The organism is Mycobacterium sp. 94-17, assembly GCF_035617725.1.
GTDB lineage: Bacteria > Actinomycetota > Actinomycetes > Mycobacteriales > Mycobacteriaceae > Mycobacterium.
In genome coordinates, this window is the sequence record NZ_JAPIYN010000021.1 from 56,080 (window position 1) to 107,269 (window position 51,190).

At 69.4% G+C, this 51,190-nt stretch carries 32 protein-coding genes; 19 read left to right on the top strand and 13 right to left on the bottom strand.

Going from position 1 to position 51,190, the window contains the following annotated elements:
• The first annotated feature begins 281 nt into the window (after positions 1–281).
• From OQ789_RS21055 to OQ789_RS21065, 3 genes are all read left to right on the top strand, one after another.
• Positions 282–725, top strand: a complete 444-nt coding sequence (locus tag OQ789_RS21055) for a nuclear transport factor 2 family protein (RefSeq protein ID WP_324688088.1) — start codon at positions 282–284, stop codon at positions 723–725.
• Between the two features lie 252 nt (positions 726–977).
• Positions 978–2,372, top strand: a complete 1,395-nt coding sequence (locus OQ789_RS21060; RefSeq protein WP_324688089.1) for a wax ester/triacylglycerol synthase family O-acyltransferase — start codon at positions 978–980, stop codon at positions 2,370–2,372.
• 61 nt (positions 2,373–2,433) lie between these two features.
• The gene (locus OQ789_RS21065) at positions 2,434–3,336 is read left to right on the top strand and encodes an alpha/beta fold hydrolase (protein WP_420716166.1); all 903 of its coding nucleotides are present in this window, start codon (positions 2,434–2,436) and stop codon (positions 3,334–3,336) included.
• On the opposite strand, the gene OQ789_RS21070 is transcribed toward OQ789_RS21065, so the two are convergent.
• Genes OQ789_RS21070 through OQ789_RS21085 form a run of 4 tightly spaced genes read right to left on the bottom strand, consistent with a single transcriptional unit; the run spans position 3,333 to position 7,087 of the window.
• Positions 3,333–3,812, bottom strand: coding sequence for a nuclear transport factor 2 family protein (locus OQ789_RS21070; RefSeq protein ID WP_324688090.1), 480 nt, complete (start codon positions 3,810–3,812; stop codon positions 3,333–3,335). The two genes, OQ789_RS21065 and OQ789_RS21070, sit on opposite strands and share 4 nt — an antisense overlap.
• Positions 3,813–3,819: 7 nt before the next feature.
• Complete coding sequence (locus tag OQ789_RS21075; RefSeq protein ID WP_324688091.1) at positions 3,820–4,653, bottom strand: mycofactocin-coupled SDR family oxidoreductase; 834 nt, start codon at positions 4,651–4,653, stop codon at positions 3,820–3,822.
• Positions 4,650–5,465 carry a mycofactocin-coupled SDR family oxidoreductase gene (locus OQ789_RS21080; protein WP_324688092.1) on the bottom strand — a complete coding sequence of 272 codons (816 nt, stop codon included), beginning with the start codon at positions 5,463–5,465 and terminating at the stop codon, positions 4,650–4,652. The genes OQ789_RS21075 and OQ789_RS21080 overlap by 4 nt, the downstream gene beginning before the upstream one ends.
• Positions 5,462–7,087: an NAD(P)/FAD-dependent oxidoreductase gene (locus tag OQ789_RS21085; RefSeq protein WP_324688093.1), complete on the bottom strand. Its 1,626-nt coding sequence runs from the start codon at positions 7,085–7,087 to the stop codon at positions 5,462–5,464. The genes OQ789_RS21080 and OQ789_RS21085 overlap by 4 nt, the downstream gene beginning before the upstream one ends.
• Positions 7,088–7,218: 131 nt before the next feature.
• Between OQ789_RS21085 and OQ789_RS21090 the strand changes: the two genes are divergently transcribed.
• From OQ789_RS21090 to OQ789_RS21120, 7 genes are all read left to right on the top strand, one after another.
• The gene (locus OQ789_RS21090; protein ID WP_324688094.1) at positions 7,219–7,497 is read left to right on the top strand and encodes a 2Fe-2S iron-sulfur cluster binding domain-containing protein; all 279 of its coding nucleotides are present in this window, start codon (positions 7,219–7,221) and stop codon (positions 7,495–7,497) included.
• Between the two features lie 91 nt (positions 7,498–7,588).
• Positions 7,589–8,773 carry an acyl-CoA dehydrogenase family protein gene (locus tag OQ789_RS21095; protein WP_324688095.1) on the top strand — a complete coding sequence of 395 codons (1,185 nt, stop codon included), beginning with the start codon at positions 7,589–7,591 and terminating at the stop codon, positions 8,771–8,773.
• Between the two features lie 14 nt (positions 8,774–8,787).
• Positions 8,788–9,696: a biphenyl-2,3-diol 1,2-dioxygenase gene (gene bphC, locus OQ789_RS21100; protein WP_324688096.1), complete on the top strand. Its 909-nt coding sequence runs from the start codon at positions 8,788–8,790 to the stop codon at positions 9,694–9,696.
• Entirely contained in the window at positions 9,693–11,159 is a 1,467-nt protein-coding gene (locus OQ789_RS21105) for an FAD-dependent oxidoreductase (protein WP_324688097.1), read from the top strand. Before bphC ends, OQ789_RS21105 begins: the two co-directional genes overlap by 4 nt.
• Positions 11,160–11,263: 104 nt before the next feature.
• Positions 11,264–12,091 (top strand): IclR family transcriptional regulator, encoded by an 828-nt coding sequence (locus OQ789_RS21110; protein ID WP_324688099.1) that lies wholly within the window; start codon positions 11,264–11,266, stop codon positions 12,089–12,091.
• Positions 12,088–12,912: an SDR family NAD(P)-dependent oxidoreductase gene (locus tag OQ789_RS21115; protein WP_324688100.1), complete on the top strand. Its 825-nt coding sequence runs from the start codon at positions 12,088–12,090 to the stop codon at positions 12,910–12,912. Before OQ789_RS21110 ends, OQ789_RS21115 begins: the two co-directional genes overlap by 4 nt.
• 44 nt (positions 12,913–12,956) lie before the next feature.
• Positions 12,957–13,277: a DUF732 domain-containing protein gene (locus tag OQ789_RS21120; RefSeq protein ID WP_324688101.1), complete on the top strand. Its 321-nt coding sequence runs from the start codon at positions 12,957–12,959 to the stop codon at positions 13,275–13,277.
• Here the strand turns inward: OQ789_RS21120 and OQ789_RS21125 are convergent.
• Both OQ789_RS21125 and OQ789_RS21130 read right to left on the bottom strand, forming a co-directional pair.
• Positions 13,274–13,543 carry a ferredoxin gene (locus OQ789_RS21125; RefSeq protein ID WP_324688124.1) on the bottom strand — a complete coding sequence of 90 codons (270 nt, stop codon included), beginning with the start codon at positions 13,541–13,543 and terminating at the stop codon, positions 13,274–13,276. The two genes, OQ789_RS21120 and OQ789_RS21125, sit on opposite strands and share 4 nt — an antisense overlap.
• A 44-nt stretch (positions 13,544–13,587) precedes the next feature.
• Complete coding sequence (locus OQ789_RS21130) at positions 13,588–14,712, bottom strand: Rieske 2Fe-2S domain-containing protein (protein ID WP_324688102.1); 1,125 nt, start codon at positions 14,710–14,712, stop codon at positions 13,588–13,590.
• Between the two features lie 102 nt (positions 14,713–14,814).
• Between OQ789_RS21130 and OQ789_RS21135 the strand changes: the two genes are divergently transcribed.
• The gene (locus OQ789_RS21135; protein WP_324688103.1) at positions 14,815–16,512 is read left to right on the top strand and encodes a 3-ketosteroid-delta-1-dehydrogenase; all 1,698 of its coding nucleotides are present in this window, start codon (positions 14,815–14,817) and stop codon (positions 16,510–16,512) included.
• Between the two features lie 88 nt (positions 16,513–16,600).
• Here the strand turns inward: OQ789_RS21135 and OQ789_RS21140 are convergent, their stop codons facing one another.
• Entirely contained in the window at positions 16,601–17,983 is a 1,383-nt protein-coding gene (locus OQ789_RS21140) for an HNH endonuclease signature motif containing protein (RefSeq protein ID WP_324688105.1), read from the bottom strand.
• Positions 17,984–18,316: 333 nt separating this feature from the next.
• Positions 18,317–18,997 (bottom strand): PadR family transcriptional regulator, encoded by a 681-nt coding sequence (locus OQ789_RS21145; RefSeq protein WP_324688106.1) that lies wholly within the window; start codon positions 18,995–18,997, stop codon positions 18,317–18,319.
• Positions 18,998–19,059: 62 nt separating this feature from the next.
• Between OQ789_RS21145 and OQ789_RS21150 the strand changes: the two genes are divergently transcribed.
• The 6 genes from OQ789_RS21150 to OQ789_RS21175 all read left to right on the top strand — a co-directional run bounded on the left by OQ789_RS21150 (position 19,060) and on the right by OQ789_RS21175 (position 23,333).
• Positions 19,060–19,977 carry a TIGR03619 family F420-dependent LLM class oxidoreductase gene (locus OQ789_RS21150; protein ID WP_324688125.1) on the top strand — a complete coding sequence of 306 codons (918 nt, stop codon included), beginning with the start codon at positions 19,060–19,062 and terminating at the stop codon, positions 19,975–19,977.
• Positions 19,978–20,036: 59 nt separating this feature from the next.
• Positions 20,037–21,161 (top strand): FAD-dependent oxidoreductase, encoded by a 1,125-nt coding sequence (locus tag OQ789_RS21155; protein WP_324688108.1) that lies wholly within the window; start codon positions 20,037–20,039, stop codon positions 21,159–21,161.
• 11 nt (positions 21,162–21,172) lie between these two features.
• Positions 21,173–21,544: a hypothetical protein gene (locus OQ789_RS21160; RefSeq protein ID WP_324688109.1), complete on the top strand. Its 372-nt coding sequence runs from the start codon at positions 21,173–21,175 to the stop codon at positions 21,542–21,544.
• Between the two features lie 63 nt (positions 21,545–21,607).
• Entirely contained in the window at positions 21,608–22,105 is a 498-nt protein-coding gene (locus OQ789_RS21165) for a flavin reductase family protein (RefSeq protein ID WP_324688110.1), read from the top strand.
• Between the two features lie 3 nt (positions 22,106–22,108).
• On the top strand, positions 22,109–22,825 hold the full coding sequence (locus OQ789_RS21170; protein ID WP_324688111.1) for a pyrimidine reductase family protein: 717 nt from the start codon (positions 22,109–22,111) through the stop codon (positions 22,823–22,825).
• 166 nt (positions 22,826–22,991) lie between these two features.
• The gene (locus OQ789_RS21175; RefSeq protein WP_324688112.1) at positions 22,992–23,333 is read left to right on the top strand and encodes a hypothetical protein; all 342 of its coding nucleotides are present in this window, start codon (positions 22,992–22,994) and stop codon (positions 23,331–23,333) included.
• Between the two features lie 12 nt (positions 23,334–23,345).
• Here the strand turns inward: OQ789_RS21175 and OQ789_RS21180 are convergent, their stop codons facing one another.
• The 3 genes from OQ789_RS21180 to OQ789_RS21190 form a co-directional block, all read right to left on the bottom strand.
• Positions 23,346–24,830 (bottom strand): MFS transporter, encoded by a 1,485-nt coding sequence (locus OQ789_RS21180; protein ID WP_324688113.1) that lies wholly within the window; start codon positions 24,828–24,830, stop codon positions 23,346–23,348.
• A 138-nt stretch (positions 24,831–24,968) separates the two neighbouring features.
• Positions 24,969–26,759 (bottom strand): N-acetylglutaminylglutamine synthetase, encoded by a 1,791-nt coding sequence (ngg, locus tag OQ789_RS21185; protein ID WP_324688114.1) that lies wholly within the window; start codon positions 26,757–26,759, stop codon positions 24,969–24,971.
• The gene (locus tag OQ789_RS21190) at positions 26,756–28,561 is read right to left on the bottom strand and encodes an N-acetylglutaminylglutamine amidotransferase (protein WP_324688115.1); all 1,806 of its coding nucleotides are present in this window, start codon (positions 28,559–28,561) and stop codon (positions 26,756–26,758) included. The genes ngg and OQ789_RS21190 overlap by 4 nt, the downstream gene beginning before the upstream one ends.
• 1,663 nt (positions 28,562–30,224) lie before the next feature.
• On the opposite strand from OQ789_RS21190, the gene OQ789_RS21195 reads away from it, so the two are divergent.
• A complete protein-coding gene (locus OQ789_RS21195) occupies positions 30,225–41,207 on the top strand; it encodes a type I polyketide synthase (RefSeq protein ID WP_324688126.1) in 10,983 nt (3,660 codons plus the stop codon).
• Between the two features lie 121 nt (positions 41,208–41,328).
• Positions 41,329–43,062, top strand: a complete 1,734-nt coding sequence (locus OQ789_RS21200; RefSeq protein ID WP_324688116.1) for an AMP-binding protein — start codon at positions 41,329–41,331, stop codon at positions 43,060–43,062.
• Between the two features lie 46 nt (positions 43,063–43,108).
• Here OQ789_RS21200 and OQ789_RS21205 read toward each other — a convergent pair whose 3' ends face one another.
• Positions 43,109–43,498: a hypothetical protein gene (locus tag OQ789_RS21205; protein ID WP_324688117.1), complete on the bottom strand. Its 390-nt coding sequence runs from the start codon at positions 43,496–43,498 to the stop codon at positions 43,109–43,111.
• Between the two features lie 93 nt (positions 43,499–43,591).
• Positions 43,592–51,190 (bottom strand): non-ribosomal peptide synthetase (locus OQ789_RS21210; RefSeq protein ID WP_324688119.1); only part of this gene is annotated, 7,599 nt, incomplete at its 5' end.

The following is a 51,190-nucleotide window of genomic DNA, read 5'->3' on the forward strand; positions in this document are numbered from 1 at the left end:
TCGGGCGCACTGCGCCCGTGACCGCGCCTTGTCGCGTGCTCGCCCTTCTATTGCCCAACCGGTGCATTCTCGAAACGTGGCCGGCCAGTAGCCTTCGACACAGCCGCGAGGCGCCGGATCGGAACCCACCGCGGGTCGTGGGCGAATTACCCTGCCCGTCAACGTCGCCGAGCGCGCGGCACCGGCCTCGGCGCCCGCTGCCCTCCCCGCTTCCACGACGCCACCGGCCGCGCCTACGCTGGTGGGCCGAGGCGTCCGCGGCGGTGCGAGGAGTCGTGACGATGGAAATGTGGGAACTGGTCGCCCGCGAGCGAATCCGCGATACCCTGGCCCGCTACAACTGGTCGGGCGACGCCGGCCGGCTCGACCGCCTCGCGCAGACGTTCTGCGCCGACGGCGTCCTGGAGATCCGCGGTTTCGCCCCGCTGCGCGGGCGTTCGGAGATCGCGGCTTTCCTGGGCGGTGTCACCGGCAGGATCGCCGTCGACGCTGACGTCAAACCGATTGTGCGCCATAACGTCGCGAACGTGTTGTTCACCGCGGTGACACCCGAGCGTGCCCACGTCGACTCCTATTTCACCGTGGTGACCCACATCGGGCTCGACCACTGCGGCCGTTACCGCGACGTCCTGGTGCCCGAGGGTGACGCCTGGCTGATCGAGCACCGCAAGGTCTCGACCGACTGGGCGGCGCCCGACTCCGCGATGGCCCGCGGCGAGAGCTGAGGATCACGGCCGCGAGAAAGCCAATCACGCTGCCCGAGCGAGGGTTTCGCCCCGACCCCACCGGATGCAAGCTGGCGGCCCGATCGCCGGGCACCGGACCGCCGAACCTGTCGCATGTTTGCCGAGCGCCCCGAAACGGCTACAGACAAGACACGTCGCGGCCATTCCGATCGTGCCTTCCCCTCGGGAGCCTGGGGATGACCGCCGGTCACCTGACCAGCGGTCAGGATCGCACAACAGAGACGAGCAAACATGCAACGACTCAGTGGGTTAGACGCGTTCTTCTTATACCTGGAATCGCCGACGCAGCCGCTGAATGTTTGCTGTGTGCTGGAGCTGGACCCGATGACGATGCCGGGAGGCTACACTTTCGACAGTTTCCGGGAGGCGCTGGCGCTGCGGGTGGACGCCGTGCCCGAATTCCGCCTCAAGCTGGCCGACAACCAGTTGAACTTCGACCACCCGGTGTGGGTGGACGACGACGGGTTCGATCTTGCGCGCCACCTTCAGCGCGTCGCCCTGCCCTCTCCCGGGGGCCCGCGGGAATTAGCGGACATCTGCGGCCACATCGCCGGATTGGCACTGGACCGGGATCGTCCGCTCTGGGAGATGTGGGTGGTCGAGGGTCTGCACGGCACCGACAAGCTGTCCGTCATCCTCAAGGCCCACCACGCGGTGGTAGACGGCGTGGGCGGCGCCAACCTGCTCGCGCAGCTGTGCAGCACCGTCCCGGACGCACCGCCACCGAAACCGGCCGAGCGTGGCGGCGCGGCCAATGCGCTGCAGATCGCCGCCGGCGGGCTGATCGGGGCAGCGCTGCGGCCGTGGCGCCTGGCCAAAGTGTTGCCGGCCACGGCGCTGACGCTGGCGGAGACCGTGCTGCGCGCCCGCGGTGGTGGGCAGACCATGGCCGCCCCGTTCGCGGCTCCCCCGACGGCGTTCAACGGCACGTTCACCCGGCGCCGTAACATCGCCCTGACCAGCGTGGACCTCGAGGACGTGAAGACCGTCAAACGCCGATTCGGCGTGACCGTCAACGACGTCGTGACGGCGCTATGTGCCGGGGCGCTGCGGCAGTACCTGCGCGAACGCGACGCCTTCCCGTCGGATCCCCTGGTCGCCAGCGTGCCGGTGTCGGTGCACGGCAAGTCCAGTCGGCCCGGCCGCAACCAGCTGACCTGGATGCTCTGTCGGCTCGAGACCCACGTCGACGATCCCGCCGAGCGGCTGAGCAGCATCGCCGCCGGAAACGCCGCGGCCAAGGATCACGCCGCGGCGCTGGGGCCCAACCTGCTGCAGGACTGGACGCAAGTCGCGGGGCAGACCATGTTCGGCGCCGCGATGAAGCTGCTGCCGCGCATCCCCGTGCCGGATAAGCCGCCACACAACTTGGTGATGTCCAACGTGCCCGGCCCGCAGGAACAGCTGTACTTCCTGGGCTGTCGGCTCGCCGCCATGTATCCCCTCGGCCCGATCATCGCCGGCGCCGCGCTCAACATCACCGCGATGTCGCTCAACGGCCGGCTCGGGGTGGGCATCAATTCCTGCCCCGACGTCGTCGCCGACCTGTGGGACCTCGCCGACGCGTTCCCGGCCGCGCTCAAAGAACTGCTGGACTGCGGCGAACCCTCCGGCCGCCCGGGCTGAGCGGCCCGTTCAGCGGAACCCCGTCCGTCCGCACGCCCGGGACATGGCAGGGTGACATCCCGTGGCAGACACTTTTGAACCGGTGGCGCAACCGGCGGCGCACGACCTGCAGGAAATCGGCCTGCAGGAAATAGGCCTGGACAAGGGCGCTTTGCGCTATTACGACAGTGGCGGCTCCGGTCCCGTGCTGCTGTTCCTGCACGGGTCCGGCCCCGGCGTCACCGGCTGGCGCAACTTCCGCGGCGTGCTCCCCGCCTTCGCCGCCCACTTTCGCTGCCTGATCCTGGAATTCCCCGGTTTCGGGGTCAGCGACGATTTCGGCGGCCACCCGATGGTCACCGCGTTCGGCACGGTAGCGCCCTTCCTGGACGCGCTCGGCGTCGAGAGGGTGCACATCGTCGGCAACTCGATGGGCGGAGGCGTCGGCATCAACTTCGCGACCCACAATCCGGACCGCGTCGACCGGCTGGTGACCATCGGCGGCATCGGCACCAACATCTTCAGTCCCAGCCCCAGCGAAGGCATCCGGTTGCTGCAGGAGTTCGTCGAGGACCCCACGCGGCAACGCCTGGTCGACTGGCTCAAGTCGATGGTCTACGACCAGGCGTTGATCACCGATCAGCTGATCGAGGAGCGCTGGCAGCTGGCCACCGATCCGGACACCCTGGCCGCGGCCCGGCGCATGTACGGCAAGGCGGCATTCGCCGGGATGAACGCCGCGCTGAGCGCCTCCGATCGCCCGCTGCCGTGGGCGACCATGCACAAGCTGGCCGCCCCCACCCTGCTGACGTGGGGACGCGACGACAGGGTGAGCCCGCCGGACATGGCCCTGATCCCGATGCGCACCATCCCCAACGCGGAGCTACATATCTTCCCCAACTCGGGGCACTGGGCGATGATCGAGGCCAAGGACGCGTTCGAGAGCGCCGTGCTGGCGTTCCTGTCGCGCGGCCGTCAAAGCTAGACCACCTCTCCCGCAAGGCCTTTCGTCAGCAGTCCGAGCGCGCCGGGGTTGCCGTCGAGCACTCTGCCGGTGCGGGTGGTGATCTGCCACTTGCCGCCGGTGCGGCGCAGCGCGAAATGGTGTGCGGTGGCCCGCCACACCCGGTAGCCGCTGCCGTCGCGGACCAGCACCAGCGACTCGCACACCGCCACCGCGTCGTCGCCGGCGACCCTCACCACGCACGGCCCGAGAAAATGCGAACAGCCGCCGGCCACCAGCTTCTGGTGGGCGTCCGAGCTGATCATCGCGTGTACGCCGGCGCGGCCCTGGATGCGCCTGCCATCGACGTCGTATACGCCGTCGCTCGCCCACAGGCCCGCTGCGGCGTCGGCATCGCCGGCGTCGACCGCCGGCCCGTACGAGGCGATCAACCGGGCGATGTCGCGTTCGTCCTCGAGCCGGCGCACGCGGGTCAGCAGCTCGTCGATGGCGGTCATGTGCTCCTCATCTCTGCGTGGCTCCGGCGTCGACCGGCAGCACGATCGCGGTGATGTAGCGCGCCTCGTCGGAGGCCAAGAACAGCGCGGCGTTGGCCACGTCCACCGCGTCCACCCACGGAACTGCCAGCATATTCATCGTGCACGCGGCCTCGGCGAATTCGGCGCGCGTAGGCGGACGGTCCAAGTCGGGCCGGAAGGCCGTGCTTACCACGTCGTTGTGGATCATGGGCGTATCGACGTTGGTGGGGCTGACACAGTTGACCCGAACATCATGCGGCGCAAGCTCATTGGCGAGGGTGCGCATCAGGCCGATCACGCCGTGCTTCGCCGCGGTGTAGTGCGCTACCCCGACCAGCCCCCGCAGCCCGGCGATGGAACTCGTCAGGATCATCGAACCCGCCCCGCGCGCGATCAGGTGCGGCGCGCTCGTGCGGCAGGTGTGCCACACCCCGGTGAGGTTGACGTCGAGCATGGTGCGCCACGCGTTTTCGCCCAGGTCGACCGCCCTATCGCGTGACGTGATGCCGGCGGTCGCGCAGACCACGTCCAGGCCGCCGAACCGCCGGACACCCCGATCGACGGCGGCCTGCATTCCGGCGAGGTCACGCACGTCGACGATGTCGGTGTGCACCCGCCCGCCCGCCTCGCTCACCAGGGACGCGGTGGTGTCGAGGTCGGCCGGGGTGCTGTGCGGGATGATCACGGTGTCGACCGGCCCGCACACGTCGAGCGCGATGATGTCGGCGCCCTCCTGCGCGAACCGCACCGCCTGCGCGCGGCCGATCCCCCGCGCCGCTCCGGTGATCAGGGCAACCTTGCGCGCCAGCCGCCCGCTCATGTCGTCTTCTGGGTCAGGCCGGCGTCGACGACGAGCTGGGTGCCGGTGATGTAGCGGGCCGCGTCCGAGGCCAAGAACACCACCGCGTTGGCGATGTCGACGGGCTCGACCCACGGAACCGGGAGCAGGTTGCGCGCCTGCAGCACCTCGGCCGCATCGACCGCGGTCGGGTTGTCCAGATCCGGCCGGAGCCGCCGAAAGGTAGCCTCGTTGAGCACCATTGGGGTGGCAACCGGCCCGGGGTGCACGGTGTTGACCCGGATACCGCTCGGCCCGAGCTCGTTGGCCAGCGTGCGCGCCAGTCCCACCACCGCATGCTTGCTGGCGGTGTAGTGCGCGGTGTTGGGCAGTCCGCGCAGCCCGCTCGTCGAGCTGATGATGACGACGGATCCGCCCCGCTCGCCTTCCCGATCGGACATGTGTGGCACGCTCGCCCGCACGGTATGCCAGACGCCGGTGAGGTTGATGTCGAGGGTGCGCTGCCACACTTCGGGGTCGAGTTCCCACGACGGTGCGCCGGGCAGGTGGACCCCGGCGTTGGCGACGACGACATCGAGCCGGCCCAGCTCGGCCACGCCGGCATCGATGGCGGCGGTCAGCGCTTCGAGGTCGCTGACGTCGGCCAGGCCGGTCGCACACCGCCTACCGCGGTCCTTGACTTCCCTTGCGGTGCCTGCTAACTCGTCGACCGCGGTGTCGGCGTCCAGGGCGATCACGTCGGCGCCCTCGTCGGCGAAGCGCGCGCAGTGCACCCGCCCGGTGCCTTTGGCGGCACCGGTGACCACGACGACCTTGCCCAGCAATCCCGTCATCGTTCGATCAGGTCGAAGCCGCGGTAGCCGGCGTCGGCGACGTCGGCGCAAATGTCGTTGTACGTGGCGAAGCCGCCGGTGAACAGCATGAAGCCGCGCGGCTTTCCGGGCACGTTGGCGCCCATGTACCAGGAGTTCGCCTTGGTGAACAGCGTCGTATCGGCCAGGCGGCCGCATTCGGCGCCCCACCCGTCCACGCCGTCCACGGTGGCCTCCAGCGCTGCGTAACCGTGCCGGTCCAGGAAGGCGATGGCCTCCGCGATCCAATTGACCTGGGCCTCGGCGTGCAGCACCATGTTCGCCAGCACGGCGGGCGCCCCCGGGCCGGAGATCAAGAACAGGTTGGGAAAGCCGTCCACACCGAGGCCCAGGTAGGTGCGCGGGCCGTGCGCCCAGTCCTCCCGCAGTGCGGTGCCGCGGCGGCCCACGATATCGATGTTGCCCAGCGCCCCGGTCATCGCGTCGAAACCCGTTGCCAGCACGATCATGTCCACGTCGTAACGCGCTTTCTCCCCGTCCGCCCCGGCGGTGTTGATACCGGTGGCGTCGACGGATTCGATCGGCGTGGCCCGCACGCTGATCAGCGACACGTTGGGGCGGTTGAACGTCTGGAAGTAGTTGCTGTCGGTGCAGATTCGCTTGGTGCCGATGGGGTGGTCGGTGGGTATCAGCAAGTCGGCCACGGCCGGGTCGTCGATGACGGCCCGCACCTTCTGCTCGTAGAACCTGCGGGCCTCGTCGTTGGCCTCCAGGTCGGTCATCTGGTCCGGGAACGTCTTGGAGAACAGCACCCCGCCCAGTCGCCAACGCTCCTCGAAAGCCGCCCGCCGCTGCGCGGCGGTGAACTGCATGGTCGGCTTCGACGCGGTGACGTGCGGCGAGCCACCGCCGCTTCGCCATGACAGCGCGCGCCGCTGCGCGTACCCCGCCTTGATCTCCTCGAGCTCGTGCGCGGGCAGCGGTCGATTGCCGGCAGGGACACTGTAATTCGGCGTGCGCTGGAAAACGTAGAGCTGCGCGGCTTGCTCGGCGATGACCGGAATCGATTGGATGCCAGAGGATCCGGTGCCGATGACCGCCACCCGCTTGCCGGCGAAATCGACGGGCTCGTGCGGCCACCGCGCGGTGTGGTAGATCTCGCCGGCGAAGGTGTCCAGGCCGGCGAAGTCCGGTGTCAGCGCCGCCGACAGCGGCCCGGTCGCCATAAGACAGAACCGCGCCGAAAACCGTTGCCCCGCACCGGTGGTGACCGTCCATCGTAGCGTGGCCTGATCGAGATGCGCCGACACCACGCGGGTGCCCAACGCGACGTCACGGCGCAGGTCGAGCTTGTCGGCGACCCAGTTCAGATAGGCCAGGATCTCAGCCTGGGTGGCGTACCGCTCGGTCCAGTTCCATTCCCGCTGCAATTCGTCGGAGAACGAGTAGCAGTAGTCGACGCTCTCGACGTCGCAGCGAGCCCCCGGATACCGGTTGTGGTACCAGGTGCCGCCGAGCTCCGGCGCGGCCTCGAGCACCCGCACCGAGAGGCCCTGCCCGCGCAGCTTGTGCAAGGCGTAGAGGCCGGCGAACCCCGCGCCGACCACGACGACATCCAACGGCGGCTGGTCGGCATCGTTCACAAGCAGTCACGGTAAGGCCTTGCGCGTAGCGCACCGCCGCCCGTCCCGGTCACCGGGCGGTTCGCGCCCGATTTCCCGGCCACCGGGCGCGGGCCGCCCGCCGCCCGGTGGTGATCACCCACCATCGGGCCATGCCGGAAATCGCACACGTCGACGTCGACCTGGACGGCAGGCGGCACAGCTTGTGCTGGCCTCACGGTCAGACCCTGGTCGAGACGCTGCTGGACGCGGGGATCACGGTGCCCCACTCGTGCCGCGAGGGCCGCTGCGGCTCCTGCGTGGCGACCGTGCTCACCGGGCGGGTCGACATGGCGTCCTGCGATGTCCTGGACGCGGCCGACCTCGCGGACGGCCTGATCCTGGCCTGCCAGGCCAGGGCGGCCGGCGGCGATGTTCACGTCGAATTCTGATCGCCCGGTGTCCGCTCATCGGGATTTCCTTTGGGACGGGCCGGGACTGCGGTAGACCATTACCTAAGCCCACACACGTAAGGACAACGATATGAGCGACCGGGTACTCGACCGGGTGGTGGCCATGGCCGACCAACTGCGCGACCAAGCCGTGGAAGCCGAACGCATCGGCCGGCTTACCGACGACACCGTCAAGCTGATGAAGGGCGCCGGCCTGATCCGGCTGCTGCAGACCAAGCAGTATCAGGGCTTCGAGGTGCACCCCCGCGAGTTCGCCGAGACGACGATGGCCACCGCGGCACTGGATCCGGCGGCCGGCTGGATCGTCGGTGTGGTGGGCGTGCACCCCTACCAGTTGGCGTACGCGGACCCGAGAGTCGCCGCCGAGATCTGGGCCGACGACGTCGACACCTGGATGGCGTCCCCGTACGCGCCGCAGGGTGTGGCCCGCCCCGTCGACGGCGGCTACATCTTCAACGGGCGCTGGCAGTTCAGCTCGGGCACCGACCACTGCGACTGGATCATCCTGGGCGCCATGCTCGGTGACGAAAAGGGCATCCCGCTGATGCCGCCGCAGATGCTGCACATGATCCTGCCGCGCAAGGACTACGAGATCGTCGACGACTCGTGGAATGTGGTGGGGCTGCGCGGAACCGGGTCCAAGGACGTCATCGTCAAAGACGCCTTCGTCCCGTCCTACCGGACCATGGACGCGACAAAGGTGATGGACGGCACCGCCCAGCGCGAGGCCGGCATGACCGAGCCGCTGTACCTGATGCCGTGGTCGACGATGTTCCCGCTGGGCATCTCGGCGGCCACCATCGGCATCGCCGAGGGCGCGCTGGCGGCGCACCTGGACTACCAGCGTGCGCGGGTCGGCGCCACCGGGACCGCGATCAAGGACGACCCCTACGTCATGCACGCGATCGGCGAGGCGGCCGCCGACATCAACGCCGCCCGCCAGGAGCTGCTGGCCAACGCCGACCGCATCTACGACATGGTCGCGGCCGGCAAGGAGGTGTCGTTCGCCGACCGGGCGGCGGGGCGGCGCACCCAGGTGCGGGCGGTGTGGCGCGCGGTGTCTGCGGTCGACGAGATCTTCGCCCGCTCGGGCGGCAACGCCTCGCGGATGGACAAGCCGCTGCAGCGGTACTGGCGTGACGTGCACGTCGGACAGATGCATGCCATCCATGTCCCCGGTACCACCTATCACGCGGCGGCGCTGAGTTCGCTGGGCATCGAGCCGCCCGAGGGTCCGCTGCGGGCCCTGATCTGAGCGGGGGACTTGGCGTGAGTGATCTGAAAAGCCTTGGCTACATCACTATTTCGACCAACGATATCGATCGTTGGCGGCAATTCGCGTTCGGCACCCTGGGTTTCGCGGAGGGTAAGGGTCCGGACCCGTCGGCGTTATATCTGCGGATGGACGAGCGGGCGGCCCGGCTCATTGTGGTGCCCGGCGAGACCGACAGGGTGCTGACCGTCGGCTGGGAGGTGCGCGACCACCCGGCGTTGCAACGGGTGCAGGCCTGTCTCGACGGCGCCGGCGTGGCGTACAAGCAGCTGTCCCCCGACGAGGCCGAGGCGCGCCGCGTCGAGGAGGTGATTACGTTCGAGGATCCGGCCGGCACGACGCTGGAGGTGTTCCACGGCGCGGTGCTCGACCACAGCCCGGTCGTCACGCCGTTCGGCGCGAAGTTCGTCACCGGCGACCAGGGCATGGGTCACGTGGTGGTGCCGGCCACCGACCCCAACGGGCTCTTCGACTTCTACACCGAGGTCCTGGCTTTCCGCTCCCGCGGCGCGTTCCGGGTGCCGCTGCCCAAAGAGTTCGGCCCGGTGCGGGTTCGGTTCCTGGGCATCAACGAGCGACACCACAGCATGGCGATCGTGCCGGCCGCGCACCAGCGCGACCCGCGCCTGGTCCACATCATGGTGGAGGTCGACACTCTGGACGCGGTGGGCCGGGCGCTGGACCGGGTCAATGCCGAGGGGTTCCAGCTGTCGTCCACCCTCGGGCGGCACACCAACGACAAGATGGTGTCGTTCTACGTCCGTGCACCCGGCGACTGGGACATCGAATTCGGCACCGATGGCATGCGGGTCGACGAAAACTATTACACCGCGGAGGAAATCACCGCCGACAGCTACTGGGGCCACCAGTGGGTCGGCGAGATGCCCGCGGCGATGCGGCTGTGACGCCCGACTCGGACGTGACGCCGGTCGCGGCGTCGTCGATCACCTCGTGGGATGAGGAGGCCGACGTCGTCATCGCCGGCTACGGTGTCGCCGGTGCGGCCGCGGCGGTGGAAGCCGCCCGGTCGGGCGCCGACGTGCTGGTGCTCGAGCGCACCGGATCCTGGGGCGGCGCGGCGTCGATGGCCGGTGGCTTCATTTACCTCGGCGGTGGCACCTCGCTGCAAAAGGCTTGCGGCTTCACCGATTCCGTCGACAACATGGCGGCGTTCCTCAACGTCGCGATGGGCCCCGGCGCCGACGAGAACAGGATCGCCGACTACTGCGCGGGCAGCGTCGCCCACTTCGACTGGCTGGTGGGCTGCGGCGTGCCGTTCAAGGCGGAGTTCTTCTCCGAGCCCGGGTGGGAGCCGATGGGCGACCAAGGGCTGATGTACAGCGGCGGCGAAAACTCGTTCCCGTTCAACACCATCGCCTCGCCCGCGCCGCGCGGGCATGTCCCGCAGATGCAGAACAAGAAGCAGGGCGAGGCCAGCGCCGGCTTCATGCTGATGAAGCCCCTGGTCGAGACGGCGACCGCGGCCGGCGCCCGGGCGCTGTACGACGTGCGGGTGCAGCGCCTGATCGTGGCATCCGACGGCCGGGTGGTCGGCATCCGCGCGCGCCGGTACGGCTCCGAGGTGAGCATCCGGGCGCGCGCCGGGGTGGTCCTCGCGACCGGCAGCTTCGCCTACAACGACGCGATGGTCGCGCAGTACGCGCCGCGGATCGCCGGGCGCCCGGCTGCGTCCATCGAGCAGCACGACGGGCAGGCGATCCGGATGGCGCAGGCGCTGGGCGCGGACCTGGCCCACATGGACGCCACCGAGGTCGCGATTTTCATCGACCCGCAACAACTGGTGCGCGGCATTCTGGTCAACGGCCGCGGTCAGCGCTACGTCGCCGAGGACACCTACCCGGGCCGGATCGGGCAGCTCACTCTCTACCACCAGGACAACACCGCGTACCTGATCATCGACGGCGACGCGCAGGACGAGGCGATGAACTCGTTGTCGCCCAAGCTGATGCTGCGGCCCGCGACCTGGGTGGCCGACACCGTCGCCGAGTTGGAACGCGACATAGGGCTGGCGCCCGGGTCGCTGCAGGCGACGGTGGCCGCCTACAACGAGGGCGCCGCGCGTGGTGAGGATCCGCTGCTGCACAAGAAGCCGGAGTGGATCAAGCTGATCGGCACTCCCCTCGGCGCCGTCGACCTGCGCGAGAACACCGGCGGCTTCACCCTGGGCGGGCTGGCCACCACGCTGGACGCCGAGGTGTTGCACGTCAGCGGCGCGCCCATTCCCGGGCTCTTCGCCGCCGGGCGGTGCACCGCCGGGCTGGCCGCGTGGGGCTATGCCAGCGGCGTCTCGTTGGGTGACGGCAGCTTCTATGGCCGCCGCGCCGGCCGATCGGCCGCCAAAGGCTGAGCTTGTTGCCGCGAGCGTGGTGTGTGACAGCGGCCACATCCGTGTGATATAGATATTCCTATTAGGAATATGCCACCCAGATACATCAGCCCCCTGGAGGACCGATGACAGCCATTGCGGAGCCAGCAACGCCCACGGCGGTCATCGACCGCATCTCGCTCGTCCTGGACGCATTCGACGGCCCCGGGCGGCTGACGCTGGCGCAGATCGTCCGGCGCACCGGCCTGCCGCGCTCGTCGGCGCACCGAATGCTCGAGCGCCTGGTGCAGCTGCGCTGGCTGCGCCGCAGCGGCCGCGACTACGAGCTGGGCATGCGCCTGGTCGAGCTGGGTTCGCTGGCCGTGCACCAGGACCGCCTGGTGCGCGCCGCCGGTCCCCTGCTCGGCGAACTGCACCGCGCCACCGGACTCGTCGTGCACCTCGCGGTGCTGGACGGGCCCGACGTGGTCTTCCTCGACAAGGTCGGCGACTCGCCGCTGGCCCCGATACCCACCAGGGTGGGCAGCCGCCAGCCCGCGCAGTGCACCGCCGTCGGCAAGGCGATCCTGGCCTACCGCGACGAGGATGCGCCGGTGGACCTGCGAGCCCGCAGAACCAGGTACTCGATCGCCACCGGCTCACAGCTGGCCCTCGAGCTGTCCCGGGCGCGCGCGCACGGAGTCGCCTTCGAACGCGAAGAGTCGATGCTCGGATTCGGTTGTGTGGCAGCGCCTATCGGCGAGGCCGGCGACGGCCGGGACGTGATGGCCGCGGTTTCCGTGTGCGGTCCGATGAACCGGATGACGTTCGACCAGCGATTGATCGCCCCGGTCCGGATGACGGCGATGGGTATCTGGCGGCACGCCGAGAACGGCCCGGGGCGCGTCGCCCCGACCCTGCAGCCGTTGCGCCCGCTGCGTCGGCCGCCGCGGCCCGCGTTGCAGTACGCGTGAACCCGTTTTCCGGCGGGGTCGCCGTGATCACCGGGGCCGGCTCGGGCATCGGCGCGGGGTTGGCGCGCCACGCCACCCGGCTGGGCATGACCGTCGTGCTGGCCGACATCGACACCGGCGCCATCGAGGCGCTGCGCGTCGAACTCGGGGCGGATTCGGCCGTCGCCATCGGATGCGACGTGCGCGACCCGGACGCCGTTCACGAACTCGCCGAGCGGACCTACCGCGAGGTCGGGCCGGTACGGCTGCTGGTGAACAACGCCGGCGTCGAGCAGTTCGGCTACTTGTGGGACACGCCGGTGGCGAACTGGCGCCGGGTCGTCGACGTCAACGTCAGCGGGGTCTTCTACGGGGTGCGGGCTTTCCTGCCCAAGATGATGGCCACCGGCGAACGGGCCTGGGTGTGGAACCTGTCCTCGGTCGGCGGCGTGCTGACGGCGTCCTTGCAGGCGCCCTACATCATGAGCAAGCACGCGGTGCTGGCGCTGACAGAGTGCCTGTACCTCGACGTCGCGTCGGCCGGGCACGCGGACCACATCCACGTGCAGGCGGTGTTGCCGGGCGCGGTGGTGTCCAACATCTTCGAGTCCGCCGGCGGGGTCGATCCCACCGAGGGCACCGATACCGCGGTCGCCGAGGGGCAGCGGGCCGCGATGCTCGGCGTCAAGGCCACCGCCATGGATCCGCTGGCGGCCGCCGCGGCCATCTTCCAGCAGGCCGCCGAGGGCCGGTTCTACCTGCTCACCGAGGAATCGGTCGGCTCGGCGATGAGAGAACGAGCGAATGCGCTTGCCGCGCAACGGCAACCGCTGCCACGGTAACAATGCAGTAGCATGACTGGGTCACATCCGCCTCCGGGGGACACATGGTTGCACGCCTGCTCGTCACCGCGGCCGCATCGGCCGCGGTGCTTGCGGCGGCGCCGATCGCCCGCGCCGACACCACCGACCAGAAATTCCTGGCGGCCCTGGCGGAACAGGGTATCGTCGACCAGGCCTCGGCCGCCCACGCGATCGAAGCCGCTCATTTCGTCTGCGCGCGCCTCGACACGGGCGAAACACCCATGGCGGTGATGCAGGACGTGCTGTCCAGCAGCAACTTGCCCGAGTTCCACACCGGCTTCTTCGTCGCCCAGAGCATCTACTCCTACTGCCCGCGGCACAAGGACGAGACGCCGAAGGACTAGGCTTCGAATTGCCTTGTCTTATAGTCCGTTTCGTCGACGACCGACAGTTCTCCGTGGCGCACGGCGTCCAGGATCGACGCGGTGAGCGCCGAGCAGACCAGAAAGACACCCCGATCCCCCGGTGTGACGATCTTCTGCGCGTCGGCGCGCTCGGCGCACCGGGCCGTCGCGTCGGCGTTCCACTGCACGCTGGTCTGATTCCAGCTGCTCTTGCGGACCAGCACCCGCGCACCGCAATCGCGGCACGTCACCGGCACCATCGGCATCGTGTCGAGCCGATTATCTTCGCGCACCGGTGATTCCAGTGTCGTCACGCCCGGGCCGCCATGTTGGCCTCGACCTCTTTCATCCACGCCTCGTAGGGTCGGGTGGTGTCGAGCTCGAATTCGAAACGATCCACCATGTCCGGTTGCACGTCGGCCACGTCGACGTAGAACTGCTGATACCAGCGCCGCAGTTGGTAGACCGGGCCGTCCTCCTCGACCAGCAGCGGGTTGTCGATGCGCGCCTTGTTCCGCCAGATTTCCACGTCCTGCTCGAAACCCAGCTTGACGTAGTCGCCGAGCTTGATCGCGGTCCGCATCGCCTCGTCCCCCGGCATCGCGTCGGCCTTCTTCACGATGATGCCGTATTGCAGCACAAAGGAATTCGCATCGATCGGATAGTGGCAGTTGATGAGGATCGTCTTGGCGTCCCCGTGCTCGTAGTGATAAGTGAGGTCGTCGATCATGAAGGACGGGCCGTAGTAGGACGCGACCGAGGTGTTGCCCAGCATCTGTGCGCCCTCGGTACCGGCCATGTCGGGTCGGCCCTCCCCGTTCATGTACTGCGTCGCGACGTGCCCTTCGAAGATGTTCTTGAAGTAGGTCGGCAGCGCGCCGTGGATGTAGTAGAAGTGCGCCATATCCACGACGTTGTCGATGATTTCGCGGCAATTGCTCCCCACCACCGTGGTGTACCAATGCCAGTCGCTCCATTCGTCGCTGGTGGCGCCCTCGATGCGGGGGATCGTCACCTCGGGCGGGGGCGGCTTGCGCTCGGGGTCGTGCCAGACGAACAACATCCCGTCCTGCTCCAGCGTGGTCCACGCCTGGGTGCGGGCCAATTTGGGTGCGCGCCGGCTATAGGGCACCTGTTTGCACCGTCCGTCGCCGCCCCAGCGCCAGTCGTGGAAGGGGCAGGCGATCTCGTTGCCCTTCACCTCGCCCTGCGACAGGTCGCCACCCATGTGCCTGCAGTACCCGTCGAGCACGTTGATGTTCCCGTCACCGCTGCGGAAGACGACGAGCTTCTGCCCGAAGGCGTTGATCGGGTGGGGCTTGCCGTCACCGAAATCGCGGATCAACCCCAGGCAGTGCCAGCCGCGGGCGAACCGCGTCGGCGCGGACTGCGCTTCGATGAACCGAATTTCGCCGGCCTCGGTCTGCGACGTCATGACCCCGATTCAACTCCCCCGCGCGGGGTGGCGGGACCCCTTTGTTCCACTCATCAGGACGGCTCTTCCCGCGTTGCGCGTCCGCGCCCTACCGTTGCGGACGTGACACCACAGAGCGCGACGATTCCCGCCGGCCTGCAGGTGGCCGACACGTCGGTTGACCTGCTCGTCGTCGGGTCCGGTACCGGCATGGCCGCGGCGCTCGCGGCCCACGAGTCGGGCCTGTCGGTGCTGATCGTGGAGAAATCGTCGCGCGTGGGCGGCTCGACCGCCCGGTCCGGCGGCGCGCTGTGGCTGCCGGCCAGCCCGGTGCTGGCCGAAGGGGGCGCCGGCGACACCGCGAGGCGCGCGGGCACCTACCTGGATTCGGTGGTCCGCGGGACGGCTCCCGCGCAGCGGTCGGCGGCGTTCGTGGCGCACGTGCCTGCGACGGTCGACATGCTCCGCCGCACGACGCCGCTGCGGCTGTTCTGGGCCCGCGACTACGCCGACTACCACCCCGAGGCACCGGGCGGCAGCGCGGCCGGCCGCACCTGCGAGTGCCGGCCCTTCGACACCTCGCTGCTCGGCACGTACCGCGACCGGCTGGAGCCCGGCCTGATGGAGGTCACCATCCCGATGCCGACGACGGGCGCCGACTACCGGTGGATGAATCTGGTGGCCCGGATGCCGCGCAAGGGCATCCCCGTCTACGGCAAGCGCCTGGCGCAGGGCGTGGGTGGCCGGATGCTGGGCAGGCGTTACGCCGCGGGCGGTCAGGGCCTGATGGCCGGGCTGTTCACCGGCGTGCTGCGCGCCGGCATCCCGGTGTGGACCGGCACCGCGCTGGCGCGTCTCGCCGGCGACGGCGACCGCGTGACGGGCGCCGTCGTCGAACACGCCGGCCGGGAGGTGACGATCACCGCGCGCCGGGGCGTGGTGCTGGCCACCGGTGGTTTCGACCACCGAATGGACATGCGGTGGAAATTCCAGTCGGAGTCGTTGGGCGCCAACCTGAGCCTGGGCGCAGCCGCCAACACCGGTGACGGAATCCGCGCGGGCCAGGACATCGGCGCCGACATCGACCTGATGGATCAGGCGTGGTGGTTTCCGGCCGTCGCTCCGCTGCCCGGCAAGCAGCCGGCGGTGATGCTGGCCGAGCGGTCCCTGCCGGGTTGCCTGATCGTGGACCAGAACGGGCGCCGGTTCGTCAACGAAGCGGCGGACTACATGTCGTTCGGACAGCGGGTGCTCGAGCTGGGGCGCTCCGGCAGCCCGGTCGAGGCGATGTGGATCGTCTTCGACCAGCAGTACCGCAATAGTTATGTCTTTGGCGCCGAACTCTTTCCGCGGATGCGCATTCCGCAGTCGTGGTATGACGCCGGGATCGCGGTGCGGGCCGACAACCTCACCGACCTGGGCGCGCGAATCGGCGTCGGGGTGTCGGACTTCATCGCGACGATGACGCGCTTCAACCAAAACGCTTCCGCCGGTGCGGATCCCGACTTCGGGCGGGGCCGCAGCGCCTACGACCGTTACTACGGAGACCCGACCATCAAGCCGAACCCCAACCTGCGTCCGCTGGTCAACGGTCCGTTCTACGCGGTGAAAATGGTGCTGTCGGATCTGGGCACCTGCGGTGGGCTGAAGACCGACGAGCGGGCGCGGGTGCTGCGCGAAGACGGCCGGGCGATCGCCGGGCTGTATGCGATCGGCAACAGCGCGGCGAACGCGTTCGGCACGACGTATCCGGGCGCCGGCGCGACGATCGCGCAGGGGCTGGTGTACGGCTACATCGCGGCGCGCGACGCGGGACACTAGACGGCGATCGCGAGCGCGGCGAAGCCGGGCGCAGCGGGCCGCCGCCATCAGCACCAGCGGCGATCGCGAGCGCGGCGATTAGGACATGTCATGCCGCCCCCGGACTGTGGTCTTCGTCGTCGTCTCCGTCGTCAAGGAGTTTCTCGGGGTGATGAAAGGTGTTTGTGCGGGGTTGGCCGCGGTCTAGGTGTGCGGGCGGCACCCATTCGGTGTCGCCGCGCGTGTTTCTTCTGGTGCTCCATCCGCCGGGTTTAAGTAGGTGGTGGTGGGGTCCGCAGGCGAAGGTGAGGTCGTTGACGTCTGTAGTGCGGCAGGCAGCGTAGTCCGTGATGTGATGCACTTCGCTGTAGTAACCGGGCATGGTGCAGCCGGGTGCCGAACAGCCGCGATCCTTGGCGTACAACACAATTCGCTGTCCGGGTGAGGCGAGGCGTTTCGTGTGATACAGCGCCAGGGCCTTGCCCTTGTCGAAGATCGCCAGGTAGTGACGGGCGTGGCGGGCCAGGCGGATCACATCGCTCATCGGGAGGATGGTGCCGCCACCGGTCAATCCCCGGCCGGCGGCGGCTTCCAACTCCTGCAGCGTGGTGGTGACGATGATGGAGGCCGGCAGTCCGTTGTGCTGACCCAGCTCGCCGGAGGCCAGCAGTGCGCGCAGCGCGGCGCCCAGTCCGTCGTGGTTGCGTTGGGCGGCCGATCGCGGGTCGTGGTCGATGGCGCCCTGGGTGGGTGAGCCGTCCACGCATGGCGTCTCGTCGAACGGGTTGCACATACCCGGTGCGGCCAGCTTGGCCAGCACGACTTCCAGGGTGGCGCGCAGTTCGGGGGTGATCCATCCGCGCAGCGCCGACATGCCGTCGGATTCCTGTTGGCCCAAAGTCAGGCCGCGGCGGCGGTGCCGATCCTCGTCGCTGAACGTTCCGTCGGGGTTGAGGCAATCGGCCAGCATGTCGGCGAGTCCGGCCAGCTGCTCGGGCCGATACCTGGTGCCCTGTTTGGCCAGATCGGCTTCGGCGCGCTCCCGGGTGAGCTGGTCGATCCAGCCGGGCAGCTGGTGGCAGAACCGGCGGATGACGGCGATCTGACCGGACCCGAGCTCTCCCGTTCGCTGTCTCGCGGCGGTGGCGGCCATCACCGGTGCGATCGGCTCGCCGGTCAACCCGTGGCGTGGACCGAGGTCGGCGGCTTCCTTGATCCGGCGAGCGGCCTCGGCGCGACTGATCAAGGTCGATTCGGCCAGCGCGTGAGATAGCTTGCCGCCGAGCTCTCCTGGGGTGGCCTGTCGGACAATCTGATTGATCAGCTGATGTTCCGGCACCGGCAGCCGTCGGCGGGCCTTCTCACAGCGCTCCAAGAGCGCCAGGCATTCTCGGGGAGTCAACGCGTCGAAGCTCAGGGCGCCCACGCGCTCGAGCGCGTCATCGAGTGCATCGAACACCTCGACGATGTCTTCACGACCGCTCGAATCCATACCCTGCAATCTACGAAGTGCCACCGACAAGAATCGCAGCTTTGTGACCGCTGAAACCACAGTGACACAAGAGATTTCGATATGCGTTTTCGATATCCGCAATCGACACGGCGCAATACCGACCGCCACCGGCAGGACTAAGTTGCCTCAGGACTAAGTCGCTTCAGGACTAGGCCGCTTCAGGACTAAGTCGCCTTAAGACAAAGTCGCCTCAGGATTAAGTCGCCTCAGGATTAAGTCGCCTTAAGACTAAGTCACTTCAGGGCTAAGTCACTTCAGGGCTAAGTCACTTCAGGGCTAAGTCGCTTAAGACTAAAGTCGCCACCGGCAGAACTAGTCAGCTTCGCGCTTGGCCTCGACCTGCCTTTCGACCTCGCGCCAATAACCGGGCGTGGTGCGCGGTTTGCCGTAGCCCCCCTTGGGGGCCTGCTGCAGGATCGCGTCGGCCTCGTCGATCTCTTTGATCATTTCCAACGCGAATTCGCGCTCCGCGGCGTAGTACTTGGCCGCCCAGCGCAGCGCGAGCACCGAGTACGCCCAGGCCGGTTCCGCCTCGGCTCCCTCGGCGTCCTCGACGGCCTTGCGGTGCCGGGATTCGGCGTACGCCACGTGCTCCTGCAGTAATTCCTTGAGCCGACCCGGGTTGCTGAGGTGGCCGAACGTAACACGAAGCAGCACACTGTGTTTGAGCACCGGCGGGTCGACGGGTGCGTGGTTGGTCCACTCGGTGACGGCGTCCATTCCGGCCGGGGTGATCTTGTAGAGCCGCCGGCTGCGGGTGCCTTCGTCGCGCTCGACGCGCGACGTCACCAGTCCGAGGGCCTCCAATTTCTTCAACTCGGTGTAGATCTGGCTGTACGACGGGCTCCAGTAGTAGAGGTCGACGCTCCAGTCGATCCACTTCTTGAGGTCGTAGCCCGAGACTTCCTCTTCGTAGGACATCATGCCCAGCAGCGCCCAGCTGGTGGCCGCAAGGGCCGGCTTTTGGCTGGCAGGGTCCGTTTCGGAGTCCATGTCGCCAGGTTAACAACACCGACCCTTAGATTGGGGTGCATGGACCGCTGGCCGGGACGCGCGTGAAATTCGCCTTCCCCCTTCCGCACCTGCTGCGCCTCAAGGCGATCACGCAGCCCTGGGAGCCCGCCGTCACCGGGCCCGACCAGCGCCGCATGATGCAATGCGCCGACCGGTGGGGCTACGACATGATCGCGGTGCCCGAGCATCTCGTCATCCCCACCGATCACGTCGAGTTGTCCGGGTCGCACTACCTGCACTCGACCACCGCGCAGGCCTTCATCGCCGGCGCCACCGAGCGGGTGGCCATCAATTCTTGCGTCACCATCCTGCCGCTGCAGCATCCCATCGTGCTGGCCAAAGCGCTGGCGACCGCCGACTGGATGAGTGGGGGCCGGATGATGGTGACGTTCGGGGTCGGGTGGCTTGCCCGCGAGTTCGAGCTGCTCTCAGTGCCCTTCGCGGAACGCGGTCGCATCGCCGACGAGTATCTGGCGGCCATCGTCGAATTGTGGACCAGCGACACACCGCGGTTCGAGGGCCGGTATGTGTCGTTCGCCGACATCGCGTTCGAGCCGAAACCCGCTCAAAAACCCTATCTTCCGATCTGGATCGGCGGTGACGCCGACGCCGCGCTGCGCAGGGCCGCCGCCTTCGGCACGGGGTGGTGGCCGTTTCTCACACCGCCCGACCGGATCGCCGAGAGACTCGACTACATCAAGTCCCAATCCGCCTACGACGGACGGGAATTCGACGTGATGCACGGGCTCGGCACCAACCGGGTCGGCGAGGGACACGTCGCCCGCCGCACCTCCGACCGGCCCGGCATGAGCGCCGCGCAGATCGTCGACCGGCTGAACTGGCTCGCCGGGCAGGGCGTGACCGTGACCGCGGTGCCCGCCCCCGCGGTGCGCGGCGTGGACGAATTCCTCGATTACGCGCAGTGGGTGATCGAAGAGATCAAGCCCCAGGTGTGCTAGGCGGCACCGGGGCGGGCGCCGGCGGCTCGTCCGCGATCCGCGCAGGGCAGGATGGCGGCATGAACCGTAAGCGGGTCGTCGTCGCCGGGCTCGGGGACGCGGGCGTCCTCGCGGCGATCCGGCTGGCCCGGCATGCCGACGTCGTCGGGATCTCGGCCAAACCTGCGCTGGTAAGCGGCCAGGAACTCGGCGTCCGGCTCTCCCGGCCCCACGATTGGGCTCGCGACTACTGGATCCCGTTCGACCGGTTCCGTCGCCTGGACGGCGTTCGAATCGTGCAGGCCACGTTGACCGGAGTGGACGTGGCCGCCCACGCCGTCTTCGGCCGAACCGAAGACGGCACGACCGTCACCGAAAACTACGACGCGCTGATCATCTCGACCGGAGTCAGCAACGGCTTTTGGCGCCAGCCGACGCTGCAGTCGGGCGCCGAGATCGGTGCGGAGCTGCGCTCCGCGCACGAGCGACTGGCCGCCGCGGCGTCGGTGGTCGTGGTGGGCGGCGGGGCGGCGGCGGTCAGCAGCGCCCTCAACATGGCGACCACCTGGCCCGGTAAGCGGATCGACCTCTACTTCCCCGGCGAGACAGCGCTCGAGGGGCACCATCCGCGGATATGGCAGCGGATCCACGGCCGGCTGACCCGGCTCAGCGTCGGTGTGCACCCGGGACACCGCGCGGTGATCTCGGACGGGTTCACGGGCGACGAACTCACCAGCGGCCCCGTCCGGTGGAGCACGGGGCAGCCCCCGGCCGACGCCGACGCCGTGCTGTGGGCGATCGGGCGGGTGCGGCCCAACACCGGCTGGCTTCCGCCGGAACTGCTCAACGAGCGCGGCTTCGTCCGGGTCACCCCGGAGCTGCGGGTGCCCGGCCATCGGGGTGTGTTCGCGGTCGGCGACGTCGCGGCTACCGACCCATTGCGCAGCTCCGCGCGCAACCGCGGCGACGCCCTGGTGGCGCGCAACGTCGTCGCCGACTTCACCGGCCGCCCCCTGCACACCTACCGGGCGCCGGCGCGGCGGTGGGGTTCGCTGGTGGGCATCCAGCCCAACGGGCTGGAGGTGTTCCTGCCCACCGGCCACGCTTTCCGCTTTCCATCGTGGTCGGTCGAACGCGTGGTGATGCCGTGGATCGTGCGCTGGGGCATGTACCGCGGGGTGCGCCCGAACGACCCGCTGGGTTGAGGCGCGAGCCGATGCAATGCCGGATCTTCACCGGCCCCAGCAACGGCGCCACCTACCAGGAACTGCCGATTCCGCCCGGCTGGCCAAGGAATTCGCTCGCGACCCCCGGCAGCATCGCCTTCTCGATGAGCGCGTTGATCGGCGTCGGGGGCCGTCGCGAAAAGAAAGCGGCTGCAATCGATCCCACCAATTTCGCGGGACAGGTTTTCGACGGCGCCACCTTCTGCGGCTCAGCGACACAGGTCGTCGACGAGCTGGGACGCTACGCCGAACTCGGCGTCTCCCGCGTCTACGTTCGGGCGTTCGCGAGCATGGCACGCGGGGCCGGAAGCTTCGAGCTGCTCTCGCCGCCGACGTGCTCTCCCAGCTCGCGCGGGTGGTGACCCGCCGCCCGGCAATTCGCGGCGACGCGATTCCCCCGGGGCCGGACGGGGAAGACTGACCGGATGCCCGACCCCGGAACCGAAGCGTTCGACAAGCTGGTGGCGTTGCTGAACTATCCGATGTACGTCGTCACCACGCAGGCCGACGGCACCCCGGCCGGCTGCCTGGTGGGTTTCGCCAGCCAGACCAGCATCCACCCGCCCCGATTCCTGGTCGGCCTGTCTAGGCGCAACCACACCTTCCGCGTCGCCCGCGGCGCCTCCCACCTGGCCGTGCACGTGTTCGATCGCGACCACCTGGACGTGGTGGAGCTCTTCGGCGGCCAGACCGGCGACGAGGTGGACAAGTTCGGCCGGTGTTCCTGGCATCGCGGTCCCGAACAGGTGCCCATCCTCGACGATGCGGCCGCCTGGTTCGTCGGCGAGATCCTGGAGCGTTTCTCGCTGGGCGACCACGTCGGGCACCTGCTCGCACCGGTGGGCGGTGCCCCGCCGCCGGAACTGGAGACCTGGGTCTCCTTCGGCGACGTCCGCGAGCTGCAAGCCGGGCACGAGGCCTAGCGCGTGAGCCGATCACCGCGGATCAGCGCTGTCCCCAGCATCGTCGAACTCACGCCCTTCTACGCCAATCCGCCTGATGGCGTGCGCGCCAACATGATCTTTAGCGCCGACGGCGCCGCCGCGTTCGGCGGTCGCGCCGGTCCGCTGTCGTGCGCCACCGACCAACGGCTGCTGAAAATCCTGCGGGGCCTGGCCGACGTGGTGCTGGTCGGCGCCGGTACCGCCCGCGCCGAGAACTACGGCCCGGTGACGCTCGGCGATGCGGCACGGGCCAGGCGGTGCCACGAAGGGCGGCCCGAACCGCCCCCGGTCGCCGTGGTAAGCCGCAGCGGCGATCTGCCGGCGCGCCTGCTGCGCGATCCGGACCGGCCGCCGATCCTGGTGACCTGCGAGAGCACCGCGGCACGGTGCGATCTCGACGCCGACCTGCAGCACATCCTGGTCGCCGGAGAGGACTCGGTGGACGTCTCACGGGCGCTGGGCATACTGCGCGAGCAGGGCATGGGGCGCATCTTGTGCGAGGGCGGGCCGACGCTGCTCGACGAGCTGGTAGAGGCCGACGCCGTCGACGAGATCTGCGTGACTATCGCCCCCAAACTGGCCGCGGGCCAGCCGGTGGGCCACCGGCGGCACCCCGCGCGGCTGCGCGCCCCGGTTTCCATGAACCTCGATCATGCGCTGGTCTGCGAGGGCTATCTCTATCTGAAGTACTCCCGCTGAGCCCGCCGGGATGCACCTGCGCCACATCGCTCGACATGCAGGCGGCGCCGCCTCTTCCTATGATGAAAATGCCGCGTTTCACCCCTGATCGAATCGCGCCCCCACACGATCCCGCACGGGATCGCCGTCCATCCCCCGCCGCACACAGAAGAGGATCACCGGCCAGGTGAGCAGTTCAGCCGACGACCATGACTACCGTAATCTTGCGGTGAATCGACTGCGCCCCAGTGAAATTCACTGGGCGCTGAACCACGATGCGGTGCACGGGATCGCCTACGCATTCAAGCATCCGGTCGCGGTCGCGGACTCTGTCGAGGATCCCGGCGACGACCGGAAGACCTACCTGGTGCGCGTCAAGCGCGACGACCTGGCCAACGCGCTGGAAAAGATCAACGAGTGGATCGTCGACCACCCGGGCCCGGCCGGGATGCAGGCATACGGATTCGTCCGGGCGCTGTCTCGAGAAGGCCTGCGCGAACGCGCCATCGGAGATGACGAGAACCGCTGATCGACCGGGCCCCTATTCCGCGATCGGATCCGAATCGTCTTGACGCTCAGCGTCTTCCACGGTCAACGGCAACGCCAGCTCCTCGAGCGGACGCTGTTCGGCGGCGATGCCGAGCCACAGCTCGACCAGCCCGGCCGCGGCCATCACGACCGCCCCGATGAGGAACGACCAGACGACCTCGGTGCGCATGCCCGAGTTGATCAGCTGGCCGAACAGCAACGGCCCGGTGATACCGCCGATCGCGGTGCCCATCGCGTAGAAGAACGCGATCGCCAGCGCCCTGGTCTCCATCGGGAAGATCTCGCTGACCGTCAGATACGCCGCGCTGGCACCCGCCGACGCCAGGAAGAACGCGACGATCAGCACGCCGATGAAAGCCCAGACGCCGCCCACCCGGGTGAGAAACACCAGCGCGAGCGCCACCACCGCGACACCGGAACCGACATAGGTGAGCGTGATCATCGGCTTGCGGCCGACGGTGTCGAACAAGTGCCCGAGCACCAGCGGGCCGGCGAAGTTGCTCAGGGCCCACAGCACGAAGAACACCGGCACCATGCCCGACGGCACGTCATAGAAGCGGCTGAGCAGCGTGCCGAGGTTGAACGTGACGCCGTTGTAGAGGAACGCCTGCCCGATGAACAGGGCCAGCCCGAGGACCGCCCGCCGCGGATAGAGCTTGAAGGCCACGGCGGCGATCTCCCGGAACGAAATCGCCGTGCGCTGACGGATGCGCAGCGGCTTGCCCTGCGGTTCGGGCAGCGGTTGGCCCGTCTCGTGCGCGACCGCGTCCTCGATCTCGCCGACGATCTGTTCGGCTTCGTTCTCGCGGCCGTGGATGAACAGCCAGCGCGGGCTCTCCGGGACGTTGCGCCGCACGAGCAACACAAAAATGCCGAGGATGGCGCCGATGCCGAAGGCGAGTCGCCAGCCGATGTCGGGCGGGAAGTTCGACGTGTCCAACAGGATCAGCGCCCCGCCCGCACCGGCGGCCGACCCCAGCCAATAGGTTCCGTTAATCACCAGGTCGACGCGACCGCGCACCCGCGCCGGGATCAGCTCGTCGATCGCCGAGTTGATCGCGGCGTATTCGCCCCCGATGCCGGCGCCGGTGAAGAAACGGGTCAGGAAGAAATACCAGGGCGCGAACGCGAACGCGGTCGCGACGGTGGCCACCAAATAGATGGCCAGGGTGAGGATGAACAGGTTGCGCCGGCCGAAGCGGTCGGTCAGGTGGCCGAAAAACAGCGCCCCCGAACACGCCCCGGCGATGTAGATCGCTGCCGCCATGCCGATCTGCGCGGCGTTCAGCGCGATGCCGCTGCCCGGCTCCATGAGCCGCGCCGACACGTTGCCCACCATGGTGACCTCGAGCCCGTCGAGCACCCACACACCGCCCAGGCCCACCACCACGCGCCAGTGGAAGCGCGACCAGGGCAGCCGGTCCAGCCGCGCCGGCACCTGCGTCGCGATCGTCTTGATTTGCGCGCTCGCACTCATGCGCTCTCCGTTCTGGTGTGACGCGCTCTGCTGTGACCCGTGTTGCTGTGACCCGCTTTGCTGTGACACACAGGTACCCACCGATGCTTCCCGCTAGCCGCAGGCGGGGTGCTCGAACCCGCGCCGCGTTCGCCGGCGTCAGGCACGCTCGGAACGGGACTCCTCGGGAGTCCAGGCCTGCGGCTGGCCGGGGTGGCCGGGAAACAGGAAGTCGATGAAGGCCGCCGCCGTGGGCTGGGGCTCGTGGTTGGCCAGCCCCGGACGCTCGTTGGCCTCGATGAAGGCGTAGTCGGCGCCCGTGACGTCGGGCACCAACAGGTCGATGCCGGTGACCGGGATGCCGATCGCTTCGGCCGCCGTCACCGCGACGCGGCACAGTTCGCTGTTCACGTGCGCGGTGACGTCGTGGATGGTGCCGCCCTGGTGCAGGTTGGCGGTGCGGCGAACCCGCAGCCGGGTCCCCTGTGGCAGCACGCCGTCCAGCGTCCAGCCGGCTTCGGCGATCGTCGACTCGGTCAGGTCGTCGAGCGGGATGCGGGACTCGCCGCCGGTGGCCGCCGAGCGCCGCCGGCTCTCCGCGGCGATCAGATCCCGCACGCTGTGCTCACCCGTGCCGATGACCTCCGGGGGTAACCGCAGCGCGGCGGCAACGACGCGGCCGTCGATCACCACCAGCCGAAGGTCGTCGCCGGCCACCCGCTGCTCGATCAGCACATCCGGGTATTGCTGGCGGGCCCGCGCCAGCGCCGAGCTGAGGTCGTCGGGCCCGTTGTCCGGCACGACGCCGACGGTGATGCCTTTGCCCTGCTCGCCGCGGGTCGGTTTGACGACGACCTCGCCGACCTCCTTGAGGAAGGCGAAATCGCTCTCGTCGAACGTGGCCAAACGCGCGCGCGGCACGGTGATGCCCGCCTCGGAGACCAGGCGCCGCGTCAGCCGCTTGTCGTCGCAGCGGCACATCGCCACCGCGGAGGTGTACTCGGACAACGACTCGCGGGTGATGACGCTGCGGCCGCCGTGACTCAGCCGCATCTCGCCGGTCTCGGCGTCGAGCACCTCGACCCAGATCCCGCGACGCAGCGCCTCGTCGGCGATGATCCGGGCGTAGGGGTTGAGGTCGTCGATGGTCTCGGGAGGCGGAGTGAACAGCGGCTCGTTGATCGCGTTCTTGCGCTTGATCGCCAGCACAGGGACGCGACGGAACCCCAGCTTCTCGTAGAGGCCGATGGCGGCGGCGTTGTCGTGCGCCACCGATAGATCCATGTAGGCCCGCCCCGCGCTGCGGAAGTGCTCGGCGAGCGCCTTGGTGAGGGCACCGCCGACGCCGGGCAGTCCGGCGGCCGGATCCACCGCCAGGGTCCACAGGCTCGACCCCTCTTCCGGGTCGTTGAACAGCAACGCGTGGTCGACACCGGTGACGGTGCCGACCACGGCGCCGTCTTCGTCGCGCACCGCGAGCAGATACTTCACCGCCGGCACGTGCTGGTGGTCGTGCCAAATCACGTCGAGCCCGGCCGGGACCATGCCGCAGCGCACGTAGACGCGGTTCATCGCGTCGGCATCGATCGGGTCGTTGAGCGTGCGCACCGTCATGCCCAGCGGCGCGGGCGCGAGGCTTTTCGTTTTCGGCGTGAAACGCAGCCGGTAGGTGTGGCTGGGGTCGATGAACAGCTCGGTGGGTGCCTCGGCGACCACTACGTGCGACTCGCGGGCGTAGATGCAGATGTCGCGGCGGCCGGGCCCCTCGCGGCGCAGCGCCTCGACCAGGTCCTGGGAGTTGGCGAAGGTCTGCCCGAAAATCAGTCGGCCCCAACCCAATTCGAGCTCAACGTCCTTGGCCATCGCATCCACGAGCTCGGGTGGCGAGGCGTCGTGCAACCCGAGCGTGATCGCCTCGGTGTGGTCGCCGGACGGATCGACCATGGTCATGCGACCGGGCCCGTGACACCGTGGCGCTGCAGCCAGAGCTCGAGCAGGGCGATCTGCCAGAGCTCGTTGCCGCGCAGCGGGGTCAGTTTGCCGTTGGGGTTGGCCAGCAACGCGTCGACCGCGTCGGTGTTGAACAGGCCGCGTTCCTTGGCGGTCGGCGCGTAGAGGGCGTCGCGGACCATGTCCAGGTACGGGCCTTCGAGGTGGGTCAGCGCGGGAACCGGGAAATAGCCCTTGGGGCGGTCGATGACCTCCGACGGAATGACCCGTCGCGCAGCCTGTTTCAGGACGCCCTTGCCTTCGTGGGCGATCTTGTATTTTGGCGGGCAGGTCGCGGCCAGCTCGACCAGCTCGTGGTCGAGGAACGGCACCCGGCCCTCCAGCCCCCACGCCATCGTCATGTTGTCGACGCGCTTCACCGGGTCGTCGATCAGCATCACGGTCGTGTCGAGGCGCAGCGCCCGGTCGATGCCGGTCTCGGCGCCGGCCTGCGCGAAGTGCTCGGTGACGAAGCGCAGGCTGGGGTCGTCCGGCACGACGATGCCCGACCCGACGAGCGTCCGCACCCCGGCCGCATCCCGGTCGAAGAACGCGCCGCGGTACTGGGCGACGGCACCGTCCAGGGTGGCCGCCGTGGCGTCACCCATCGGCGGATACCAGTGGTAGCCGGCGAACACCTCGTCGGCGCCCTGGCCGGACTGCACGACCTTGACGCGCCGCGCCACCTCCTGGCTGAGCAGGTAGAAGGCGACGCAGTCGTGGCTGACCATCGGCTCGCTCATCGCGCCGATGGCCCCGTCGAGCGCGGGCAGCATCCGCTCGGTCTCGATGCGGATCTGATGGTGGTCGGTCTCGAAACGCTTGGCCACGATGTCGGAGTACTGGAACTCGTCGCCCTTGACGCCCCCCGCTGACTCGAAGCCGATGGAGAAGGTCGACAGCCCGTGCTGGCCGGCCTCGGCGAGCAGGCCCACGATCAGGCTGGAGTCCACGCCCCCCGACAGCAGGCAACCGACCGGCACGTCGGCGACCAGGCGCCGCTTCACCGCCAGCCGCAGCGTGGACAGCACGGCGTCTTCCCAGTCGCGCTCCGACCAGTCGGCGCGGTCTGAGTGCCGGGTGAAATCGGGCGCCCAGTAGCTGGTGACGGTGCGCCTGCCGTCCGGTTCGATGGCGACCAGCGAGGCTGGCGGCACCTTGCGGACTCCGCGCAGGATGGTTTGCGGCGCCGGAACCACGGAATGGAAGCTCATGTAGTGGTGCAGGGCGACCGGGTCGATACGAGTATCCACACCGCCGCCGGCCAGTAGGGCGGGCAGCGTGGACGCGAACCGGATCCGATGGGTGTCCTCGGTCACGTACAGCGGCTTGATGCCGAGCCGGTCGCGTCCGAGCAGCACCCGCCCGCTGTCGCGTTCGACGATGGCGAAGGCGAACATGCCGAACAGGTGGCTGACGAAGTCGTCGCCCCACTGGTGATAGGCCTTGATCAGCACCTCGGTGTCGCTGTGCGAGAAGAAGCGGTAGCCGTACCCGCTGAGTTCCTGCCGCAACTCCTTGTAGTTGTAGATGCAGCCGTTCCACGCCAGGGACAGACCCAGCTCCGAGTCGACCATCGGCTGCGCGCCGGCTTCGGTCAGGTCGATGATTTTGAGCCGACGGTGGCCGAGCGCAACCCGGCCCTGCGACCAGGCGCCGCCGGCGTCCGGGCCCCGTGGCGCCAGCACCGTGGCCATCGCCGACACCGCCGCGACGTCAGGCGGCCGCCCGTCGAGTCGTACCTCCCCGGTGACTCCGCACACGCCCTCGACCCTACCGTCGCCCGACCCGCGGCGCCCAACGGCCGCTGTCCACATGCCGCGGGCCGCCGTTTGCCGGCCACGTATCGCCGGCGGTCTCGGCTCGCCTCACCTGCCGGCTGAACCCACAGTGGCGACGGCCGTCGGGCGAATGTCTGCCCGCCGCAGGCGGGGGGCACGCAATCGGCCGTCGTGCAACAGCTTTCGACAGCTTTTCGATGGACCTTTGATGCCCTGTGCCGGCCCGAAGTCAGCGGCCGTCGCCGAGACGAGACGCGCCCTTCCCCGAAGGCGCCATGGTCGCGCCTCCATGCGTGATGCCGTTCGGTGCGATCACGTTATCTCTGTGCGCGACAAAGCTTTTGGACGCGCAGACGAGGTCGCGAGGCCGCCGGCGCGTCGTCGGTGCCGGCCGCCGGCTCCGCCGGTCGGCGCGCACCGCACGACGGGAACTCTGCCCGCACCCGATGCGCCCCGCGCGCGGTGTCGCCCACCACCGCCCGAGGCCGGCAGACACCGGCAGGCGACCGCGCGGCCCCACTGCCCGAATCGGCATGCGACGCGAGCGCCCCTTTGCCCGCCACGGCGTGCCACCTCGTCGGACTCTTGCAGCAGGAATGCGCATTCGACGCACAGCCACAGCGGGCGCCTGCCGTCCAGCCCATCCCACAGCGCCACCGAGCTGTTACGTGCACGGCATGACGCGCAGCGATGGAACACTCGCCGGATCGCCCACCGCACCAGCCGCACATTCGCCCGCACCGCGCGCACGAAAAGGGAAACCGCCACCATCCAGATCCCCAGCAGCAGGAGACTTACGACCGCGCGGTCGACGACGTCGCTTCCGACCCCTGCCATCAACACCGAATCGCCCACGGCCAGCGAATCCTTTGCCCTCATCGCCCGCTGCGGAGCATTTGCACCGCTGAACGAGACCAACGGCGATCAATGTTAGTTCGCTGCAAGGCCCAGGGCCGGTATTTCCCGGGCGTGTCGGTGGGCCCTGGCATTCGACCGACACCGATGTTGGTGGGGCGGAAGCCCATTCACCCGCATTCGGGCGTGCGGCCGGCATTTGACGCCCACCCAACCGGCGCCGATACACCCACGGCGGCAACGACTTACAACCGGACCGATCGATCGTCGGCGATTCGGCGGCCCGGGCAGCACCGACTGCCCGTACGGCCCAACGGGATAGCCCGGAGCGGACCGCCGCCGATCGGCCCGCCGTGCGTCCTCAACAGCTGTTGTGACGGCCCTATCGCGGCTCCGATCGATCGGTAACGCACGAGTGGCGAAAAGATCAAACCGTCCCGCCGGGCCGCCAGACGACGTACCATCCCGACGCGAGCTGGAAAATTTCCGCACTTGTCGAGAGGTGTACGTTGCAGGCGAATTATTTGAAGCCACTGCCGATAGTGATCGTCCCCCATCTGCGGAAATGTCTCAACCGGGTGGACGAGTCGCGGCGACTGGGAGTGGATGTCAAACCCTGCGAAGGACCGGCCCGCCGGTGGGCGCCGCAGCTCTCGCGCGGCCCCGCGAGTGCAGGGCCGGGCGCCGAAGAGGTGTGGCCCATCGGGGTGGACAGCGCGGACCAGGCGGACGAGATGGTGGGTGATCGGACATGACCAGTCTTGAGAAGGGGGCCTCGTCGGCCGGAGACATGCAGGCAGGTGGATCGAAAACCGCGCCCGAGAGCTTTGCGATCGTCGGCTACGCGGCCCGTTTTCCCGGCGCCGACGATGCGGACGCGTTCTGGGATGTGCTGCGGGAAGGGCGCGAAACCATATCGGAGGTGCCCACGGACCGATGGGATCTCGGGGGCTTCTACGACCCGGACCCCGATGTGCCCGGAAAGATGGTGACGCGCCGGGCCGGCTTCGTCGATGACGTAACGGGTTTCGACGCTTCCTTTTTCGGGGTGGCGGCGCGGGAGGCCAGCTGGATCGACCCGCAGCACCGGCTGTTGCTGGAGACGGCGTGGCAGGCGGTCGAGCATTCCGGGACCGCGCCGACCGCTTTGGCGAACACCAGGACCGGTGTGTTCGTGGGTCTGGCCACGCATGACTACCTGGGCATGATCTCCGACGAGGTCAACTACGCCGATCTCGAGGCCTATCTGGCGATCGGGACGTCATCCGCCGCGGGGGCGGGGCGGATCAGTTACCGGCTGGGGTTGCAGGGTCCCGCGGTCACCGTGGACACGGCATGCAGTTCTTCGCTGGTGGCGATCCATCAGGCGTGCCAGGCGCTGCGCTACGGCGAGTGCGACGTCGCGCTGGCCGGCGGCGTGAACGTCCTGATCAGCCCGGCGACCATGATCACCTTCTCCAAGTCGCGGATGCTGGCCCCGGACGGCCGATGCAAGACGTTCGACGAGTCCGCGGACGGTTACGTCCGCGGTGAGGGCTGCGGCGTCGTCGTCGTCAAACGCCTCGCGGACGCGATCCGCGACAGCGACCGGATCCGGGCCGTGATCCGCGGCAGCGCGGTCAACCAGGACGGCGCATCTGGCGGCTTGACGGTGCCGAATGGCATTGCGCAGCAACGTGTTATCAACGAGGCCCTGGAGCGCGCCGGCATCGTGGCCGCCGACGTCGGCTACCTGGAGGCGCACGGCACCGGGACATCGCTGGGCGATCCGATCGAGGTGCAGGCCGCCGCGGCCGCACTCGGCGGCGGGCGCGACGCCGGTCACCCGCTGCTGATCGGGTCGGTCAAGACGAACATCGGGCACCTGGAAGCGGCCGCGGGCATCGCCGGCCTGATCAAGGTCATCTTGTCGCTCGAGCACGAGGTTTTGCCCCAGCACCTGCACTTCCGCAACCCGTCGTCGCACATCCCGTGGGACAGGCTTCCGGTGCGGGTCGTGGACGACGCCGTGCCCTGGCCGCGCGACGGTCGACCCCGTATCGCCGGGATCAGCTCGTTCGGGTTCTCCGGGACAAACGCCCACGTCATCGTCCAGGAAGCGCCCGAGGTCTCCCAGGCGCCGGCCCAGGTCGAGCCGTCGCAGGACGGACTGTTCAGCGTGCTGCCGCTCTCGGCGCGCACGCCCGCCGCCTTGGCGCAGATGGCCGACGAGTACCGCGGCTGGCTTGCCGCCCACCCGGACGCGAGCCTGGCGGAGGTGTGCTGCACCGCCGGGACCGGCCGGGCGCACTTCGAGCACCGGGCCGCGCTGGTGGTGAACTCGACGGAATCCGCGCGTGAACTGCTGGGCGCGCTGGCCGACGGTCGCCCGGCGCCGGGCCTGGTGCGCGCGGAAAGCGCCGACACGCCGAAGACGGCGTGGCTGTTCCCCGGTCAGGGTAGCCAGTTCCCCGGCATGGCCCGGGAGTTGTTCGACACGCAGCCCGTGTTCGCCGAAACCCTGAAGCGGTGCGCGGCGGCGATCGACGGCGTGCTCGAGAAACCGTTGCTGGACGTCATTTTCGATGCGGACGGCCCGGACGGCCAAGAAACCCTGCGGCAGACCGCCTACGCCCAGCCCGCCTTGTTCGCCGTCGAGATGGGCCTGGCCCGGCTCTGGCAGTCGTGGGGCCTGGAACCCGATGTGGTGCTGGGCCACAGCGTCGGGCAGTATTCGGCGGCCTGCGTCGCCGGTGTGTTCAGCCTCGAGGACGGGGCGTTGCTGCTGGCGGAGCGCGGCCGCCTCTTCGGCAGCCTGCCCGCCGGCGGCCGGATGGTCGCGGCGTTCGCGGCCGCCGAGCGGGTGGAAAGCCTCACCGACGAATTCCCGAGTCTGTCGGTGGCCGCCTACAACGGCGCCAACACGGTGCTGTCCGGGCCCGCGCAGGATCTGGAACGGGCGGCGGCCCAGCTGTCCGCCGACGGTGTCCGGATCGAATGGCTGGACACCAGCCACGCGTTCCACTCGTCGCTGTTGGATCCGATCCTCGACGAGTTCGAGTCGTACGCGAACCGGTTCGAATTCGGCTCGCCGGAACGGACCTTGGTGTGCAACCGTACCGGGGCGGCCGTCGGCAGAAACGCGAAACTGGACGGCTCGTATTGGCGCCGTCACGCGCGCCAGCCGGTGGAATTCGCCAAAAGCGTTGCGACGCTGGCGGAGCTGGGCTGCACCATGCTGCTCGAGGTCGGCCCGCAGCCGGTGCTCACCGCCGCCGCCATGCGGGCATGGCCGGACCCGGCGGCCGCGCCACGGGCGATCGCGTCCTTGCGCCGCAACGCCGCCGACGACCGCCAGATCATGGAGGCCGTCGCCAACGTCTACACCGGCGGTCATCTGCCCGACTTCGGCGCCCTATTGGCCGGGGCGACCCGCAAGGTCGACCTGCCGACCTATCCCTTCCAGCACCGCGAGTACTGGTTCCGCGAAAAGCGCGTCCAGCCCACCCCGACCTCCGCGCAAAACGACGCCACGCGCACCGAGGCCGTGCGGCTCCTGGAAGACGGCCGCATCGAGGAACTCGCCGGGCTGCTCGACGGCGCAGGCCGCAGTCCGCAGGCCATTGAGATACTCAAACAGCTTGCCGCACAACACAATCAGCAGCGTAAAGCTCAGTCGATCACGGATGCCCGCTACGAGATCCGCTGGGAGAAATCCACCACGACGGTCTCGGCCGCGGATGCCTGCGAGCAGTACACCTGGCTCCTGATCGGCGACGATCCCGAGGTGCTTCAGCCGTTGGTCGACGAGCTGACCGCGCGCGGCCAGCGTCACCAGATCCTGGGGTTGCCGGTCTCCGACACCGACGAGGAGCTCCTCGAGCAGAGCCTGCGCGCGGTGGCGGCGGAAGAATCGAAGCTGCGCATCGTGGCGCTGGCGGCGTTGGCGCCGGACGCGTCGTCTCCGACGCAATCGCTGGAGCGGATGCAGCACCGCGTCCTGGGCGGAGCACGGCGGCTGTGGCGCGCCGCCGTCGCCGGTGAGCTGCCCCGCACGCCCATCTGGCTGGTCACCCGCGGGGCCCAGCGGGTCAGCAGCGCGGACACCGTTTCACCGGCGCAGTCCTGCCTGTGGGGGTTCGGTCGCGCCGCCTCGCTCGAGCATCCCCAACTGTGGGGTGGACTGGCCGACCTGCCCGGCAGCGGCGCCGACGAGTGGTCTCGCCTGATCGACCACGTGATGGCGGCGGCCCCGGGCGAAGACCAGGTCGCGCTGCGCGACCAGGCGGTCTACGTCCCCCGCCTGACCAGGCGTGCCGGCCAGCCGCCCGCGACGCCGGTGGCACTTCGCGGCGACGCGACTTATCTGGTTACCGGCGGGCTGGGTGCGATCGGACTGGAGATCGCGGAATACCTTGCCGCACACGGCGCGCGGCAGCTCGTGCTGACCAGCCGCCGCTCCCCCGGCGACACCGCACAACAACGCATCGCCGCGATCCGCGAACAGTCGGGCTGCGACGTCCGGGTGATCACGGCCGATGTCGCCGACGCCGACGACGTCGCGCGCATCTTGGCCACCGTGCGCACCGAGCTGCCGCCGCTGGCGGGCATCGTGCACGCCGCGGGCGAGGTCGGCACCACGCCGCTGCGCTCCCTGGACGACGCCGAAGTAGACCGGGTGTTCGCCGGAAAGGTTTGGGGCGCTTGGCATTTGAGTGAAGCGACCACGGACGCCGAGCTGGACTTCTTCCTCAGCACCTCCTCGATCGCCGCGGTGTGGGGCAGCGGCGGCCAGACGGCGTACGGCGCGGCCAACGCATTCCTCGACGGGTTGGCCTGGCGCCAGCGCGCGCAGGGTGTCCGCGGGATCAGCGTGAACTTCGGTCCGTGGTCTGCGGGCATGGCCGACCAGGACGCCCGCGCGCAGCTGGATCGGCGCGGCGTCCGGACCCTGGCACCCGCCGAAGCGCTTGCCGGGATGGCCGAGCTCATGGTGGCCGGGGCGACCAACGGAACCGTGGCCCGGATCGACTGGTCCCGCTTCCTGCCGGTCTACCAGCAGGCGGGCAAGCGGTCGTTCCTCGCGTCGCTGGAGCGTGAGGTGCCGGACTCGGCGCCAGCGGCCGCGTCGTCCGGAACCACGCAGCTGGTCGAACAGATCACGGTCGCGCCGGTGCAGCAGCGCAAGAAGATCGTCGTCGAGTATCTGCGCGACGCCGTCGCGGAGGTGACCCGCACCGATGCGGCGCAGATCCGCGAGTCGACCGGGTTCTTCGACCTCGGCATGGATTCCCTGATGGCCGTCGAATTGCGGCGCCGGCTCGAGCAGGGGGTGGGCACATCGCTGCCTGCGACACTCGCCATGGACTACCCCCGCATCACCGACGTGGCGGACTACCTGCTCGGCGACGTCCTCGGCATCACCGAACAGGCGCCGGCGCAGCCGGAGGTGGCGACGGCGATCCGCTCGGACGAGCCGATCGCGATCGTCTCGATGGCCTGCCGCTTCCCGGGCGCATCCGACCCCGACGCCTTCTGGGACGTGCTCTCCGACGGCGTCGATGCGATCCGAGAGATCCCGGACGACCGTTTCGACGTCGACGAGTATTACGATCCGGATCCCGAGGCGCCGGGCAAGATCTACAGCCGCTGCGGCGGATACCTCGACGGGATCGACGGGTTCGATCCGGAGTTCTTCGGCATCTCCCCGCGCGAGGCCGTGTGGATGGATCCGCAGCAGCGGTTGATCGTCGAACTCGCCTGGGAGTCCCTGGAACGTGCCGGGTATTCGCCCGCGGCGCTGCGGGGCAGCCGAAGCGGCGTGTTCGTCGGCGTGGGCGCCAACGAGTACTCGCATCTGCTGTCCGGCGACTCGGTCCAGAGCCTCGAGGCCTACTTCATCACCGGCAACGCGCTGAACGTCATCGCGGGCCGGGTCGCGTTCGCGCTCGGGCTGGAAGGCCCGGCGATGGCGGTGGACACCGCGTGCAGTTCGTCGCTGGTGGCCGTCCATCAGGCGTGCCAGGCGCTGCATTCCGGTGACTGCGATCTGGCGCTGGCCGGCGGGGTCAACGTGTTGCTGAGCCCGGCGTCGCTGGTGGCCGCGTCGCGCGCCAGGATGTTGTCGCCCGACGGCCGATGCAAGACTTTCGATGCCGCCGCCGACGGCTACGTGCGCAGCGAAGGCTGCGGGGTACTGGTGCTCAAACGACTGAGTGACGCTTTGCGCGACGGGGACCGGGTTCGAGCGGTCATCCGGGGCACCGGGGTCAACCAGGACGGCGCTTCCAGTGGCTTGACGGTACCCAATGGTGGTGCGCAGCAACGGGTTATCTCCGCGGCGCTGGCGCGTGCCGGTCTGGCCGGCCGCGACGTCGACTACCTCGAGGCGCACGGGACGGGCACCTCGCTGGGTGACCCGATCGAGGTCCAGGCCGCCGCGGCGGTCTACGGCGCCGACCGCGACCCGAACAGCCCGCTGCTGGTCGGCTCGGTCAAAACCAACATCGGCCACCTCGAGTCGGCCGCGGGGGTCGCCGGTGTGATCAAGGTGGTGTTGTCCCTGCAGAACGAGGTGCTGCCACAACACCTGCACTTCGAGAATCCCTCGCCACACATCCCGTGGGACTCGCTGCCTGTGCGGGTCGTGGACACGCCCACGCCCTGGCAGGCCAACGGGAGGCCGCGTCGCGCCGGAGTCAGCGCTTTCGGGTTCTCCGGCACCAACGCGCACGTGGTGATCGAGGAGGCCCCGCCGCAACCCACGGTCCAGACACCGGAGCCGGTCGCCGGACCCGGACCGGTCAGCGTGCTGCCCCTGTCCGGCCGGTCGCCTGAGGCGCTGGCGGCGCTGGCACGGCGCTACGGATCCTGGCTGGAGGCGCACCCGGAGGTCGACTTCGCCGACGTGTGTTTCACCGCCGGCGCCGGGCGCTCGCATTTCGAACACCGGGCCGCGCTCGTCGCGGATTCGGTGCAGGGCGCCCGCGAGCTGCTGGCCGGATTGGCCGAGAACCGGCTGGGACCGGGCGCGGTGAGCGGCGTTTGCGGTGACCCGCCGAAGACGGCCTGGCTGTTCACCGGTCAGGGCAGCCAGTACCCGGGGATGGCGCGCGAATTGTTCGACGCCGAGCCGGTGTTCGCCGAGACCGTGACACGATGCGCGGAAGCCGTCGACGGGATGTTGAAGCGTCCGCTGCTCGAGGTGATGTTCGACACCGACACCGACGACGGAAAGACGTTGCGGCACACCTCGTTTGCTCAGCCCGCGCTCTTCGCCGTCGAGATGGGCCTGGCCCGGCTGTGGCAGTCGTGGGGCATCGAGCCCGACGTGGTACTCGGGCACAGCGTGGGCCAGTACGCGGCCGCCTGCGTGGCCGGGGTGTTCAGCCTCGAGGACGGGGCGCGGCTGCTGGCCGAGCGCGGCCGGCTGTTCGGCGAGCTGCCGGACGGCGGACGCATGGTGGCCGTGTTCGCCGACGCCGAGCACGTCGAAGACGTCGCCGACGAATTCCAACGGGTTTCGGTCGCCGCCTACAACGGCCCCAACACGGTGCTGTCGGGTCCCGGCGAGGACCTGGAGCAGATCGTCACGAAGTGCAGCAACGACGGGATCCGCTGCACGTGGCTGGACACCAGCCACGCCTTCCACTCCGAGCTGCTAGAGCCCGCGCTCGACGAATTCGAGGCGTACGCAAGGCGACTCGAGTTCGCCGTCCCGACGCTGCCGCTGATCTGCAACCGCACCGGTGCGGTCCTCACGGCCACGACGGCGCTCGACGCGCAGTATTGGCGGCGCCATTCCCGGCAGCCGGTGCAGTTCGCCGAGAGCGTCCGCACCGTGGAGCAACTGGGGTGCACGGTGTTGATGGAGATCGGCCCCCAGCCGGTCCTGACCGCCGCCGCGGCGCAGGCCTGGCCGGAGTACTCGGCCACGCCGCGTGCGATCGCATCGGTGCGCAAGGGTGTCGATGCACGGATTCAGATCAGCGAGGCCCTGGCCGCCGCATACGTCGCCGGGCATCGGCCCGAATTCGCTGCGCTGCATCATCAACCACGTCGCAGGCTCGAGTTGCCCACCTATCCGTTCCAGCACCGCCGCTACTGGCCTAAGGTCTCCGGCGTCCGCGCCGGCGGCGCAGGCGCCGCCGCGTCCGGAATCCTGGGTTTCGCGCAGGATCTCCCCTCCGGCGACGTCTTCTACACCAGCCGGCTGTCCGTCAAGTCTCAGCCGTGGCTGTCCGATCACGTCATCTACGGCACCGTGGTGGTTCCGGGTGCGACGTACGCGGCGATGGCGCTGGCCGCGGTGCCAACTCCGGCTCAGGTGCGCGACGTCTACTTCTACGAGCCGATCATCCTGGGAGACAAGAACTCCCGTGAGGTCCAGCTCACCCTGCACCCGGCCGAGGAAGGCAGCTGGACCTTCAAGGTGCACAGCCGCCCCTACGGCGACCGCGAGGCCGAGTGGTCGTTGAACGCCGAGGGCGCCCTGAGCGCGGGGGTCACCGACGGCGAGGAAGAAGCGGCGCCCCTGGCGGCGGAGTCCATCGACGCCGCAACCGAGCGGTTGACTCGCAGGCGCCCGCAGCAGCTGTTCGACAGCTTCTCCGACAACGAGCTGTCCTGGGGCCCCACCTGGTCCACCTCGCTGAAATCGCTGTGGGTCGGTGGCGAGGAGGCGATAGGCGATATCACCGTCGGCGCCGAGCTCGGCGAACACCTCGGCAGCGAGCCCATCCACCCGGTGCTGCTGGACCTGTGCACCGGAATCGCCGGCGGAGTTCTCGCGGAGGCGCAGGCCGACGAAAGTGGTGAATCGGCCACCGTCGAGGGTGACCTGTTCTTGCCGTTGCGGTATGGGCGAGTGGTGGTGCGCGACCGGATGCCCCGGCGGTTCTACTGCCGGGCGAAGTGGCAGAGCGGCGGCCTCGACAGCGAAACGCAGGTCTTCGATCTCGACTTCGTGGATCGGGACGGCAACGAGCTGGGCGGAATCCACGAGTTCACGGTGAAACGCGCTCCGCGGGAGGCGTTGCTGCGGGGACTCGGCGGGGACGCCACCCGGCTGCTGTACACCCTCGGCTGGCACGAGGTGTCGCCGCCGGAGTCCAACGGCGAAGCCGGGGCGGTCGCAAAAGCGAACGGCGCCTGGCTGATTGCCGGGTTCGACGAATTGGCTGCCCGCCTGCCGGGTTCCATCTCGTTCGACCGCACCGCCGATTCCGAGCCGTGGAAGCAGCTCATCGCCCAGGCCCAGGAGGATGGCGCGCCGCTGGCCGGCATCGTCTGGCGCAGCACCGAACAACCGGGCGCCGAGGAGTCGAGCGCGGAATTCGCGGCCCGGCTCGAGACCGAGATCGGCAGCCTGCTCAGTGCGGTGCACACCCGGATGGAGAACGAGGCGCTGAAGCTGCCCGGCGGAATGTGGATCCTCACGGAGCGGGCCGTCGCCACCGAATCCAGCGAATCGGTCGATCCGGTGCAGGCCGCGCTGTGGGGGCTGGGACGCAACATCATCGCCGAGGAGCCGTCCCTGCGCTGCAGGCTCGTCGACTGCGACGGATCCGACGAGGCCGTGGACTCGTTGGTCGGCCTGCTCGGAGCGTCTGATACGTCACTGCAGGAGCCGGAACTCGCACTGCGGCAAGGGAAGTACCTGGTGTCCCGGTTGCTGCCGTGGTCACGCAGCGGCAACCTCGCGATACCGCGCGGGACCGATTACGTCCTGGCGCCGACCGAACGCGGCGCGATCGACAACCTGCATGTCGCCAAGACCGAAGTGCTACCGCCGGATGAGGGCTACGTGCAGATCCGGGTGGAGGCCGCGGGCCTGAACTTCCGCGATGTGCTCAACGTGCTCGGCCTCTACCCGGGCGATCCGGGGCTGATCGGCGGCGACGTGTCCGGCATCGTCACCGAGATCGGCGCCGGCGTCACCGGATTGGAAGTCGGCCAGCGCGTCTACGGCATCGTGCAGGGAGCGTTCGCCAGCCGGGTCAACGTGCCGGCCCAGTTCTTGGCGCCGGTGCCGAGCGGGCTCAGCGCGGTGGACGCGGCGAGCATGCCCGCCGCGGCACTCACGGCCCGGCTCGCGTTCGACTGGGCGAAGCTGCGCCCCGGCGACCGGGTGCTGGTCCACGCCGCCAGCGGCGGCGTCGGACTGGCCGCGATCCAGCTGGCGCGCCAGCACGGCGCGATCGTCTTCGCCACCGCGAGCACTTACAAGCGGGCGACGTTGCGCAAGATGGGCGTGGAGTACGTCTACGACTCGCGCACTACGGATTTCGCGGACCAGATCCTCGCCGATACCGGGGGTGAAGGCGTGGATGTGGTGCTCAACAGTCTGACCAACGAGGGCTTCATCGCCGCGACGGTACGGGCGACGGCGCAGAACGGCCGCTTCGCCGAGATCGCCAAGCGCGACATCTGGACCCCGGATCAGATGGCGGCGGCCCGTCCCGACATCGACTACGAGATCGTTGCGCTGGACGGCACCATGGAGCGCGAGCCCGAGCACATCCGCGGCCTGCTGGCCGAGGTGTCGGACGGCCTGGCCAGCGGCGAATGGACGCCGCTGCCCGTCGAGATCTACCCGCTGACGGAGGCGAAGACCGCGTTCCGCCGCATGCAGCAGGCGCGCCATATCGGCAAGATCGTGCTGCAGTTGCCCAACCCGCTACAGGCGCGCGGTGATCGGAGCTACCTGATCACCGGTGGCCTCGGCGCACTCGGCCTGCACACCGCGGCCCATCTGGCCCAGCTCGGGGCCGGGGACATCGTGCTGACCAGTCGGCGGACGCCCGACGCCGACGCGCAGCAGGCGATCGCGAACATCACGGAGCGCTACCGCTGCCGGATCCACACGTTCGCGACCGACGTGGGCGATGAGTCCGAAGTCAAGGGTCTACTGGAGCGGATCCGGGCCGAGCTGCCCCCGCTGGCGGGGGTGGCGCACCTGGCGGGCGTGCTCGACGACGCGCTGCTACCCCAACAGAGCCCGGACCGCTTCCGGACGACGTTGGCGCCCAAGGCCTTCGGCGCCTACCACCTGCACCGGTTGACGAAGGACGACGATCTCGACTTCTTCATCCTGTACTCCTCGCTGTCCAGCATGCTGGGCTCACCAGGGCAGGCCAACTACGCGACCGCCAATGCGTTGCTCGACGGGCTCGCCGCGGAACGCAGGGCGCAAGGCCTGCCTGCGACGAGCGTCAACTGGGGTCCCTGGGCGAACGGCGGCATGGCCGCTTCGCAGGCCGCCCGCGCGAATCTCACTGCGCTGGGCCTGATTCCGCTGGAACCGACGATGGCGCTCAACGCGCTCAGCGAGATGATCGCCCACGGGACCGGGCAGGCGACGGTCATCAAAGCCAATTGGCAACGTGCCGCGAAGGTTTTGGGCGCTTCCCGCCCGCCCATTCTCGACCACGTGCTGCCCAGCGCGGTCGTGACCACGGCCGTGGACAGCGAGCTGCTCCGGCAGCTGCGCGAGGTACCCGTGTCGCAGCGTGGCAGTTTCCTCACCGAACACCTGCAGCACGAGCTGCAAGGGTTCCTGAGGCTCGCCCAACTTCCGGCCGCGACCAGCCGGTTCCTCGAGTTGGGGATGGACTCGCTGATGGCCGTCGAGCTCCGCAACCGGTTGCTGGGGCAGTTCGGCAGCGCGTTCACCATCACCACCACCGCGGTGTTCGACTATCCGACGATCGGGGCGCTGGCCGAATACCTGGCCGGTCAGGTGCCGGATTCGGCCGACGCCGAGCCCGTGGCCGCGGCCGCACCGAGCCGATGATCAGGGGAAAGCGCAGCTCACGCCGTGTCAACTCGTTGGCTGACACGGCGGGCGGGCCATGTTGGAACGTAACTCGTCTTTCCGAGGGTGTAGCGATGACGGCCAAGGTAACCTGACGCCTGTGCTTGACTTCTCCATTCCGGCGGTGCTTTCTGAGCGCGCCCGCATGCAGCCCGATGACACTGCATTCACATTCGTTGACTACGAACATGACTGGGACGGCGTCACCGAAAGCCTGACCTGGTCACAGCTGTATCGACGGGCGGTCAACCTGGCACGCGAGCTCAGGCGGTGCGGGTCGCCCGGGGATCGCGCCGTGATAGTGGCGCCGCAGGGACTCGACTACGTCGTCGCGTTTCTCGGCGCGCTGCAGGCCGGACTGATCGCGGTTCCGCTGTCGGTTCCACTGGGCGGCGCCCTCGACGACCGTGTCAGTTCGGTGATGGGTGACACGTCGCCGACCATCGTTCTCACGACGTCGGCCGTCGCGGACAACATCGCCAAGTACATCGAGTCCAAGCCCGACCAGATCGCCCCGTCGGTCGTCGAAGTCGACCTGCTGCAACTGGACTCGAGCGACGAACCCGCCACCCGGGTCGACGGTTCGGCGGACGGTTCAACCGAGATCGCGTACCTGCAATACACTTCCGGCTCGACCCGGATGCCCGCAGGCGCCATGGTCTCACACAGAAACATCATGGCCAATTTCGAGCAGATCAAGAGGGACTTCTTCGGGGGCAGCGAAGGCACCGACCCGTCGCAGACCACGGTGGTGTCGTGGCTGCCGTTCTATCACGACATGGGTTTGTACCTGGGAATCATCTTTCCGGTGCTGGCGGGGTCTCGCGCCGTGGTCACCAGTCCGGTGTCGTTCCTGCAGCGCCCGGCACGGTGGTTGCATCTGTTGTCCGGCAACCCGCGCGCACTGTCGGCGGCACCGAACTTCGCTTTCGAATTGACGGCGCGGAAAACGTCCGACGACGACATGGCCGGCCACGATCTGCGGCACGTGGTGTGCCTTCTCAACGGCAGCGAACGCGTGCAGCCCGCGAGCCTGGAGCGCTTCACCGACCGGTTCGCCGGGTTCGGCCTGCAGGACAAGATGTTACGGCCCTCCTATGGGATGGCCGAAGCGACGGTCTACATCCTGACCCGCGAAACGGGCCAACCACCGGAGATCGTTCATTTCGAGGCCGAGAAACTGACCGAAGGCCACGCCGAGCGGTGCGAAATCGGCAGCGGCACACCGTTGGTCAGCTACGGCGTGGCGAAGTCGCCTTTGGTGCGCATCGTCGATCCCGACACCATGATCGAGTGCCCGCCGGGCACGACCGGTGAGATCTGGGTGCACGGCGAGAACGTGGCCGTCGGCTATTGGCGCAAGCGCGAGAACACCGAAAATACATTCGGCGCAACGCTTGTCGGTGCATCGGCCGGCACACCCGAAGGCCCTTGGTTGCGAACCGGGGATTTGGGTTTCGTGTTCGACGACGAACTGTTCATCATCGGGCGCATCAAGGACCTGCTGATCGTCTACGGGCGCAACCATTCGCCCGACGACATCGAGGCGACGATCCAGACCATCGCGCCGGGGCGGTGCGCGGCGATCTCGGTTCTCGATGAGGGCACCGAGAAGCTCGTCGCCATCATCGAGCAGAAGACCCGCGCGATGCACAAGCTCGGTCACGTCAAACGTGAAGTCACCTCGGCGATATCCAACTCACACGGGCTCAGCGTCGCCGAGGTGGTTCTGGTGCCGCCCGGTTCGATTCCCCTCACCACCAGCGGCAAGGTTCGGCGGGCGGCCTGCGTCGAGCAGTACCGGCACAATCGATTCGATCGCCTGGACGTGTAGCGGGCGGGCGCGCCGAGATCGGCCGGCTTCCCGGACCCGCGGCGGGTCACTGTTTCTGCCAGGTCTGGCAGCTGTGCGTCAGGAATGCCTTGTCCCCCGGCTGGATCGTCACCACCTGCGAACCCGTGCCGATGTCGCTGGTGATGATGTCGGTTGCCTTGAGACTCCTCAATCTCGCCCAATAGCAATCGGATTCACCGTCCGGGCTGGTGCCGCCGGAGCGGTACGTGCCCGCCTCGATGTCGATGCCCACCCGATACATTCCGTCGGTTTCGATGATCACTTTGGGCACGAAGGGGGGCGGCGGCAGCGTCACCGTGACGACCTTCGTCACGTCGCGGGTGACGGTCACCGTCGGCGCTGCCTGGGGTGTCCCGCCGCCGCAGCCGGCGAGAAGTATTGCCACCGGGGCGATCGCAGCGTTCCTGAACTGCATTGAAGGAGGGTAGCAGGATGACCTCGCGTTTTTTGCGGGTTCAACCGCCGGCGGCCCGCTTCTATCGCGCGCGCATTCCCGCTGCGGCGCAGCTCATTCGGGTACGGCGATCTCGTCGCGGTCGACACCGGCGTGCGTCGTCGACGCCAACCGCGAAACCGGGCGCAGCAGACGCCTGAGCTGGTCGCCATACATGTGCGCCGAGGCGGCGGACAGCATCTCGTCGTGCGTGCAGTCGACCGCGTAGGTGCCGACCTCGCCCGAGGCGTAGGGCGCCCACCAACGGGCCAGCAGCGCACCGCGATCGCCTCGGTCCCGCACCGCGGCGAAGACGGAAATGTCACCCTCGAACAGCCGCGGTTCGTGGACACGATAGCGCTCGATGTTGTCGTGCAGGTTGGCCATCAGCAGATCGAACAGCCGTTGGCGCCCAGGGGTATCGGCGGCTCCGGATTCGGCCAGCAGCTTCGCCAGTTGCTCATCGATGGGCGGCGCGGTGTGCGCGCGGGCGTCGATGCCGGGCTGCGCATCGAGAAGGATCAGGCGCCCGACCACGCCTCCGCGCCGCTGCAGCTCGATGGCGACCTCGTGAGCGATCACCCCGCCGAACGACCAGCCCAGGAGGTGGTAGGGGCCGGCGGGATAGGCCGCTCGGATCCGGGCCGCGTAGTCCTGCGCCAACTCGCTGACCGAGCGCGGCTCGGCATTCGGCTCCCGCCCGGTTTGCTGAATCCCGAAGATCGGGCAGTCCAGCTGGTGGCCGAGCGCCTGATACGGCCAACTCACCCCGCCGGCCGGATGGATGCAGAAGAGCGGGGCGCCGCGACCGCGCCGCAAAATCTGGACGGGCACCACGTCGTCGGCGTCGGCCGACGCGGTCGGCAGCCGCTGACTCAGTTCTCGGACGGTCGGCGCGTCGAACAGGTCGCGTACTGCCAGTTCGGCGGCCAGTTCCGCGTTGATCGCGGAGATCAGGCGCATCGCGGAGATGCTGTCACCGCCCAGGTCGAAGAACGAGTCCTCGACCCCGACCCGCTCGACGCCCAGCACCCGGGCGAAGATCCCCGCCACGCTCTCCTCGGTGGCGGTGGATGGGGCGCGGTAACCGCCGCCGACGTATTCCGCCGCGGGCAGGGCGCGGATGTCGAGTTTGCCGTTGGAGGTCAGCGGCAGCGCGTCGAGCCCGACCACCGCCGCCGGAACCATGTAGACCGGCAGCCGCTCGGCCAGCGCGGTGCGCGCCGCGCCCGGGTCCGCGGTGCCGGTGATGTAACCCACCAGGCGCTTGTCTCCCGGCCGGTCCTCGCGCGCGACCACCACCGCCTGGTCGACGTCGTCCACAGCGGCCAGCGCGGCCCGGACCTCGCCGAGTTCGATGCGGTAGCCGCGGATCTTGACCTGGTCGTCGGCCCGGCCCCGGTAGCGCAGCTGGCCGTCGGGGCCCCAGCACACCAGGTCGCCGGTGCGATACATGCGCGATCCCGCGCCGCCGAACGGGCACGCCATGAAGCGCGACGCCGTCAGCCCGGCCCGGCCGACATAGCCGGCGGCGACGCCGTCGCCGGCCACATACAGCTCGCCGACCACGCCGGCGGGCACCGGCCGCAACCAGCCGTCGAGCACGAACAGCGCCGCGCCGTCCACCGGCGAGCCGATCGGCGGCGGCCCGGAACCCGCCGGCCCCGCCGTTAATGGCGCACTGATCGCCACACACATGGTGGTTTCGGTCGGGCCGTAGGCGTTGACCATTACCCGCCCCGGCGCCCACCGCTGGACCACCTGGGGCGGGCAGGCCTCACCGGCCATCACCAGCGACACCGCCTCCAGCCCCTCCGGCGAGAGCATCGCCACCGCCGACGGGGTCTGGGTCAACACGCTGACCTCTTGGTCGACCAGCAGGGCGTGGAAGTCCTGCGGGGAGCGGGCCACCGACTCGGGCACCAGGACCAGCCGTCCGCCGCGCAGCAGCGCGCCGAAGATCTCCCACACCGAGACGTCGAAGGAGTACGAGTGGCTTTGCGTCCACACGCCCGCCCGCGGCAGGCCGGCGTCCAGGGACTCCAGCAGCTGCGTCACGTTGCGATGAGTAACCGCAACGCCTTTGGGGACACCGGTGGTGCCCGAGGTGTAGATGACGTAGGCGATGCCGTGGGCCGCGGGGGCGGGCAGCCGTGTGCTCGGCTGCGTCTCGATCCGGGCGTCCTCGATGTCGACGATGGTCACCTCGCGCCCGGCGAGCCGCGACCGCAGACCCGCGGTGGTGATCGCGGCGATCGGCGCGGCATCCTCGAGCACGAATCGGATCCGGGCGCCCGGCGCGGCCGGGTCGATCGGCAGGTAGGCCGCCCCGGTCTTGAGCACCGCCAGGATCGCCACGATCGCCTGCGCAGAACGGGAAAACAGCAGCGCCACAGTCTGTCCCGGGCCCGCGCCCTGCACCGCCAGCAGATGGGCGAGCCGGTTGGCGGCCTCGTCGACTTCGCGGTAGGTCATCGACGGACCGCTCCAGCTGATCGCGACCGCGTCCGGGCGCTCGGACACCTGCGCGTCGAACAGCGCCGGAATCGACGGCAGCGCGGGCAGTCGCCGGGCCAGCACCGCCCGGTTACCGATCTCGCCCAGCCGGTCGCACTCGGACGCGTCGAGCAGGTCCACCGCCGAGAGCGGCCGGTCCGGATCCGCGGCCATCGCGACCAGCATCCGCTTCAGCCGCTCACTCAGTGCGTCGATCGTGTGCCCGTCGAAGACGGCGCTGTCGTACTCAACCCGCAATCCGAGCTCCCGGCCGGACAGGGCGGCCTGCATGGTCAGCGGATAGTGGTTGCGCTCAAAGAGATCGACGTCGGTGATGGCCAGTTCGTGGTCCACGTCCAGCGCCGAGGTGTCCAGCGGGTAGTTCTCGTAGGCGAACAGGGTGTCGAAGAGCGTGTCGTGACCGGTCATCCGGTGGATTTCGCTCAGCGCCAGGTGCTGGTGCTCGAGGGTGTCGGCGTGGCCGCGTTGCAGCAGGCCCAGCAGCTCGGTGGTGGTCATCGCCGCGGCCATCCGCGCGCGCACCGGGACGGTGTTGATCATCAGACCCACCATCGACTCGGCGCCGGCCACGTCGGCCGGGCGACCGGAGACGGTGGTGCCGAATGCGACGTCATGCTGCCCGGTCAGCCAGGCCAGCAGCTGCGCCCACCCGGCCTGCAGCACGGTGCTGACCGTGGTGTGCGCGGCGCGGGCCAGCTCGCCGAGCGCCTCGGTGATCTCGGCGGACAGCGCGAACGATCGGACGCCTCGGGCGCCCGGCTCCCGCTGTTGGGCCGGCCCGACCAGCGTCGGGGTGTCGAAGCCGGCCAGCAGCTCGCCCCACGCCGAGCGGGCCGCGTCGAGGTCGCGGTCGGCCAGCCAGGTCACGAACCTCCGGTAGGGCGCGGCGGTGGGCAGCCGCTGCCCGGTGTAGCAGGCGAACGTCTCGCTCAGCAGGATCGGCACCGACCAGCCGTCGAGCACGATGTGATGGATGGTGAGCACCAGCCGGTGCCGGTCCGAACCCGTGCGCACCAGCGCCGCCCGCACGGGCGGCCGGTCGCCCAGGTGGCAGACCGCGGCGCGCTCGTCGGCGCACAGCGCCCGAAGGCGGTCCCCGGGTTCGGTGCCGTTGGCCTCGAGCTCCAGCGTGCGCCACCCGATCGCCGGATGCGCCGGGATGACCTGGACCGGCTCCCCGAACTGGTCGCAGAACCGGGCTACCAGGTGCGGGTGGCGGCCGACCACGGTGTGCATCGCCTCGCGCAGCCGGTTGGCATCCAGCGGGCCGGTCAGGGTCAGGTCCAGCTGCACGACGTAGAGGTGGTCCTGCGGTTGGCCGCCGCCGGCGCCGGCGGTGTCGGCGTGGAAGAGCAGGCCCTGTTGCAGCGGGGTCAATGGCAGCACGTCGGCGACCGGCTGGTGGCGCTCCAGCTGGTCGATCTGCTGCTGGACCAAGCGGGCCGGAAGGATGTCCGACGGGGTCAATCCACCGCCACCGCGACGCACGTGTGCGCAGATGCCGGCCAGCGCCTCGAACCACAGCCGGCTCAACCTGCGGACCTGCTCGCGGTCCAGCGCCGAGGGCGCCCACGTCCAGCCGGCGTGCAGGCGCGGGCCGTCCGCTGTGTCCATTGTGGCGGCGTTGAGGCCCACGGTGTGCATCAGCGGCATGGGCACCGCCGTGCTGACGGCGGTGGCCGACGAGCCGTCCGGGCTGATCCGCCACAGCTGGTCGGAGAGCTCGGCCGCCGCGCCTCCCAACCGGCCCAGATAGTTGAACCCGATCGTCGGGTCGGCGCCGTCCAGGTCGACCTCGGTGTTCAGGTAGCGCAGCAGCCCATAGGTCAACGGGTCCGGCAGTGCGCGCAGTTGTTCCTTGGCGTCCTTGATCAAGGCGCCCAGGATCGGTGCGCCCGCAACGACGTGCACCCAGGACAGCCCGCCGACGTTCAGCGCCACCGGGTATTTGGTGGTGAACCAGCCCACCGTGCGGGACAGGTCCACCCCGGCGGCCAATTCCTCGTGGCGGCCGTGGCCTTCGACGTCGATGCCGATCGGCCCGCCGACGACGCCCAGGAATTCGGCCCACGCCAGGGCGAACCCGACCAGCAAGATGTCGTTGACCCCGGCGTGGAAGGCCGCCGGCACCTCACCGAGCAGCATGCGGGTGGTCTCGGTGTCCAGCGTCGCCGACAACGTCTCGGCGGTCCGGTAGGTGTCCACCCCCGGGCGGACCGGCGGGAGCGTGGGCCGGATGGCCGCGACCCGCCGCCAGGCGTCGGCCTGCTCGACGACCGCCGGTGCGTGCGCGTGCCCGGCCAGCAACGCGGCCCACCGGGCGAACGACGTCCCGCCCGCGGGCAGGGCCACCGGCTGCCCGTGGTGATGCTGGCCCCAGGCGATGTTGAGGTCCTCCAGCAGCACCCGCCAGGACACGCCGTCGACGGCCAGGTGGTGGATGATCAACACCAGCTGGCCGGTGGAGGCCACCCACAGCCCGCTGAGCATGACCCCGGCGGCCGGGTCGAGTCGCGACCGCGCCTCGAGGACCGCGGCGTCGGACAGCACGTCCACCGAATGCACCCGTTGGGCGGCGTCCACCGCCCCGGGCGCGGGCACCTGAAGCGACCACTCGCCCTCGGCCGCGGTGTCGTCGACGCTCAGCCGCAGCATGGCGTGGTGGTCCAGCACGGCCTGCAGCACAGTGACCACGTCGGCCTCGGTGACCCCGGCCGGGGCCTGGACCACCATCGTCTGGTTGAACTGACCGACCGGGCCCTCCACGCTGTGCAGCCAGCGAATGATCGGTGTGGCGGAGACTTCGCCGACGCCGTCGTCGACTACGCCGTTGCCGCCGTCGGCCACCTCGGCCACCCGGGCCAGCCGGGCCACGGTCTGCTCGGTGAAGACGTCACGGGTCCGCAGCGCCAGGCCCGCGGCCCGGGCCCGGGTCACCACCTGCATCGACGAGATGCTGTCGCCGCCCAGGTCGAAGAAGGAGTCGTCGGCGCCGACCCGCTCGACGCCCAGGATCTGGGCGTAGATGCCGGCCAGCGTTTGTTCGGCCGGGGTTTCCGGCGCGCGGTAACGGTCGACGTCGACGTATTCGGGCGCCGGCAGGGCGCGTACGTCGAGCTTGCCGTTGGCGGTCAACGGCAGCGCCTCGACCGCCACGATCGCCGGGACCATGTAGGCGGGGAGGCGCTCGGCCAGCCGGGCGCGGATCTCTGCCGGGTCCACTCCCCCGGTGGCGTAGCCGACCAGGCGTTTGTCCCCGGGCCGATCTTCGCGGGCGACGACCACGCCCTGGTCTACGCCGTCGAGCGCGTTCAGGGCCGAGCGCACCTCGCCGAGCTCGATGCGGTAGCCGCGGATCTTGACCTGTTCGTCGGCGCGGCCGAGGTACCGCAGTTGTCCGTCGGCGTCCCAGCGCACCAGGTCGCCGGTCCGGTACATGCGCGTGCCTGGCGCTCCGAACGGGCAGGCGGCGAACCGCGACGCGGTCAGCCCGGCGCGGCGCCAGTAGCCGATCGCCACCCCGCGGCCGGCCACGTACAGCTCGCCGACCACGCCGTGCGGCACCGGTCGCAGGGATTCGTCGAGTACGAACGACGCCGCCCCGGGCACCGGGGCACCGATCGGCACCACATCCGCCCCTCCGGCCTGCAGCGGCGCGCTGACGGCGGCGTACACCGTCGCCTCGGTGGGCCCGTAGGCGTTGATCATCGTCCGTCCCGGCGCCCAGCGGTCCACCAGCTCGGCCGGGCAGGCCTCACCGGCCACCACCAGCGTGACCGCCTCCAGGCCCTCGGATGACAGCACGTCGGCGGCCGACGGGGTCTGGCTGAGCACGCTGACCTCCTCGGCGACCAGCAGCGCGTGGAAGTCCTCCGGCGAGCGCACCACCGAGTCGGGCACCACCACCAGCCGGCCGCCGTGCAGCAGCGCGCCGAAGATCTCCCACACGGAGACGTCGAAGGCCAGCGAATGCCACTGCGACCACACCCCCGCGCGCGGCAGCCCGGACTCCCCGGACGCCAGCAGCTGGGCGACGTTGCGATGAGTGACCGCAACGCCTTTGGGGACACCGGTGGTGCCCGAGGTGTAGATCAGGTAGGCGATGTCGTCGCCGCTCAGCGCGGGCAGCGCGGCGGCGTTCCCGGCGGCGACGGGGGAATCGTCGACGTCGATGACCGCCACGTCGTGCCCGTCGAGCCGGTCGGCGAGACCGGCGGCGCTGATCGCTGCCGTCGGCGCGCCGTCGGCCAGCATGAAGCCGATGCGCTCCGCGGGCAGGTTCGGATCGATCGGCAGGTACGCGGCGCCGGACTTGAGCACCGCGAGGATCGCCACGATCGCCTCGGCCGAACGGGGCAACAGCAGCGCCACCCGCTCGCCGCGGCGCACGCCGAGGCCGGCCAGCCGGTGGGCCAGCCCGTCGGCGGCCCGGTCGAGTTCGCGATAGGTCCACGAGCGGCCGTCGCAACGCAGCGCCATCGCGTCGGGCGTGCGCGCGACCTGCCCGGCGAACAATTCCGGAAGCGACGCGGACGTCGTCGCGGGCGCGGTCAGCACCTCGCGGTTTGCCAGGGCGTCAAGGCGGGCGTGCTCCCGCCGGTCGAGCAGATCCACCGTCGACAATGCGCGGGTGGGGTCGGCGGTCATCGCCGCCAGCACCCGCTGCAACCGGTCGATCAGGGCCTCGATGGTGGCCGCGTCGAACACGTCGGTGCGGAACTCCACCCGCCCGCCGATGCCGCCGGCCTCGCCGTCCGCCCCGAAGCGCTCGGCCAGCGAGAACACCAGGTCCATGCGGGCGACCTGGGTGTCCAGCGGTATCGACGTCACCCGCACGTCACCCAGGGCCGGCCCGTCGCCGGTGTCGCCGTCGTGTCCGGCGAAGTTCTGCCAGGCCAGCATCACCTGCACCAGCGGGTGATGGGTCAGGCTGCGCGCCGGGTTGACCTTTTCCACCAGCACCTCGAACGGCACATCCTGATGTTCGAAGGCCTCCAGGCTGCGCGCGCGCACCCGTCCCAACAGCTCGGCGAAGCTGGGGTCGCCAGCCACATCGACCCGCAGCACCAGGGTGTTGACGAAGAACCCCACCAGGTCGTCGAGCGCGGGGTCGCGCCGGCCCGCGATCGGGAAGCCCACCGCCACATCGGAACTCGC

Bases quoted from the DNA above. Each gene is read 5' to 3' on its own strand.
- OQ789_RS21055 (WP_324688088.1), top strand. From the start codon at position 282: ATGGAAATGTGGGAACTGGTCGCCCGCGAGCGAATCCGCGATACCCTG.
- OQ789_RS21060 (WP_324688089.1), top strand. From the start codon at position 978: ATGCAACGACTCAGTGGGTTAGACGCGTTCTTCTTATACCTGGAATCG.
- OQ789_RS21070 (WP_324688090.1), bottom strand. From the start codon at position 3,812: ATGACCGCCATCGACGAGCTGCTGACCCGCGTGCGCCGGCTCGAGGAC.
- OQ789_RS21075 (WP_324688091.1), bottom strand. From the start codon at position 4,653: ATGAGCGGGCGGCTGGCGCGCAAGGTTGCCCTGATCACCGGAGCGGCG.
- OQ789_RS21080 (WP_324688092.1), bottom strand. From the start codon at position 5,465: ATGACGGGATTGCTGGGCAAGGTCGTCGTGGTCACCGGTGCCGCCAAA.
- OQ789_RS21090 (WP_324688094.1), top strand. From the start codon at position 7,219: ATGCCGGAAATCGCACACGTCGACGTCGACCTGGACGGCAGGCGGCAC.
- OQ789_RS21095 (WP_324688095.1), top strand. From the start codon at position 7,589: ATGAGCGACCGGGTACTCGACCGGGTGGTGGCCATGGCCGACCAACTG.
- OQ789_RS21110 (WP_324688099.1), top strand. From the start codon at position 11,264: ATGACAGCCATTGCGGAGCCAGCAACGCCCACGGCGGTCATCGACCGC.
- OQ789_RS21120 (WP_324688101.1), top strand. From the start codon at position 12,957: ATGGTTGCACGCCTGCTCGTCACCGCGGCCGCATCGGCCGCGGTGCTT.
- OQ789_RS21125 (WP_324688124.1), bottom strand. From the start codon at position 13,543: ATGCCGATGGTGCCGGTGACGTGCCGCGATTGCGGTGCGCGGGTGCTG.
- OQ789_RS21130 (WP_324688102.1), bottom strand. From the start codon at position 14,712: ATGACGTCGCAGACCGAGGCCGGCGAAATTCGGTTCATCGAAGCGCAG.
- OQ789_RS21140 (WP_324688105.1), bottom strand. From the start codon at position 17,983: ATGGATTCGAGCGGTCGTGAAGACATCGTCGAGGTGTTCGATGCACTC.
- OQ789_RS21145 (WP_324688106.1), bottom strand. From the start codon at position 18,997: ATGGACTCCGAAACGGACCCTGCCAGCCAAAAGCCGGCCCTTGCGGCC.
- OQ789_RS21155 (WP_324688108.1), top strand. From the start codon at position 20,037: ATGAACCGTAAGCGGGTCGTCGTCGCCGGGCTCGGGGACGCGGGCGTC.
- OQ789_RS21160 (WP_324688109.1), top strand. From the start codon at position 21,173: ATGCAATGCCGGATCTTCACCGGCCCCAGCAACGGCGCCACCTACCAG.
- OQ789_RS21165 (WP_324688110.1), top strand. From the start codon at position 21,608: ATGCCCGACCCCGGAACCGAAGCGTTCGACAAGCTGGTGGCGTTGCTG.
- OQ789_RS21180 (WP_324688113.1), bottom strand. From the start codon at position 24,830: ATGAGTGCGAGCGCGCAAATCAAGACGATCGCGACGCAGGTGCCGGCG.
- ngg (WP_324688114.1), bottom strand. From the start codon at position 26,759: ATGACCATGGTCGATCCGTCCGGCGACCACACCGAGGCGATCACGCTC.
- OQ789_RS21195 (WP_324688126.1), top strand. From the start codon at position 30,225: ATGCAGGCAGGTGGATCGAAAACCGCGCCCGAGAGCTTTGCGATCGTC.
- OQ789_RS21205 (WP_324688117.1), bottom strand. From the start codon at position 43,498: ATGCAGTTCAGGAACGCTGCGATCGCCCCGGTGGCAATACTTCTCGCC.